This is a genomic window from Faecalicatena contorta (assembly GCF_021531995.1).
GTDB lineage: Bacteria > Bacillota > Clostridia > Lachnospirales > Lachnospiraceae > Dorea_A > Dorea_A contorta_A.
Map to the genome: position 1 here is coordinate 1 of NZ_JAFBIZ010000002.1, position 57,671 is coordinate 57,671.

Annotated in this window: 47 protein-coding genes (1 of these 47 running past the window's edge); 2 read left to right on the forward strand and 45 right to left on the reverse strand. The window is 43.1% G+C overall.

Features of this window, described 5'->3' with window-relative positions; translation table 11 throughout:
* Positions 1-72: 72 nt before the first annotated feature.
* The 6 genes from JQM82_RS00425 to JQM82_RS00450 all read right to left on the reverse strand — a co-directional run bounded on the left by JQM82_RS00425 (position 73) and on the right by JQM82_RS00450 (position 7,902).
* Positions 73-1,602 carry a cohesin domain-containing protein gene (locus JQM82_RS00425; protein ID WP_235247856.1) on the reverse strand — a complete coding sequence of 510 codons (1,530 nt, stop codon included), beginning with the start codon at positions 1,600-1,602 and terminating at the stop codon, positions 73-75.
* Between the two features lie 66 nt (positions 1,603-1,668).
* Positions 1,669-3,033, reverse strand: a complete 1,365-nt coding sequence (locus JQM82_RS00430) for an LCP family protein (RefSeq protein ID WP_235247857.1) — start codon at positions 3,031-3,033, stop codon at positions 1,669-1,671.
* A 90-nt stretch (positions 3,034-3,123) separates the two neighbouring features.
* Positions 3,124-4,050, reverse strand: coding sequence for a glycosyltransferase family 2 protein (locus JQM82_RS00435; protein WP_235247859.1), 927 nt, complete (start codon positions 4,048-4,050; stop codon positions 3,124-3,126).
* A complete protein-coding gene (locus JQM82_RS00440) occupies positions 4,043-5,368 on the reverse strand; it encodes an O-antigen polymerase (RefSeq protein ID WP_235247861.1) in 1,326 nt (441 codons plus the stop codon). Before JQM82_RS00440 ends, JQM82_RS00435 begins: the two co-directional genes overlap by 8 nt.
* Entirely contained in the window at positions 5,352-6,482 is a 1,131-nt protein-coding gene (locus tag JQM82_RS00445) for an LCP family protein (RefSeq protein ID WP_235247863.1), read from the reverse strand. Before JQM82_RS00445 ends, JQM82_RS00440 begins: the two co-directional genes overlap by 17 nt.
* Before the next feature lie 16 nt (positions 6,483-6,498).
* Positions 6,499-7,902, reverse strand: a complete 1,404-nt coding sequence (locus JQM82_RS00450; protein ID WP_235247864.1) for an undecaprenyl-phosphate glucose phosphotransferase — start codon at positions 7,900-7,902, stop codon at positions 6,499-6,501.
* A 234-nt stretch (positions 7,903-8,136) separates the two neighbouring features.
* Between JQM82_RS00450 and JQM82_RS00455 the strand changes: the two genes are divergently transcribed.
* The gene (locus JQM82_RS00455) at positions 8,137-9,117 is read left to right on the forward strand and encodes a glycosyltransferase family 2 protein (protein WP_235247865.1); all 981 of its coding nucleotides are present in this window, start codon (positions 8,137-8,139) and stop codon (positions 9,115-9,117) included.
* 44 nt (positions 9,118-9,161) lie between these two features.
* Here the strand turns inward: JQM82_RS00455 and JQM82_RS00460 are convergent, their stop codons facing one another.
* From JQM82_RS00460 to JQM82_RS00600, 29 genes are all read right to left on the reverse strand, one after another.
* Entirely contained in the window at positions 9,162-10,901 is a 1,740-nt protein-coding gene (locus JQM82_RS00460; RefSeq protein ID WP_235247866.1) for a L,D-transpeptidase family protein, read from the reverse strand.
* Positions 10,902-10,916: 15 nt separating this feature from the next.
* Positions 10,917-12,452: an NlpC/P60 family protein gene (locus JQM82_RS00465; protein ID WP_235247867.1), complete on the reverse strand. Its 1,536-nt coding sequence runs from the start codon at positions 12,450-12,452 to the stop codon at positions 10,917-10,919.
* A gap of 12 nt (positions 12,453-12,464) precedes the next feature.
* Positions 12,465-13,037 carry a GerMN domain-containing protein gene (locus JQM82_RS00470; protein ID WP_235247868.1) on the reverse strand — a complete coding sequence of 191 codons (573 nt, stop codon included), beginning with the start codon at positions 13,035-13,037 and terminating at the stop codon, positions 12,465-12,467.
* Between the two features lie 13 nt (positions 13,038-13,050).
* Complete coding sequence (locus JQM82_RS00475) at positions 13,051-13,257, reverse strand: hypothetical protein (RefSeq protein ID WP_235247869.1); 207 nt, start codon at positions 13,255-13,257, stop codon at positions 13,051-13,053.
* A 42-nt stretch (positions 13,258-13,299) separates the two neighbouring features.
* Positions 13,300-16,296, reverse strand: coding sequence for an N-acetylmuramoyl-L-alanine amidase (locus tag JQM82_RS00480; protein WP_235247871.1), 2,997 nt, complete (start codon positions 16,294-16,296; stop codon positions 13,300-13,302).
* A 15-nt stretch (positions 16,297-16,311) separates the two neighbouring features.
* A complete protein-coding gene (gene rfbD / locus JQM82_RS00485) occupies positions 16,312-17,259 on the reverse strand; it encodes a dTDP-4-dehydrorhamnose reductase (RefSeq protein ID WP_235247873.1) in 948 nt (315 codons plus the stop codon).
* A gap of 1 nt (position 17,260) precedes the next feature.
* Positions 17,261-18,175, reverse strand: coding sequence for an NAD-dependent epimerase/dehydratase family protein (locus JQM82_RS00490; protein ID WP_235247874.1), 915 nt, complete (start codon positions 18,173-18,175; stop codon positions 17,261-17,263).
* Entirely contained in the window at positions 18,165-19,397 is a 1,233-nt protein-coding gene (locus JQM82_RS00495) for a glycosyltransferase (RefSeq protein WP_235247875.1), read from the reverse strand. Before JQM82_RS00495 ends, JQM82_RS00490 begins: the two co-directional genes overlap by 11 nt.
* Positions 19,398-19,408: 11 nt before the next feature.
* Positions 19,409-20,386 carry a glycosyltransferase family 2 protein gene (locus JQM82_RS00500; protein ID WP_235247876.1) on the reverse strand — a complete coding sequence of 326 codons (978 nt, stop codon included), beginning with the start codon at positions 20,384-20,386 and terminating at the stop codon, positions 19,409-19,411.
* A 14-nt stretch (positions 20,387-20,400) separates the two neighbouring features.
* The gene (locus tag JQM82_RS00505; RefSeq protein ID WP_235247877.1) at positions 20,401-21,033 is read right to left on the reverse strand and encodes a hypothetical protein; all 633 of its coding nucleotides are present in this window, start codon (positions 21,031-21,033) and stop codon (positions 20,401-20,403) included.
* Positions 21,034-21,048: 15 nt separating this feature from the next.
* A complete protein-coding gene (locus JQM82_RS00510) occupies positions 21,049-21,804 on the reverse strand; it encodes an ABC transporter ATP-binding protein (RefSeq protein WP_235247878.1) in 756 nt (251 codons plus the stop codon).
* A 19-nt stretch (positions 21,805-21,823) separates the two neighbouring features.
* Entirely contained in the window at positions 21,824-22,597 is a 774-nt protein-coding gene (locus JQM82_RS00515) for an ABC transporter permease (RefSeq protein WP_235247880.1), read from the reverse strand.
* A gap of 13 nt (positions 22,598-22,610) precedes the next feature.
* The gene (rfbC, locus tag JQM82_RS00520) at positions 22,611-23,162 is read right to left on the reverse strand and encodes a dTDP-4-dehydrorhamnose 3,5-epimerase (protein WP_235247881.1); all 552 of its coding nucleotides are present in this window, start codon (positions 23,160-23,162) and stop codon (positions 22,611-22,613) included.
* A gap of 14 nt (positions 23,163-23,176) precedes the next feature.
* Positions 23,177-24,070 carry a glucose-1-phosphate thymidylyltransferase RfbA gene (gene rfbA / locus JQM82_RS00525; RefSeq protein ID WP_235247882.1) on the reverse strand — a complete coding sequence of 298 codons (894 nt, stop codon included), beginning with the start codon at positions 24,068-24,070 and terminating at the stop codon, positions 23,177-23,179.
* 69 nt (positions 24,071-24,139) lie between these two features.
* Positions 24,140-25,219, reverse strand: coding sequence for a dTDP-glucose 4,6-dehydratase (gene rfbB / locus JQM82_RS00530; RefSeq protein ID WP_235247883.1), 1,080 nt, complete (start codon positions 25,217-25,219; stop codon positions 24,140-24,142).
* 81 nt (positions 25,220-25,300) lie between these two features.
* The gene (locus JQM82_RS00535; RefSeq protein WP_235247884.1) at positions 25,301-27,253 is read right to left on the reverse strand and encodes an LTA synthase family protein; all 1,953 of its coding nucleotides are present in this window, start codon (positions 27,251-27,253) and stop codon (positions 25,301-25,303) included.
* An 11-nt stretch (positions 27,254-27,264) separates the two neighbouring features.
* A complete protein-coding gene (locus JQM82_RS00540) occupies positions 27,265-29,196 on the reverse strand; it encodes a DUF6077 domain-containing protein (protein WP_235247885.1) in 1,932 nt (643 codons plus the stop codon).
* 2 nt (positions 29,197-29,198) lie between these two features.
* Positions 29,199-29,549: a DUF2304 domain-containing protein gene (locus JQM82_RS00545; RefSeq protein WP_235247886.1), complete on the reverse strand. Its 351-nt coding sequence runs from the start codon at positions 29,547-29,549 to the stop codon at positions 29,199-29,201.
* Positions 29,550-29,560: 11 nt separating this feature from the next.
* Positions 29,561-30,253 (reverse strand): glycosyltransferase family 2 protein, encoded by a 693-nt coding sequence (locus tag JQM82_RS00550; RefSeq protein WP_235247888.1) that lies wholly within the window; start codon positions 30,251-30,253, stop codon positions 29,561-29,563.
* On the reverse strand, positions 30,253-31,125 hold the full coding sequence (locus tag JQM82_RS00555) for a LicD family protein (protein ID WP_235247890.1): 873 nt from the start codon (positions 31,123-31,125) through the stop codon (positions 30,253-30,255). Before JQM82_RS00555 ends, JQM82_RS00550 begins: the two co-directional genes overlap by 1 nt.
* Before the next feature lie 4 nt (positions 31,126-31,129).
* Positions 31,130-32,308, reverse strand: a complete 1,179-nt coding sequence (locus JQM82_RS00560; RefSeq protein WP_235247892.1) for a glycosyltransferase family 4 protein — start codon at positions 32,306-32,308, stop codon at positions 31,130-31,132.
* Positions 32,301-33,548 (reverse strand): lipopolysaccharide biosynthesis protein, encoded by a 1,248-nt coding sequence (locus tag JQM82_RS00565; protein ID WP_235247894.1) that lies wholly within the window; start codon positions 33,546-33,548, stop codon positions 32,301-32,303. Before JQM82_RS00565 ends, JQM82_RS00560 begins: the two co-directional genes overlap by 8 nt.
* A gap of 21 nt (positions 33,549-33,569) precedes the next feature.
* Positions 33,570-33,965 (reverse strand): glycerol-3-phosphate cytidylyltransferase, encoded by a 396-nt coding sequence (gene tagD, locus JQM82_RS00570; protein WP_235247896.1) that lies wholly within the window; start codon positions 33,963-33,965, stop codon positions 33,570-33,572.
* Positions 33,962-34,813 (reverse strand): LicD family protein, encoded by an 852-nt coding sequence (locus JQM82_RS00575; protein ID WP_235247897.1) that lies wholly within the window; start codon positions 34,811-34,813, stop codon positions 33,962-33,964. The genes tagD and JQM82_RS00575 overlap by 4 nt, the downstream gene beginning before the upstream one ends.
* 157 nt (positions 34,814-34,970) lie before the next feature.
* On the reverse strand, positions 34,971-36,209 hold the full coding sequence (locus tag JQM82_RS00580) for a hypothetical protein (protein ID WP_235247899.1): 1,239 nt from the start codon (positions 36,207-36,209) through the stop codon (positions 34,971-34,973).
* A 31-nt stretch (positions 36,210-36,240) separates the two neighbouring features.
* A complete protein-coding gene (locus tag JQM82_RS00585) occupies positions 36,241-37,872 on the reverse strand; it encodes a GH25 family lysozyme (protein WP_235247901.1) in 1,632 nt (543 codons plus the stop codon).
* Between the two features lie 36 nt (positions 37,873-37,908).
* Positions 37,909-40,143 carry an MBL fold metallo-hydrolase gene (locus JQM82_RS00590; RefSeq protein WP_235247902.1) on the reverse strand — a complete coding sequence of 745 codons (2,235 nt, stop codon included), beginning with the start codon at positions 40,141-40,143 and terminating at the stop codon, positions 37,909-37,911.
* 432 nt (positions 40,144-40,575) lie between these two features.
* The gene (locus JQM82_RS00595) at positions 40,576-43,512 is read right to left on the reverse strand and encodes a transglutaminase domain-containing protein (protein WP_235247903.1); all 2,937 of its coding nucleotides are present in this window, start codon (positions 43,510-43,512) and stop codon (positions 40,576-40,578) included.
* 281 nt (positions 43,513-43,793) lie between these two features.
* Entirely contained in the window at positions 43,794-46,385 is a 2,592-nt protein-coding gene (locus tag JQM82_RS00600; protein WP_235247904.1) for a hypothetical protein, read from the reverse strand.
* Between the two features lie 207 nt (positions 46,386-46,592).
* On the opposite strand from JQM82_RS00600, the gene JQM82_RS00605 reads away from it, so the two are divergent.
* Positions 46,593-47,876 (forward strand): hypothetical protein, encoded by a 1,284-nt coding sequence (locus tag JQM82_RS00605; RefSeq protein ID WP_235247905.1) that lies wholly within the window; start codon positions 46,593-46,595, stop codon positions 47,874-47,876.
* Positions 47,877-47,987: 111 nt separating this feature from the next.
* Here the strand turns inward: JQM82_RS00605 and JQM82_RS00610 are convergent, their stop codons facing one another.
* From JQM82_RS00610 to JQM82_RS00655, 10 genes are all read right to left on the reverse strand, one after another.
* On the reverse strand, positions 47,988-49,514 hold the full coding sequence (locus JQM82_RS00610; protein ID WP_235247906.1) for a BCCT family transporter: 1,527 nt from the start codon (positions 49,512-49,514) through the stop codon (positions 47,988-47,990).
* 1 nt (position 49,515) lies between these two features.
* A complete protein-coding gene (locus JQM82_RS00615; protein WP_235247907.1) occupies positions 49,516-50,391 on the reverse strand; it encodes an NTP transferase domain-containing protein in 876 nt (291 codons plus the stop codon).
* Positions 50,375-52,141 (reverse strand): phosphotransferase, encoded by a 1,767-nt coding sequence (locus JQM82_RS00620; protein ID WP_235247908.1) that lies wholly within the window; start codon positions 52,139-52,141, stop codon positions 50,375-50,377. The genes JQM82_RS00615 and JQM82_RS00620 overlap by 17 nt, the downstream gene beginning before the upstream one ends.
* A 124-nt stretch (positions 52,142-52,265) precedes the next feature.
* The gene (locus tag JQM82_RS00625; protein ID WP_235247909.1) at positions 52,266-52,529 is read right to left on the reverse strand and encodes an HPr family phosphocarrier protein; all 264 of its coding nucleotides are present in this window, start codon (positions 52,527-52,529) and stop codon (positions 52,266-52,268) included.
* A 13-nt stretch (positions 52,530-52,542) separates the two neighbouring features.
* A complete protein-coding gene (locus JQM82_RS00630; RefSeq protein WP_235247910.1) occupies positions 52,543-53,790 on the reverse strand; it encodes a YbbR-like domain-containing protein in 1,248 nt (415 codons plus the stop codon).
* Entirely contained in the window at positions 53,768-54,637 is an 870-nt protein-coding gene (cdaA, locus tag JQM82_RS00635; protein WP_235247911.1) for a diadenylate cyclase CdaA, read from the reverse strand. Before cdaA ends, JQM82_RS00630 begins: the two co-directional genes overlap by 23 nt.
* 56 nt (positions 54,638-54,693) lie before the next feature.
* A complete protein-coding gene (locus tag JQM82_RS00640) occupies positions 54,694-55,845 on the reverse strand; it encodes a hypothetical protein (RefSeq protein ID WP_235247912.1) in 1,152 nt (383 codons plus the stop codon).
* Positions 55,846-56,241 carry a hypothetical protein gene (locus JQM82_RS00645; RefSeq protein WP_235247913.1) on the reverse strand — a complete coding sequence of 132 codons (396 nt, stop codon included), beginning with the start codon at positions 56,239-56,241 and terminating at the stop codon, positions 55,846-55,848. It abuts the gene before it with no gap.
* 58 nt (positions 56,242-56,299) lie between these two features.
* Positions 56,300-57,013 (reverse strand): double zinc ribbon domain-containing protein, encoded by a 714-nt coding sequence (locus tag JQM82_RS00650; RefSeq protein ID WP_235247914.1) that lies wholly within the window; start codon positions 57,011-57,013, stop codon positions 56,300-56,302.
* Positions 57,010-57,671: the final stretch of an ATP-dependent RecD-like DNA helicase gene (locus JQM82_RS00655; RefSeq protein WP_235247915.1), read on the reverse strand. It continues 1,549 nt past the right edge of the window; only the last 662 of its 2,211 coding nucleotides appear in the window; the start codon falls outside the window, past its right edge — the gene reads right to left on this strand; its stop codon occupies positions 57,010-57,012. The genes JQM82_RS00650 and JQM82_RS00655 overlap by 4 nt, the downstream gene beginning before the upstream one ends.

Consider the following 57,671-nt stretch of genomic DNA (forward strand, 5'->3'; position numbering starts at 1 on the left):
GTATCAAACTATATCTTAAATGTAAAGAAAAAGAGGAATGTACCTTCTCTACATTCCTCTTCAAACCCTTCTTTAATCAAGATCAATAATATCCATCTGGAAAGTATCATCCACCTCAGAATGTCCTCTCTTTTTCTCAGGATGGGCACTCAACAGATCAGACGTGTCATCAATAAAATCATCACTTCCATCAAATCCGATCTCATCAAAGTCTGATTCTTCGTAATAACCCTCAAAATTATCGAACACTTCTTCATCCAGTGGTTCAAATGCTTCAAAATCATCTTCGTCTTCGATTCGAACCTGCTTTACCGGCTTTCTGACAGCAGGTCCATCCTGCTTTGCAGATTGGGGTTGTTTCTTCCCTTTTCTCTCTCCCTTTTTGGAAGATTTCTTCTTTGCCGGTACCGGATCTTCAAAGTCATCTTCATCTTCTTCCTCTTCATCATCCAGATCGATTCCATATTCATCATACAGATCATCCAGTTCCAGATTCCTGTGACGAAGCTTCACTGCAACAACCGTCAGAATGATCAGAAGGAACAAAATCAGCGCAGCAATCAGAATCACTGCAATATCCAGGAAATCTTCAATCAGACTTAATATCTTTCCCCAGATTCCCTTTGCTGCCTTCTTATTTGTAGCTGTATCATCGACAGACTCTGTCTGTACATATCTCTGATATGTCTTATCCAGCGTATCATACTGATACAGCATTTTCTGTCCATCTGTATTCAATGCGTAGATCACGTAATACTCTGCGTTTTCTGTGTCCTGCCATGTATCAAATTCTTTTCCGTTTAACGTAAGTGTTGTTTTCTGAAAACGTTCCGGAAGACTTACACTTCCATCATCTCTGAGCGGAATGATGTATCGTCCATTTGCAATCTCCACCTCTTCCATCGGTGTAAAGTTTCCTTTGTCTTCACTGTAAAGGAAAAAGTCTGCATCCCCACCATCTGCCGGCGTCAGATACATTGCGGAAATTCCGCTTGCCTGCTGTGTGATCACTGCACAGGTCTCACCTTCAAACTTCATCTCGCTTTTTATAAATCCTTCTGGAATCAAAGCATCTGAAAAATCGTTGGTGATCACATACTGAGTGCCATCCACTTCTACCTGGATTCCATCTGTAACAGATGCTGTATCCTCTTCCTCTGTAATCAGAGACGGATCCCCCGGCCCGATCGTAACTGCAGAACTTCCGGATGTGATCTCAAGCGCAGTTCCTGCCGAATCAATTCCTTCTGCGCCGGATACTTCAATCTTTGTATCTCCTTCCTGAAGTGCCTGAAACTTTATCGAAAAATCGAGAGTGGTGCTTTCCCCGGATCCCGTCAGTGTGATCGTTCCTTTTCCTCCGGAAGCATTCTCTCCGCTGATGAATCTCAGCATGCTGCTGTCATAAGTCAGCGTGACTTCTACGTTATTCAGTGTAGACGCCGAAGTCATCTGCACTTTTACCTCAACCTCCGCACCAACCGTTGTAGACGGATCTGAAAAATGTATCTCTGCTGATGCTGCATTCGCAACCATTGATAATCCCGGACACAGCATACCTACCATAACCAGTACGGCTATTATCCTTTTTATTTTTCTCATGTATCTTACCTCGTTTTTCTTCATACTCCGATTCACATACTACTCGACACAGATTTATCCCTTTTCCTATTCTGTGCCAACATCACCGCCGGTATCTCCGCCGGTTCCTGTTCCGCCGCCGGTATCTCCGCCGGTTCCTGTTCCGCCGCCGATATCTCCACCGGTTCCTGTTCCGCCGCCGGTATCTCCGCCGGTTCCTGTTCCGCCGCCGGTATCTCCGCCGGTTCCTGTTCCGCCGCCGGTTCCCGTTCCGGATGAATTACCTCTATATCCATTTGAACCACTGGTTCCATAATTTGGATAATCCTCCTCCGGCTGTTCCATGACACCCTGACTGGACTCATCCACATCTGCTTCACGATCGCCGGCTTTTGCCACAATCTTGCTGCTGATGTTAGACACATTCGAAGAAACACTGTAATTTTCTTCCGTTCCATATAAGAACTCATGGAGCTGTTCTACATTACTTTCCAGCGTTACAGGAATAACTACACTTCCCACGTTACTCAACGTATCTGTTGTCTTGTCAAACGGGAACCCCGTCATCTCCCCAAGCTTATAATCGAATGCATCCGTTGCATATTCCAGGATCTCTGTCAAAGTGAAGTTCGTAGATACTTCCGGGAATACTTTATCGATGATCTTATTCAGCTGTGCCGGTGTAATATTCTGCAGCTTCTGCACCACTTTAGAAAGTACATCCCGCTGTCTTTCTGCACGTCGGAAATCATCCCCTGCTGTATAGCGGATTCTTGCATATGCAGTTGCCTGTATTCCATTCAATACCTGAGGTCCCGCTTCTGTTACACCCGGTGAACGCTTTCCTGTCACCTTCATGATCTCTGTAGCATAACCACAGATATATGAGATCTCTTCCTCCTGTACATCTATCTCAACTCCACCGACTGCATCGATAATATCAATCAGTGAGTTGAAATTCACCGTTACATAATGCTCAATATCCAGATCCAGATTCTTATTCAACATTGCAACTGCCGCTTCCGGTCCTCCGAATGCATATGCCGAATTGGCTTTATTTAATGTACTGTCTTTCTGTTCCAGCAGTGTGTCACGATAAACGGACACCACCTTAACTTCCATCGTCTCTTTATTCAGGCTCGCAATCATGATCGTATCGCTTCGCGTGTCCTCTTCCAGCTGATTATCACGGGAATCCACACCAAAAAGCGCCACGTTCAGATATCCTGTTCCACGTTCTTTTGCTTCCTCCGATACGTTTAATTCTTCCGTATCAAGTTTTACTGTATCTATTTTCGACAGCTTGCTGGCAACGATCACTGCACCGATCGCTGCAACTGTTACGAAAGTGCCTCCCAGAATCGCACCGATCTTCTTTCCCAGCGACCAAGCTGCAAAACCTTTTTTCTTCGTTCTGCGACCACGTCTGTAATGTCTCTTCCTCCCTGCCATTACTCTATGTCCTTTCTTGTCTCTTGTTGATAATATCTTAAACTATATTACCCTATTTTCCCTGAAACTTCAATCAAAAATCCCCTTCTTTCACCGGTTTTCCCAGTATGTTTTGCTCATAGAACAATATTTCACAAGCCACAGGGGCAATTTCTGGTAATTCTGTCCCAGTTTATATCCCAGATATTTACATCCACTTTTATAGACAAGAACAGGAATCAGATGTATTTTTCGAGTTTTCGCCAAATGTTTCACCGTCTGCTTCACTAGCCGGATGCCTTCACTCTCCGAGCGGATCTGTGCAAAGATCTCCGGATGATCGGCCTGCGAGACTGCCAGGTCAAAATTCCTGTGGAACTGCTGCAATCCCGAATAATTATGAGAATGAACCACCCGGGCTTCTGCCGTATATGCAATATAGTATCCGCGCATGACCATCTGAGCTGCCATGATCATATCTTCATTAAAAATGGTTTTTTGGGTAAATCCTCCCATTTCCAGATATTTTTTTCTGCTGTATGCCGCGCACACATCAGAGCAGAAGAAAGCTTTGATCCCCATCTCAGGAATATCTTCCTGCCCTTTGATTCTGCTTTCCTCCGGGTAATTAAACTTTCTTGTATATCGCTCAATATAATCACAGTCCTTTGCCGGCAACTGTCTTGCGTATGATACTCCAATCATCTCCATTTCCCGAAGCGGCCTGGTCAGTTCTTCGATCAGATTTCCATCTGCCGGAACTGCATCCTGCGTCATAAATACCACAATATCTGCATCTGACATGCGGGCACCTTTATCGCGTGTTGCCCCATGATCAAATTCTTCCGGCAGAATATGGTTGACAATCACCCCGGGAATCTTCTCAATCTCATCTGGGAACCGGTCAGACTTCGTATTGATTACATATATCCGATGAATCGGATAGCTCTGTCTGCCAAGCCTCTTCAGTATCTCTGTCAGTCTCCCGTCCGGCCGATAGGTCGGGATGATCACATCTACTTTCTTTTGATTATTCATCCTCTTTATTCATTCCTTTTCTTCTGTTAACACGTCCTACATACCAGTGCATCATTCCTGTCAATACAAGCCAGAACCACGTTGTCGGATTGCTGAACCACGTTGTAAAAAAAGCAAGTCCCAGATAGATGGCAATCTGACCATAAAACAGATATGCTGTCGGATTTTTGCTTTTTTTCACCACATTCATCAGTATTTTTGCAACAATTCCTATCAACATCGCAAAAAATAATACTCCGAAAATGCCAAAATCATAATATGCATCATAAAACATGGTAAGTGTTGTCAGTTCCGGTTTCGTAAGGTAAATCTGTGTAATATTCACCTGAGGAATCACAAACTTGAGTCCTGTCAGCGCAAAAAACGGAAACAGCATTTTAATGCCCCACGTATGCTCTGTCATCTGTTCTACCATACAATTGAAATTTTCAAAATTATTTGCCACATACATATAAGGCTGTGTGATAAAAATCGGCATTTTTTCCCACTTCATTTCGAATATGCTGTTCAGATACGAAACGTCATGGTGCCGGAATACCGTCAGAATAATATAGATCGGTATCAAGGCAGCGATCAATATCATCATGGTACGAATCCGGATCTTTTTATTCACCATGATATAAGTTACTACGGCAAACCCAACAGCAAACAAAAGCTGAAATCTTGATACACAGAGAAATGGAATCAGAACAGCCGTCACATTGGCAGCCAGAAGCAAAATCTTATTTCCGGCTGATATCTTTGTACTGACCTTTATGTAAAGAACTGTAATTGCAGGGATCAGAATACAGCTCACCGTAAAATAGTGAACTCCTGAAACATGAAAATAAGAATAGGCATGTGGTTCATCTGAAAACAGCGGAATAAAACCAACTTTCACTGCTTCGAATATAAAACACAGAATCGAGGCAGCCATCAGAACAATGATGCAGTGCAGCAGGCGACGTGCCTGCTCCTCATCTTTTTCCAGCTCTTTTTCTTCCACTTTTTCATACTTCTGTCCCCACTCGTATCCTATGCCAAAACCACCAAAGATCAGAAAGAAACACAGCCAGGTCGCATAATTCCAGTCTGCCTGAAGTTTGCTCAGCTGCAGGCATGCAATTCCCTGTCCACCTACCCATGCCAGAGTAAATAATGCCCGAAGCTCTACCAGACTCCCGCTTTCCTTTACCCAGTGGACATAGAGGAACAGAGCTTCTGCCATCAGGACCGCGCCCGACAGATAATGCAGACCTGCAAGGGATGCAATATAGCTTGCAAAAAAAGTCAGCATATACGTTCCGTATTCCATAATAATATTATTGCGTTCCCTCATTATGCACATCTCCTCCAAACGTTGTCTCTATAGCTTCCGAACCTTCTTCTATTCCTGTCAGATAGATAATATCATTATGAATCTGCCGGACTTTCTCAGATGGCTCATAATCAGTCTCACCAAACAGGTTCTGATGCAACTGCGTCACATTATTATTCAGACTGATCGGCACTACATAAGCTCCTTCATGATTGCGCACATTATCATCCGTCGTTACCGCATACGGGAAGCCTGTCGTATCTACAATATTATAATCCAGAATATTGGCAGCAAAGCCCAGCATATCCTTGATCGTCAGATTCGTCGATATCTGTGGAAAGACTTCATCTACAATCTGATTCAGAGTCAGAACATCTGCCTTCTTGGCTTTCTCTGCAACTTTCTGAAGCACCACCCGCTGACGCTCCGTACGTTTAAAATCCATGCCTTCTGTGTAACGTATTCTCGCATATCCCACTGCATGAACGCCATCCAGAAGCTGTGTTCCCGCCTCTTCCGGAATCTTGATCATCTCTTTTCCCACAACCTGTGCCGTTTCAAATGCATATCCGTTACTGTAATAAGCCTCTTCTGCCGTCATATCCATCTCAATTCCGCCCAGCGCATCGATCACATCTACCAGCGCGCTGAAATTCACGCTGATATAATTTTTGATATCCAGATCAAAATTCCGGTTCAGAAGACTGATCGCCGCTTCCGGACCACCTTCATTGTATGCAGAATTGGCTTTTTCATAAGTCCCGTCTGCCTGCTGCAAAAGAGTATCCCGATATACAGAAACAATCTTCACATCATTCGTCTCATTATTGATACTTGCAATCATGATACAGTCACTCTGGACTCCTCCGTCAAGCTCTCCGTTTCTGGAATCAAGTCCAAACAGTGCAATATTCGTATAAGGTCCGGTATCCCGATATGCTTCCAGCTTATCTTCATTCAAGATATTGATATCCATTTTATCAAGTTTAAAAAGTCCGTATGCAATGACACAGAGAACTGCCAGAATCAGGATCTCCGCAATTAATAGCGCTGCTCTTTTCCGGCGTCTTCTGCGGATTTTTTTCCGGCGTTCTTCCCGTGCCTGTTTTTTGCTCATACGTTTTTTTCTGCTCATATATATCTCCTACCTGTTAATAAGCATTTTTATTTACAAAGCCTTTAAAAAATGTCAAGAATATAATCTTAAAATCAAATCCCAGTGTCCAGTTTTCAATATAATACAGATCATGCTCGATTCGTTTTCTGATAGATGTATCTCCACGATATCCATTTACCTGTGCCCAGCCGGTAAGTCCCGGACGCACCTGATGCTTCACACGATATCTCGGGATCTCCTCACTGAATTTTTCCACAAACTGCGGACGTTCCGGACGAGGTCCGACCAGACTCATATCTCCTTTTAAGATATTGAACAGCTGTGGAAGTTCATCAATGCTCGTTTTACGAATAAACTTTCCGATCGGTGTAACCCGCGGATCGTTCTTTGTTGTCCATCCTGCCTTCTCTTCCTTCGCTTCCTGAACGACCATCGAGCGAAACTTGTACATATAGAAAGGCTTGTTCTGAAGTCCGATCCGCTCCTGCTTAAAGATCAACGGACCGGGAGCTGTCACCTTAATAATCACAGCAGTCACTGCCATGATCGGTGAAAACAGCAGAATCGCAACAATGGCTCCAAATACATCCACACATCTTTTCATAAAAGAGTTCAGCATGTTATTCAGCGGAACGTGACGGATATTAATGACCGGCAGTCCAAGCAGATCCTCTGTATACGGTTTCGTTGGAATAATATTATTATAATCCGGAATAAACTTCGTATGCACACCGGACTTTTCACACATACTCACAATATGTTCCAGCTTATGATATTCAGCCAATCCGAGCGTGATCGCAATCTCATCAAGACGGTTCTGCGGAAGGATGATCGTCAGATTCTCTGTCCGTCCCAGAACCTTGATTCCTCGATACTCCGTTCCTCTCGGCACATTGTCTGCCAGAATTCCCCGGACGATATAGCCCCACTCAGGATGTGATTTGATACGGTCAATATACTGCTCCGCGGCACGGCTGTATCCGATCAGCAGGATATGTTTCTGATTATAGCCCTGCATTCTCATATTTCTCAGAGCTTCACGGATAATGTTTCTTACCACTACTTCACAGAACACATTCACACAGAAAAAGATAAAGATCATGGTTCTGGAAAAATCTGACTGCTTGGTCAGATACAGGATAAGTATAAATGCCATCAGGCCGATCGAATTGGCCTGCATGATATGCCATGCTTCCAGACGTCTGCCCTGGACACGCTTTGGTGTATACAGTTGAAATGCATAATACAGCACCAGATATCCCGGAACAATAAAGAAAAGAGCCTTGCAATATTCCTGTAAAGATAAAAACCACGGATCCAGTTCAAAGATCCCACTCTTGAATCTGAGATACCATGCAGCGATATATGAAAATATAATTACCATTGCGTCAATCACGACGTGAAGTCTGTTCAATAATTTCTGATTATCTTTAATCACCTTTTCCACCCGTTTTCAACAAAATATTCTGTTCTGTCTCTCAAACAATCAAAACATTACACTTTATAATACAATACTTTATCAGAATCGACAACCCAAAGTCTCCCTCTTTTTCTTAACATTTCATTAACACTTTTGAAACAATTGTGTTCTTTCCATACAAGTTCCGGTAGCATATACCCTCTTTCTTTGCTATAATAATACATATCAAATACGAAAACGGAGTAAATTATCATGAAAGTAACGATCGTAATTCCCAATTATAATGGAAAGCATTTCATGGAGCCCTGCCTTGCATCTCTGGAAAATCAGACGTGCCGGGATTTCAGGATACTGATTGTAGACAACGCTTCCACTGACGGAAGTATTGAATATATGAAAGAACATTATCCAGATATTGAAGTGATAGCTCTGGATAAAAATTATGGATTCAGCAAAGCGGTAAATGTAGGCATTCGTCACTCAGATACCCCCTATGTGATCCTTCTGAACAATGACACGACCGTTGACCCACATTATGTGGAAGAGATGGTCCGGGCGATCGAGAAGTCTCCTAAGATCTTCTCCGTCAGCAGCAAGATGATCCAGATGTATCATCCGGATCTGATCGACAGTGCAGGAGATCTCTACACACTGGTCGGCTGGGGCGTCTGCCGTGGAAACGGACGTCCGATCAGCAATTATACAGAAGCAGATGAGATATTTACTGCCTGTGCAGGTGCTGCCATCTATCGCCGTAAAGTCTTTTCCAGAATCGGATATTTCGACGAAAACCATTTTGCATATCTGGAAGATATCGATATCGGTTATCGTGCAAAAATCTATGGCTACAGAAACATGTATTGTCCGACCGCTCTTGTCTACCATGTCGGAAGCGGAACCAGCGGATCCAAGTACAATTCCTTTAAGGTAAAGCTGTCTGCACGCAACAATATTTATCTGAATTATAAAAATATGCCCCTTGCACAGCTGATTCTGAACTTTGTTCCCCTGCTGCTGGGCTATCTGGTAAAATATCTGTTCTTCATAAAGAACGGATGGGGAGATGACTACAAAGAAGGAATCAAAGAAGGGCTTGCGACTATGAAAAAACAGAAAAAAGTAAAGTTTCGCATCCGCCATCTTTCAAACTATATTCAGATCGAGATAGAACTGATTATCCATACCTTCGCTTATGCAAAGGACTGGTTTACAAGAAAATTATTAAAACGTTAATCATCAAAACAGGGTGCTGTTAAATACAGCACCCTGTTCATTCTCTACTGATATACCACTACAGTCGTTCCGACCGGTATATTGTCATAGATCCATTTTGCATTTTCTATTTTCAGTCTTACACATCCGTGAGACAGCGGCATTCCTACTCTACCGTCCATCAGTGTTCCATTCTTATTATAAAGAACGGAATGGAACAGATAATTGCCATAAAACTGTGTGTACCAGTAACATCTTGCAGCTCCGGAATCAAAATAATATCCCTTGCTTCCGACACGGAATGTACCCATCACAGTCGGAGTAGACGGTGCTCCGTCCGCACAATCCCAATACTGAACGTTCTCCCATTTTCCAACACTTCCTCTGAATACACCCACTTTATGAGTGCTTCTGTTTACCAGAATCAGATAGGGGGTAGAACTGGAATACAGCTGCGCTTTCTGTGACATCGCTGCCAGATCCTGAAGGATCCACTTTCCACTGAGATCCAGCCAGTAGCCGTCTATGCTTCTGTTGCAGGCCATTGCTCCATAAGTGCCACCGTGCGGATCATTTTCCTTATACATGTAATACCAGTTCCCACCGATCTGTTTCCAGCCGGTCTGCATCGCTCCACTTGCGTCAAAGTAATACCAGTAACTTCCGATTTTCTCCCAACCGGTTGCCATTGCTCCGCTGCTTCTGAAGTAATACCAGATGTCATTTAACTGTTTCCAGCCGCCATCAAACATCTGATCTTCATTTTCCGGATCCATATAATACCATTTTCCACCGGTTTTGATCCATCCGGATGCTTTCTGCCCATCGGTTCCCAGGAAGTACCATACATCACCCTCCTTAATCCATCCGGTTTTCATGAATCCATCACTTTCGAAATAGTATATAAGACCATCGATTTCTTTCTGATCCCCTTCATACATGACTCCCGGATATGGGTTTTCTTCCGAAGCTGCCAGGAAGTAATATCTTCTGCCGCCGACTTCACACCAGCCTTCCTGTACCCTTGCACCGGACGATTTATAATAATACCAGCCTTCTTCCTTCTTAAGCCATCCGGTATACATTGCACCGCTGTCCGTAAAAAGATAAGATTCGTCATCGATCACTCTTTCCTCACTCACTGCCATCAGGCCCGGGAACTCCGGACACTCTCCGGCACTCTGAAAGTAATACCAGACATTTTTTATCTTGCTCCATTCTCCTTCTGCTTTCCGACCGGAAGCATCATAATAGTACCAGCCTTCTTCTTCCTTCAGCCAACCGGTATAAGTCTTCCCACTGTCCAGAAAACGATAGGTACTTCCACCAATCAGGATCTCACCATCAGCTGCCATTGCCCCATCAACTTCGGTAAAATAATAGCGGGTTCCCTTAATTTCCAGCCATTCAGACTCTGCCTTTGCTCCGGAGCTCTTATAATAATACCAGATTCCGTCTTTCTGAAACCAACCGGTCTGCATCATTCCCTTTTCATTGAAACGATAAGTCTCGCCATCAATCTCAGCTTCCCGATCGGCAATCATTCTTCCCGGATATGCAGCATCTGCCGCATCCAGATAATACCAATATCCATTGAGCTTCTTCCAGCCGGTTATCTGATTGCCATCTGCATCATAATAATACCAGCCTTCTTCTTTTTGCACCCATCCGGTTAACTTTTCCTCCGGTGCTGTTAGCGTCGTTTCCTCGTACACTACATTTTCTGCATGTGCCTCATAGGATGGGAACACCAGGCCCACACCCATAACGGCAGCAAGCAATATACCGATTTGATACTTTTTCACTTTTCCATCCTCCCTTTATACTACTCTTCTCACAGACAGCCCACTCGGAGCAAACCACCGCAGATAATAATCCAGATCATCTATAACTGTACCTCTTCTGGAATTTGCAGCATGAATCACCTTTCCATTTCCCAGATAGATTGCTACATGCCCGGAAGTACATAACAGATCGCCGGACTTCCATAATGTCTGATCATTCCGATTGATCTCTTCTCCATAGTAGATCAGCTGATATGTCGTCATATACGGTACATCGAGTCCATAAACATTGACCATAACCCACCATACGAATCCGCTGCAGTCCCAGCCATTTAAATCCTTTCCTCCATACACGTACGGTACATACGTATACTGGGTCAACACATCCGCATAATCCAGTGTATCATACCATACACCGTTTTCATCAACAAGATAGATTCCGTCTACCACTGCATCTCTGGCCATTTTTCCTGTCTCATACAGATAATACCATTTTTCTTCCCCGTCTGAAGTATCCTTGATCCAGCCGGTTGCCCTTGCCCCGGACGCTCTGAAGTAATAACGGTCTTCTTTGATATCCACCCAGCCGATCTGCATCTCTCCAAGCGGATGTTCTTCAAATCTCTGATTATCCGGATGATTCAGATAATACCAGACATTCTTTACTTTCAGCCAGCCGGTACACATCGTGCCGTTGTCATCCCAGTAGTACCAGGTGTTATTGACCTGTCCCCATCCATGTGTCAGGGTACCGTCCGGCTGTATATAATATGTACGGTCTCCGACATAAACCGTCTCATCTGTCAGCATATGCCCGTCATCCCCAAAATAGTACCAATCGTTCTTATATTTCACCCAGCCGTTCTTCTGCATGGCTCCGGACGCACCCAGATAATACCATATCTCTCCTTCCTGAAGCCAGCCGGTCTTCATACTGCCATTTGCCTTCATATAGTAACGCACTCCGGAGACATCAATCCAGCCGACTGCCATCTTACCGTCTTCATGCAGATAATACCAGATATTATTTAATTTGATCCAGCCGGTCCGCATGGCTCCGGACGCATCCAGATAATACCAGATCTCATCCGGCTTGATCCAGCCGGTCTGCATGATTCCATCGCTATCCATATAATAGTGTTTGCCATTGGCAATGCGCCATCCGATTGCCATCTTGCCGTCGGCGTCCAGATAATACCACTTATTCTTATACTTCAGCCAGCCGGTCTTTGGCTGATTGTTCAGGTAATAGAACCAGCTTCCATCGATCAGATGCCATCCGTCAGAATACATTGCCGGTGTTTCCGGTTCTGTCTGAACCGTTTCTTCTGTCTCGCTAACTGTATCTTCTGTTCCACTAACCGTTTCTTCTGTCCCGCTAACTGTTTCTTCTGTCCCGTTAACCGTATCTTCCGCACTATATGTCTGCTCATCCTCCTGTGCTTCTACAGACTGGTCTACGGATTCGATCGCTCTGCCCTCCTGTGCCTGAACCGGAAGGGAACTGCACATCAGCAACACACTTCCTAAAATTACTGTTTTTTTCCATTTTGTATGATATTGCTTTTTCATAATCTGTGTATCCTATTCAAATGCAGACATATATCCCGGATATTCTGCATGCCCTGTTTCTAAAGTTTCTCCTTCGACTGTGATCTGAATCTTTTCACAGTCATATGCACTTAAAAATGTATTGCACAGGCTTCCGATCGAAGCATATTCACCTGCGGTTCCCATCGACTGAATATACGTACGAAACGCGTCATTCAGATCCAGTTCCAGCGCATCTTCATCATCCACCTTCACTTCTTTACAGGAAATTGCTTCCACATCTGCCGGAATGACTCCCTTTTCCACCAGTGCGGCAATCAGATTCTCTGCCGTCACTTCCGGAAGCTCCATCTCTTCTGTATCAAATCCATCCACGTCTTCATTCGGAAAATAGATCAGAACCTTTTTTGCTTCCTCTTCCGTCTCATCTGTCTCACTTTCCGCTTCATCGTCTCCGGTATCTTCCTCTTTCTGATCCTGAATCTCCAGCTTTTGTGCCTCCTTTTTTTCTGCTTCCTCTGCATCTTTGTCACTGCCCTTTGCACATCCCGTTGCCAGAATTCCCAGAACCAGTACACCAATCAATATTCTTTTACTTATCTTCATCTTGTTTCCCTTTCTACAGCATGTACATCGGTTTTACATACAGGTTCATCAGAGCGATTCCATAATTGATGTCTGTTGCCCATCCTTTTCCGTTCGGATTCTCCTGGATTCCAAGCCACTCCACATAAGGAGCCGTATTTCTGGTCACATATTTGAACCTTGGATCAACACATTCCTTCTTCAGATTCTCATCAGATGCGTACGCTTTCAGATGCTGCACCTGTGCACGCAGTCCCGTCCGGACATCGGGAAATGTTGCCCCTTATGCACCTCCGCCGGAAGCGCCAAGGCCTGCAAAGTTATACTGTTCCACCTTCACATCTCCGCCGTACTGAAGATATCCGGTCTCTTTCATCGCCTGTCCGAATACGATCTCCGGCTTCACACCTTCCAGAACAGCCTCCTCATACAGGATCTCACAGAACGCTGTAATATCGGCAGCTCCTCCGGCTTTCATTACCTCCGCCGGATATGTCGCGCCGCGATTCTTATACATCGTTACCATCTTTCCAACCACAGTTCCTTTATCACTTCCCAGTTCACTGCTGCCCATAATCTTTGTGACACCCGTATATGTAAGAGCTCCCTCGGGGGATTTTCCTTTATTAAAGTAATACCAGGTACCGTCAATCTCACAGTATCCTCGAAGCATAGCACCTTCTGCGCCATAAGAATTCGATGCTGTATTCAGATAATACGTGTAGCTTCCATCCGTCAGCCAGCCCTTCTTCATAGCCCCTGCGTCGTCCAGATAGTACCAGACCTCTTTTACCTTGATCCAGCCGGTCTGCATCACTGCAGTGTCCGGATCGAAATAATACCAGATGCCATCAATCAATTTCCATCCGGTTATCTTCGTATCATTGACGACATAATATTTGTTGCCATTCTCTGTAACCCAGCCACTTACTTTTTTATTCAGACATGCACCACTTGCATCAAACTGATAGGTATCCCCATCAATTATATGAGTACCGGTATACATGGCTCCGTCTTCTCCCAGATAATAGTTCTTTCCATCGATCGTCTTCCATCCGGTTGCCATCTTCCCATCTGCTTCCAGATAATACCAGATACCATTCAGCCTGATCCAGCCCGTACACATTGCACCGCTGCTTCTGAAATAATACCAGTTATTTCCACTCTTTACCCAACCGGTTTTCATGACGCCGTTGCTCTTAAAATAATAGGTATAGCCTTCAATCTTCTGGAACCCGACTGCCATCTTTCCGTCTGCCTGCAGATAATACCAGCAGCCCTTCAGCTTGATCCAGCCCGTCACCATGGCTCCGTCTTCATCAAAGTAATACCAGATGTCGTTTACCAGCACCCAGTCTGTCTGCATTCTTCCATACGTGTCAAAGTAGTAGATCTTTTCTCCAACCTCACAGAATCCAACTGCTTTCATCAGATCCTCTTTGGTATAGTACCAGTAGCCATCTGCCAGAGACCAGCCGATCTTGATACCTCCCTGGCTGCGGAAATGATAAGTGACGCCATCGATCGTACAGGTCCCGGAATACATCTCTCCGTTTTTGTCAAAATAATACCGGTAGCCCTTGATCGTCTTCCATCCAGTTACCATCTTTCCGTCAGATTCCAGATAATACCAGACGTCTTCCAGCAAAAGCCACTGTCCCATGATCATAACCCCGTCTGTTCCGAAATAGTACCAGGAACCATTGATCTTCTTCCACTCGGTCACCATCTTTCCATTGGTTCCCAGATAGTAGGTCTTCCCGTTTTCCTCATAAAAACCTGTATTCATGTATCCGGATGCATTGAAATGATACCAGGAGCCATCGATCTTCTTCCACTGATTTTTAACGTAGGTTCCGTCTTCATTCTGATATCTCCATCCGGTACTGTCTTGCTTCCATCCGCCAATCTTTAGGCCAAAGTATTTTATGATTCCTGCAGCATCTGCTTCTCCCAGTTTTTTCAGCTTTTCATCCGAGCTGAGATACTTCTGATAATCATCTGCATTACTTATAAATGCATGCTCCGCGATGATTCCCGGAAATCCGGCCCGCTTACACCGCCAGATCAGTGCGTAATAATCCTGCAGAGACCCATCCGGATAGGTGCTGCCACTTTCACTGTTTCGGATCTTGATTCCACGATCCTTCAGTCCCAGAGTCACAAGCTCATCCAGAATACTCTGTGCTGCCGCTTTTCCCTCGCTTCCCACAGTCGCATTATAATTGGAATTCGGGTAATACACCTCTGCACCGTAAGCCGTTCCATATCCGGAAGAATTCAGGTGAATGCTGACAAAGAGGTCTGCGTTCTTTGATGCCGCAAAGTCTACTCTCGCCTTCAGATCCGCTGCCACATCTGAACCGCCCACCGACGTATCCGTCTCACGGGTCATATATACCTCAATTCCTTCACACATCTCCAGCGCTTCTTTGCAGTACTTCGCAATCTTAAGGGTCAGATCTTTTTCACTGGCTCCGTTTCCTACCGCTCCCGAATCCGTTCCGCCGTGTCCCGGATCCAGCACGACCACAGCATTTCCTGTGGTCAACGTACGGGCGTTGGACATTTCCTCTGCCTGTAACGTTACGGCCGCCTCTTCAATTGCATCCTGCGCTGTATCACTTTCTGTGAGATTACCTTCATTGTCCATAGCCACAAAAGAAACCGGCTGTTCTGAACCTTCCGCTTCTTCCACCACGGCATCCGGATTCGTGATACATTCTTCATTCACTCCATATCGACTTTCAATCCCACAGTCCTGAAAAACATATGTATATTCCTGACCTTCACTGACCAGCTGTACTTCCCTCAGCCGGTAGATTCCGGTCTGTGCCTCCTCTGTATAATTCATCCGAAACAATACGGCTGAGTCCTGATACTTTACGGCTTCTGTCGTATATATTTCTCCGGTCGCTTCATTTTCACAGGTCAACACTGCCTGTTCCGGGACAGTTCCATCAGTAACTGATACCAGAATCTCCTGAATTCCGGGCAATGCGACGTAAGGCTTGTCTACATATACATACTGCAGTACAGGTGCAGCCTGCACGTCTGTCTCTTTCTGTGATACCTGTCCGTCCTGTTCCTGTGTCCGTTCTTCTTCCTGTGCTGTTCCAGCCATCTCCCCTGACTGTTCAGCCTTTGACTCCTGCAGGTCCGTCAGCTGCGTTTCCTGACCTTCTTCTGCCTGTACACTATACGCCGGTACAGCCGGCACCGCCAGCATGATACCTAACGCAAATGCAAGTATTCTCTTTCTTACTCCCTTACCAATCATTGTCCACTCCTCCTTTTAAGAGACGATGTCCAGTTCCTTCAAGTATCTTCCAAGTGCATCCTTCCAGGACGGCAATGGTTCAAACCCATTTTTGATTAATTTACTCTTATCCAGTCTGCTGTTGAACGGACGGGCAGCTTTGGATACTCCATATTCTTCTGTCGTAACCGGTACCACCTGTACACGTTCTTCCGAATATTCCGCAAGCCCCAGTTCTACAGCCTGACGGAAGATCTCTTTTGTAAAATCATACCAGCTGATATATCCGCCTTCATTGGTTGCATGATAATATCCATACTTTTCCGTCTCGATCATATCAACCAGCAGCCTTGCCAGATCATACGTATAAGTTGGTGTACCGATCTGATCATTGACGACTGTAATTCTTTCATATGTTTTTCCGAGACTCAGCATCGTCTTAATGAAATTCTTTCCATTTTTACCGAATACCCATGCAATACGAACAATAAAATACTTATCCAGATTTTCGGAAACGGCCAGTTCCCCTTCCAGCTTCGTCTGCCCATATACATTTAACGGTTTATAATCTCTGCAGTCCGGATCCCACGGTTTGGTTCCCTGTCCGTCAAACACATAATCCGTGCTGATATATACCATCTTACAATCCAGTTTCTTACACACGTTTGCAATATGCGCTGTTCCGCCGGCATTGATCGCACGAACCTTCTCTACTTTATCATCATCCTCCGCAAGATCGACTGCCGTCCACGCTGCACAATGGACGACCACATCCGGATTTACTTCTGTGATCTTCTCTTCCACAGCCTTTGCATCCGTAATATCCAGCTGCATATAAGGCATCGTTGTCACAGCGGAGCCATCCGCCGCCCCTGCATAAGCAGGAGCAATATCACTTCCGATTCCTTCGCAGCCTCTTTTTGCAAGTTCATTCATCACATCATGGCCCAACTGTCCTGCCACTCCTGTCACCAATACTTTCATTCTACTCACCTTCTACTAAAAACTTGTAATACTGTTCGAGGCCTTCAGCAAAGCTGCGAATTTCCCCCTGATAGATGGATCTGATCTTTGAGTTATCCAGTACGATCTTCTTCACATCGACGCTTCTTGCCTCTTTATATATAACATCAAGCCCTCCGTTTAATTTCCGGAGTATCTCAACCACCATGTTCTGACTGATCCCCTCATTCGAGCTTATGTTAAATACTTCTTCATCTCCTTCATAATCGATCAGGGCTTCCAGCATACTGCAGACATCTTCGATATAGATATAATCCCGGATCGTCTCTCCGTCTCCCCAGATCTCCAGCGTTTCTTTATGGATCATTTTCTTCACCGCTGCATCTACAAACCCGACACCTTTGTGATAATCCTGTCCCGGACCGTATGGATTGGAGATTCTTGCAATCCTCATCTTCGTATGAAGCTGAGAATTGAAGGTACGGATAATGTTCTCGATACAGAGTTTCACACTTCCGTAATGATTGATCGGCACCGGAAGTGCCAGTTCATTGATCGGCTGTTTTTCCTGTATCCCGTAGACCGTTCCTCCGGAAGACAAAAAGATCATATTCGTTCCCTGATCGATCAGCATCCCGCACAGTTTCACTGTCTGCAGCAGATCTCTTCCGTATCCCTGCATATATTTTTCATTGGAGTTTCCCGGATTCACCGTACTCAGTGAATGTATGACCATATCCATCCCACGGATCGCATTCTTAAGCACATGATCATCAAAAAAGTCGCCTGACAGATACTCTACTCCTTCTACTGTTTCCTGCGGAATACTCAGATCAAAGCTATACACTTCCAGATCTTTACGCATGATCAGCTTCTTAGCCAGGTTTCTCCCTATAAAACCATTTCCTCCAATAATAAGTACTTTTTTACTTTCCATCTTCAGCAATTCCCTTCATTAATGCATCCGCAACCTTCGCTGCTTCTGCCTCCCAGGACGTTGATCTTGCAAATTCAAGTCCTTTCTTTCTGATTTCTTTGAGTTTTTCCGGATTCGTCAGATAATATTCCAGTGTATCTGCAATGTTTCTCGGATCGTATTCCACAAGAACAGAATTTTCTTCATTCACCAGCCATGTACTGTTTGCGCCCTTTGAGCACACTGCAACTGAATTGGATGCCATCACTTCCAGCGGGAGCAGAGACAGATTCGTATTTGAGATGATCAGACACAGATCACACTGTGAATATACCTTTGAAAGCTGATCTACACTGACGATTCCAAGGTTCTTATGTGTAAACGGAATATCAAAATTGCTGACATCCCATCCTGCAAATACAACCTCCACCTCAGGCATTTTCTGACACAACAGATCCAGTGCGAGAAGTCCCAGTTCAAAATCTCTTCTCGGCGTAACCGGACGTGCATAGAAGAATACTCTCTTCGTAGAATTCTTTTTCTTCAGAGGCGTATACAGCTCCTTATCATAGGAGAATCCAAAGCTGTCTGTACGCATTCCAAAGTCAGAAGCCAGCTTGTCTTTCAGCCAGTCGCCCGCCGTGATTCCACGAAAATCAAACGTATACGTATTCTTTGCAAATTCATACTCTGATCCATGTGCATAGAAAAACGGCTCGTAATCCTGTACAAAATAGAATTTTGAGATCGTATTGTTAAAATTCTTTACAAAATATGCAGTTTGCCAGGAAGTTGCAATCGTTGCATGCGCAAACTTTGCACATTTTACATCCCAGTAAGCCTCTACGCGTTCATCCAGAATCGGAAAATGTTTTCTCAAAAACTCTTTTACCGACTGGTTATCTCTGTAATTCGGGCTCTTAAACAGATAGATCCTGCTGTGAAATCCCATATTTTCCAGATGTGAGATGAAGCGGAAAATATTCAGATGGCCGCCGGAACCCTCTCCCATCTCCGGTATGATCCAGTTCAGGATCTTGACCTTATCCTCTTTATGTGCATCATGTTCCTTCTGATTCAGCGGAACGACTGTCTCATCTACAATATAATTATAATCTTCCAATACTCTGGAGACCTCTGTTACAAGATGCAGTTTTCCCAACAGTTTTTTTACTGCACCCTTTATCCCTCTTTTCTTTAAAAACGGAATCAGTTTCTGAAAAAAAAGTTTGATCTTCTTCATAAATACTTACCTTATGCCTTTCTTTGTTTATATTGCTGTGATACTCTGCGATCCAGCCACTTCTGTACACCAGCCGGATAGCTGTCATATTTGCCCCCCAGATACCCGCCATAATAACGACTCAGATTCCTGCATACGGAATATTTACACCAATAGATTTTTTCTTTTTTTGTCATATCAAGATGCCGGATATATTTTGCATCTGCCAGAATATGCTTCGCCACCTGAAGCGGCAGCTTGAACCAGCTGGTAGATATTCTGAAATTCTGCAGATAGTATAATCCCTTATATTCATCAAAATACCGGGTAAAATATGTAGATAACTTGTAATTGTGTGAATGATATACCGGCGCATACGGACAGTAAAGCTTTTTGAATCCAAGTTCAATCATCTTCTTTGCCCAGATCTGATCTTCTGCAAAATTCACATCTTCATAAGGATATTTTTCAAAAATATCTCTTCGAATACAGGAATTATTGTCAGAGAAAAATGACAGCAGATGACGGTATCCTTCTTCTGTCTCATATCTCTCCCGGTTCTCATCGGTCAACTGGAAGATCGTGTTATCCTCTCCAAAGTTCTTGAAGTGATAATACAGATCCCGTTTATCAATCACATTACAGTCCGGATATGGATAATGAATTCCAAACCCTCCGACAATTTCCGGGTCTGATTTCATCGCATCGATAAAATTCTGCAGCCATTTCTTTGAAGCAGGCATGGCATCCTGCGTAATAAACACAATGTATTCTCCCGTTCCCTTTGATGCTCCATAGACACGGGTTTTCCCATGTCCGAATTCAGAAGCCGGTATCTGATATAACCGACACGGATACTTTTGAATGATGGACAGCGTCTGATCACTTGATCCAGAATCAACACAGATGACTTCATATTCGTATTCTGTCTCCTGCTTAAATACCCTCTCCAGCACTTTATCAAACAGCTCTCCTGCATTTTTTGTTGGAATCACTATAGAAATATCCATATCCTGCTCCTTTTCTATCTGAATAATTTGTACATAAACTTAATAAATACTCCGAGATACAACATAATACCAAGGAACACAATGAATGTCTCCACATTAAATCTCTTATACTGAAGCTTGATGATGCTGGCTTTCTCCAGATTATCTCCATTTACCTTCAGCACACTGTCTGTATCTCCTTTTTCCGTCATATATACTGCTACACTTTCCTCTTCGTCTACATCTTCTGCCTGAAGTGTAAGCAGATAATGCTTACCTTTACTGTTCTCCTGTCTCGGAAAATCCAGTTTGATATTTCCCCTTTTCTGGGCATTCGAACTCTCAAATGCATCATTTTCAGTCATTGACTCATTAATGATCCCATTTGCGATCTCTTTTCCCGATTCCGTCTCCATAATCGTCCAGTTGTAATTGCCGATCTTCTGATTATTCAATTTGGTTAATTTGATACTGAATCCACACAGGCCCTGATCTTCACAGGTAAACTGCTGCTGCATCATCTGGTTTCCGTCCAGCGCCCCTGTATTTTCATAGGAACCACTTCCGATATCCGTGTCATAGATTGCTCTGGGCCATACACCATAAGAATATACTCCTGCCAGTATTATCACTAATACAATAAGACAGATCTTTTTTGCTATCTTCATGCTCATTCCAACCTTCTACTCTTCTAATTTGCCTGCATAATAGGCTCTTTCAAATCTGCTGCCAACTTCTTCACTCGTTCCATCCTCACGAATATGTCCCTTTTCAATCCATATCGCTCTTTTGCAGATTTTCTTAACCTGATCAATACTGTGTGACACAAAAAGAATGGTCGTATCTTCTTTCATCATTCCCTGAATTCTCTTTTCACACTTCTCCTGAAATCTGAAATCTCCTACAGACAACACCTCATCCACGATCAGCACGTCAGGAGTCCCGATCGTCGCAATCGCAAATGCCAGTCTCGCAAGCATACCGGAAGAGAAATTTTTGATCGGTACATCCATAAACTCTTCCAATTCCGAAAAGTCAACGATTCCGTCATAGAATTCATTCATTTCTTTTCTGCCATATCCAAGAATTGCTCCATTCAGGAAAACATTTTCTCTTGCCGTAAGATCCATGTCAAATCCGGCACCCAGTTCGATCATCGGTGCGATCGTCCCGCCAACCGTAACAGATCCTTTCGTCGGCTTCAGCACCCCGGCAATGGTTTTTAACAGAGTACTCTTTCCACATCCATTCAGTCCGATCAATGCAACGGAATCTCCTCTTTTTACTTCAAAATTAATATCCTGCAACGCCCAGAATTCATCATAACCCATCTTCTTTTTCAGACGTCTGATAAAGTATTCCTTCATATTATCTACTTTTTCAGACGCAAGATTGAATCTCATCGAAACATGATCCACCTTTATAATCGTATCTTCCATTGATTCTCTCCCTTTATTCCTACAGATTTAATATAAATTCATCCTGCTGCCTATAGAATACCCACAATCCAAATACCAGGGTCACGGTAACTACCACAAAGGAGATCAGGAATTCTCCGATCGTTGGAACCGCATTATAGATCATCACATCTCTGAAAATATTCAGGATGCCGGTAAGCGGATTCAGATTCACGATCATTCTGACCCAGTCCGGAAGCATACTGATCGGATAAATAATCGGAGTCAGATACATCAGTGCCGTTAAAAACACCGTATACAGATGTATCACATCCCGGAATTTTACTGCCAGCGCAGCCAGGATCAGACCGATTCCCAATGAAAAGACAATCAAATATCCCAGCGGAATAACGACAAGAAACATTGTAAAATGCAGCTCTGTTCTTGTAAATAACATAACAAGAATCAATGCGCAGAACGATGACAGAATATTGATCGAACTTGAAGCAATCCTGGAAAGCACAAACAGATACTTTGGAATATACACTTTTTTGATCAGCGCTGCATTTCCAAGGATTGATGTCATTGCTCCGGACGTTGATTCATTATAAAAGTTAAATAAAATCTGTCCTGACAGAAGATATAAAGAATAATTCTCTATATCGAATTTGAACAAATTGGAAAACACAATGGACAGGATGACCATCATCAAAAGAGGATTCAAAAGTGTCCACAGAACCCCCAGTACAGACTTCCGGTATTTGATCTTTACATCTCTTGCGACCAGTTCATATAACAATGGCTGAAATTTTTTAAAATTCTCTATATATGTCACTGTTTGTTCTCCTCTATATGTCTAAGGCCCTGATACCGCCCCATTTTTTATCTTTCTCAGATATTGTAAGTTCTACGCCTTCCGGAATCGGCCAGTCAATCCCAATATCCGGATCGTTCCACATGATTCCGCCTTCATCGTTCGGATGATAAAAATCCGTACACTTATATGCAAATTCTGCAGAATCAGACAGTACAATGAACCCATGTGCAAAATTCTTCGGAATAAAAAACTGCTTTTTATTTTCTGCAGACAGAATCACACCGTACCACTGTCCATACGTAGGCGAACCTTTTCTTAAGTCTACCGCCACATCAAAGACTTCTCCGCTTACGACTCTTACCAGCTTATCCTGCGGATAATTGATCTGAAAATGCAGTCCTCTGAGCACTCCTTTTTTGGAACTGGACTGATTATCCTGCACAAACTCCATGTCAATCCCGGCAGCCCTATAATCATTATAATTATAAGTCTCCATGAAATAACCTCTCTCATCTCCAAACACAGTCGGCGTAATCACTTTCAATCCTTCGATGTCACATGTTTCTACTGTTATCTTTCCCATTTTTCCCTCTCCAATTATCCTACAAATTCCTGTTCAATGAACTTTCCTTCCAGCACATCTCTTAAATAACTTCCGTACTGATTCTTCTGATATAATTCGCACGCTTCTTCCAGTTTCCCCTTGTCAATCCAGCCGTTATTGAAAGCAATCTCTTCCAGACACGCGATCTTACGGTTCTGATGTGTCTCAACCGTCTTTACAAAGTTTGTCGCATCCACCAGTGACTCATGCGTTCCGGTATCCAGCCATGTAAAGCCCTGACCCAATAAAGTTACATCCAGATTACCGTTTTCCAGATAGATACGGTTCAGATCTGTGATCTCCAGTTCTCCACGGGCACTTGGCCTGATCTGCTTTGCGTACTCTACGACACGATTATCATAAAAATACAGACCCGTCACTGCATAATTAGACTTTGGAACCTTTGGTTTTTCCTCCAGAGACACAGCCTTTCCTTCTTCATTGAATTCCACGACGCCGAATCTCTCCGGATCATCCACATAATACCCGAATACAGTTGCTCCATCCTGTTTCTTTGCAGCTGACAAAAGTCTCTTTCTAAGGCCATGACCATGGAAGATATTATCTCCAAGAACCATTGCACAGCTGTCACCGTCAATAAAATCTTCTCCGATCAGAAATGCCTGAGCAAGTCCGTCCGGTGATGGCTGCACTTTATAACTCAGATGAATTCCAAACTGGCTTCCATCCCCAAGAAGTTCTTCAAAACGAGGTGTATCATCCGGTGTGGAAATAATCAGAATCTCCCTGATCCCAGCTTCCATCAGAATGCTGAGCGGATAATAGATCATCGGTTTATCATAGATTGGAAGCAGCTGCTTACTGGTTACCTGTGTTAATGGATACAATCTTGTTCCTGATCCGCCTGCCAAAATAATACCTTTCATAAAAAACCTCCTAATTAATAATCACTTATTAACGCAAACTAGCAGTATCTTGCGATACTGCTGTCTGCTCTATTTGTTATACATGTCCTCGTAATACTTCTGATAATCTCCGCTCGTAACATTCTTCATCCATTCTTCATGTTCAAAGAACCACTTGATCGTCTTTTTAATTCCTTCTGCAAACATGGTATCCGGCACCCAGCCGACCTCTGCCTTGATCTTATCCGGAGCAATTGCATAGCGTCTGTCATGACCCTTGCGGTCTGTCACATAAGTGATCAGATCTTCACTTACCAGTTCTTTTCTCGGATCACCTTCCGGCAGCATCTCCTGTAATGTATCCAGAATAATATGAATAATCTCAATATTCTGCTTTTCATTATGTCCGCCGATATTATAAGTCTCAAACAGCCGTCCCTTCTCCTGTACCATATCAATACCCTTGGCATGGTCTTCCACATAGAGCCAGTCTCTGACATTCTTTCCATCACCATATACCGGAAGTTTTTTGCCCTGAAGCGCATTGTTGATGATCAGAGGAATCAGCTTTTCCGGGAACTGATAAGGTCCGTAGTTATTACTGCAGTTTGTAATATTCGCAGGGAACTTATAAGTATCCATATAAGATTTTACCAGCATGTCCGAAGATGCTTTACTTGCGGAATACGGGCTGTGCGGATCGTACGGTGTCGTCTCATAGAAGTATTCTCCCTCTTCCTCGAGAGATCCGTATACCTCATCCGTGGATACATGAAGAAATTTCTTATCTTCCCTGAATGTACCATCCTCCAGCTCCCATGCAGCCTTGGCCGCATTCAGCATTACCAGTGTTCCAAGTACATTTGTCTTCACAAACACATCCGGATTCTTAATACTTCTGTCTACATGGCTCTCTGCCGCGAAATGAACAACACGGTCAATGTCATTCTCTTCAAAAATCTGATTGATCGCATCTGCATCACAGATATCAGCCCTTACAAATGTATAGTTGTCCCTATCTTCAACATCCTTCAGATTCTCAAGGTTTCCTGCATAAGTGAGCTTGTCTACATTAATAATACGAATCTCGTTATCATACTTCTTAAACATATAGTGAATATAGTTAGAACCAATAAATCCGGCCCCACCAGTTACTAGATACGTTCTCATATCTGACCTCCAATTTTATAAGTTTCTTTTGCACATTATATCATCATGTATACAAAATATCAAGCACAACGCCTGCACCTGCTATTTTCCACCTCCAAAAAGCTGCCAGTACTGTACGATGTAATATCCTTTCACCGCTTCCAGTTCTTCTGCCTGTGTCCAGTCATACCAGTTGCCTTCTTTATCCATGGTACCATTGACATTTACGACCGGATATTCTTCATACAATCCCTTCAGATAACTCTGATAGTCTGTAAGCGGAAGCCCTGCTGCCTCCATCAGCAGTACCTGCAGATAATTGAGACTGATATTTTCATAATTCTGTTCCTCTATATCATAATTGGCATACAGGATAAACGGGGTCTGGTGCTGACTTGCCAGCTTTACCACCTCAGAATTTCCGGATCTGCTCTGCAGTTCATCATAAAATTCCTGTTCTACAGACGGCTGATGATCTCCAAACATGCAGATCAGCACCGGATCTTCTGCTTCTGAAAAGTAGGCTATCAATTCCCTCAGCGCCTGATCCGATTCTTTCATAAGGCTGAGATATTGCTCCGTCTGAGGGTAGTAACCTTCCATATCCGTGATATGCACTGAACTTCCATATTCTGCATCCATGTAACCTCCGTGATTCTGCATGGTTACATTAAACAAAAACACCTGCTCGTTCTCTTCCTTTGCATCCTCATATCGCTGAATCAGATCCTTATAATCGCTTCTGTCCGATATTGCACTTCGAATGTATTCTTTATTCAGCCAGTCAGACAGATAATAAGCCTCATCAAATCCGAAAGATTCATAGACGTTTTTCCGGTTCCAGCCACTGGAACTCATCGGATGCATAAAGATACTGTAGTATCCCTGTTCCTTCATCCAGTCATTCAGATTCGGAGTACTGTCCTTTACATAATTCTGATAAGCCATGACTCCAGTCGGGAAAAACGCATTGGAAAAGCCGGTCATAAACTCAAATTCTGAGTTTGCAGTCAGCCCTCCAAATACAGGAACGCTTGTATATCCACGTATCACATTTTCCTGCAGGCTCTCAAAATATTCCAGATATGGCTGATCCGTCGTAAAGCCACCGTTTCGTGTCAGATCAGAAAAAGACTCATTCATGATCACGATCACGTCCGGCTTTTTACCATTCAGGTCTGTCTCGACGGAAAGAACATCGCTTTCTTTTTCCATATATGTCTGTTCAATCTCTTTTGCCTTCGCCTCAGAATACCCCTGTGGACTTTCCACCGAAAGATACGGGATTCCGGCGCAGAAGTCCAGAAAGGCGCCATGATATTCTGCACTGGCTGTAATCTCCCATTGATAAGGTTTTATATAATTGTCCGTCATAAAATCATCATTCCAGAACACCAGATATAAAGCCAGCATATAGCACAGTGTCACGAATCCTGCCAGTATTCTGCTCCCTTTTCCCTTTGTCCTGTATTCACAATGAATTGCAATCAGGACTACCATTAACGCGATCAGAATGATATCTGCTCTTTTATAGGTAAACGTCAGTTCATACCCTTTCGATACATTCATAGCCGTCTGTATTGCATAGACATCACTTGTTCGGATTCCATACCCGCGAAATTCCAGCACAAAACTATTGGCGAGAGAATAGATGGTAAATACCGTCATCCCTACAGGAACTGCAATACGGATTCGGTTGGTAAGAACATATAAGACCAGAAATCCCAGGAAATAGATCGCATAATTCAGTGTCACCATCAAAAATGTCATATCCCGCAGTGGATTCTCCACCACCACTTCTGTATCAAACAGGCAGACTGCAGGAGAAACCAGAAGAAGGATAACACAAAAGATTCCCTGATATTTTTCCAGACCCTTAATCTTCACTCCGGATAACACGCACAACACAAGCACAAGTACATATTCCACATGCGTATATGTAGAAGAGAAACTCTTCGGAAGTAATTCCCACGCTGTAAGAAACAAGATAAGTACAACCGCAGATATGACCCCTCTTATTTTGTTCATTTCGATATATTTTTCAAGTATTTTCATTCCCTCAAGTCCTACTGTCGATACCAGATATAATAAATATTGTCTCCTGCCTGTTTATAACACTCAAATCCCATCTCTTCCAGATAGTTTTCACAGTCAGCATTAATCGTAAGCACACAGTTTATGCCATACTTTTTCACCGCCTCCGCAAATTTTTCTGCACTTGCATCCCCGGGACTGCATACAAATTCGTCATACACGCTTTGTTCATATCCATATAATACGCAGTCTTCATCCACAGAATATCGATTTACCGCCGACACGGATATGATATCCGGCGCAAAGATCCTGATCTGGGAAGCCAGAGAATGTGCAGCGCCGTCAATCGCAACGAGTTCCGGACACACCACATACAGCTGTTCTCCGTTTTCTTCCTGCAGCGTTTCCAGATCCTTTCCCAGAAGGATAGAAGAATTCGGAACAAAGTAATGGTTATTGTAGATTACATTCAGGTTCGCTTTCAGGTCTGCCTTTACCGGAGGTTCCTCTGTCAGGAACAGCTCTCCGCCATACATCTGAAAAGAAATGACTGCTACCGCTGTTGACGCAGCTGCCATTACTCCGTAGGCACCCTGTACTGCCCATTTCATCTTTACTGCTTTTCTCAACATGATATACAAATAGATCGAATTCAATGCAATATAAGTATATCCCAGCACCGTCCATGTTCTTCCTGCCACAAACGCATACATGGAAAGCTGCTCAAAGATATCGTTGAACTGCGGAACCATCATCATTGCTATCATCAGAATAACCGTTGCGTTCAGTTGATTCACTGCACGATTCTTCAGCCAGAAACTAGCAATGAATATTATGGTACACACGATAAATACCGGCGAACGAAGGGCAATTCTTCCATACAGAAACACCTCTGTCTGCTGGTTAATACTGTTCGGAACAATCACACTTGTAATTCCCCACAGCACGATCAGCAAAGCGCCTGCTGCCTTTATCATTTTTTTCTGTCCCATCACAATCAGCCAGGTAGACAGATACGCATATGCCACAATCACAATCAACGGAAGCGCCGTTGATGATTTTGTGATCAGGACGAATGAAATCAACATTACACCCAATACCGTTTCTTTCGTGATCTTTTCCGCACCGATGTACTCAAACAGAAGAAGAAAGATTCCCAGCATTCGGACTACCGATGATCCGAGAAACATTCCGGAATTAAACTGCCATGCATCTCTCAAAAAGAACAGATTCGTATCCTGCAGGAACAGATAATATGTTCCAAATAAGATCAAAATCACACATGGAATCTGAATTTCCTTTTTCTCAAGTCTGCAGTCGATTACTTCAAATATCCTGTATGCAAAGACGAGTACACAATTCACCATCAGGAAAATGTGAAACGCGGACTGAAACAGTCTCAAAAACAGAGTTACACTTACGCCAAGCAGCTTCACATACACCGAAGCTTCCAGCTCCCAGGTATTCAATACATAAGAATCAATCCCGCTCTTTCCGACGCCTACCGAGTAATTGGTTCGAAAACCGGTCGCATTATACGGCATTGTCGCTATCTTGGTAATATAGTATCCGTCGTCCAGATGATTCCCGTACCAGTATGCATTATAATACAAAAGAAGCAGTGCCGTAAGAATCACACACACCAGAATCGCTACCCAGTTCTCCTTCAGAAGATCTGCAAGTGTTCCCTGAAACAAACGTACTTTCTTCTTTTTGACCCGATATACGATATAGCCAAAGATCACACACCAGACGAGTACCATATAGATCTCAAAATACATCCATTTCAGATTCAGAAACTGAATCACAATTCCGCCCGCGCCTACAGCAGCACTGTATCCCAGATATCCCAGGAGCAGACTCTCAGAGTGATGATTCTTCTGAGGAAAAAGCGCTCTCCCCAAACAGTACAAAAGTACTATAAAGCATCCCCAAAACAGGAAACATATCATATATTCTTTCATAATTATTCTTCATCCCTATCCTGATCTGTTTTTCGATCGATCGCGATCTGCTGAACCAGATTATCGATCTTATTCTCCAGCTGTGATATCTGAATCGTCATAAAAAACATCCGAACAATCAGTACAAATATGACAACCAGAAAAACCATACTAATCGGTGACTGGAATCCGATAAAATCAGATATTTTATAAAATACTTTTGGGAAAATTCCCATAATAGTTAAAATACTTGCAAATAAAATCCAAAATACCGTATATTCAATTTTTAATTTTGACTGCCTGATCTTGCGCAGCATAAACAGCAGCATCAATACTGCGCTGACAATTAATAAAATTCTTAATAAGCCTGACATATCATTTCCTCTTATGCTCGTTTTCTAAAGTTCTGAACCAACAATATCGAAATCATCATCTTCAGCATATAAGATGCCGATCTCGTCAGATTCAGATAACTTTCTCCAAATTGCCGCTCTTCCATCCTGACCTGAACCTCTGATACTTTTGCTCCATTTTTCAAAAGATATGACACGGTATCCGGTTCTGGTCCATAATTCAAATTCTTAGCAAACTCCTCTATCATCGGTTTTGAGAACATTCTCATTCCAGAGGTCGGATCAGAGATTCTGACCCCCGTCGTCATCTTAATTGCTACAGTTAACATTCTGCTTCCGATCATTCTAAGCGATCCACTCTTACGTTCATTCACAAATCTGGAACCGATTACAATGTCATACCCTTCCTTAATCCGTTCCAGCATAGGTTTAATAAATTCCGGTCTGTGCTGTCCGTCTGCATCAAACTGTATTGCATAAGAATAATTCTGTTTATGTGCATACTTCAGACCTGCCTGAAACGCACCCGCCAGTCCAAGATTGACCGGAAGATCTAATAGCTCATATCCTTTTTCCCGACATATTTCTGCTGTACGATCTTTGGATCCATCGTTTACAACAATATAATCATATTGTGAATATTTTTCCCTGATAAAATTTACTACATTTTCAATATTCTCTTCTTCATTATAAGCAGGAATAATAATTAGTAATTCTTTTTCCATTACCTTGCTTCTCCTTCATCTCCAAACTCTAAGATATATGGACAGTGGTTCACTCTCTTTTCCGGCGGCGGAACCTGCATATAATCTCCAAACAACCGTCTCAGATAAGTATCATAGTCATTCGGCATATTTACCATCAAATGCTCAAACGGCATCTTCTTAAGTGGATACAACTCTTTTTCTGAAATATATGCTTTATGAGACATCGTAACTTCGAATGCATTGATATATTTCGAAGGTTCATGATTATATCTTGTTGCCTCCCGAATCAGACATTTATATAAAAACCTTGGTGAAACATGAAGTATCTTCAATCCATAATGCGCAATCGCACAAATCACAGACGCGATCTGCTTCTTATATCCTTCTAATGGAATAATCGGCGTCGGTGTGCCACACAAAAAAATCAGTTTATTCAAAATCCATGTTTTTTTCAACTGTTTTTTTCTTTTTTTCGGATCATCCGGCATATGATCTAACGGAAAAATATCTATGTCAATGCATAGATCGCACTTCATCTTTCGAGATGTGTATGGTACAAATTTCGTTCCTTTTTTCTGAAGATGTGTAACATTACATGCGTAATTTTTATCAACAAGAGGTGTAAGAATCTTATATTTATCACCCATCTCCGATTCCATTATTTCCATAAATCTGTCATAATCTTCTCTAGGCATTGCGACATCAATGTCATCATCCCACGGAATAAAGCCCTGATGACGAACAACTCCAATTCCAGTACCTCCAAGCATAAAATATGTCAGATCATATTTCTCACACACTTTAATATAGTCCTCCAGAATCTCCGTCTGGACTTTCTGTAGTTTTTTCAATACTTCCGGCTCATATTCCTTATATTCCGCATTTTTCATCTGGTTACCTCTTACACACTTTCTGTATATTACTTTTTTCACATATTGTTTCTACCTGTTTTGCCGCAATCTCCCATGTAAAACAGTTCTTCAGCCTCTGATAGGTCAGTTCCACTGCTTTTTTTCGATGTTCCGGATTATGAATTGCCTTTTCCAATGCAGGAAGAAGATTTTCCTCTTTATTATCCGGAATTACACTTCCATACGCATCATTGATCAACAACTCTTTGGCACCGCCCCTGGCCGTTGTTACAACATAACACTGACATGCTGCCGCTTCCAGAATAGATGTGGAAAATCCTTCTGAAAAAGACGGAAGGCAGAAAATATCTGTCTCATTCAGCAAAGATACGACCTTCTCAAAATCAATCCTTCCAAGTGGAATAATATGCTCTGTTTTTCTTCTTCTCACTTCTTCTTCCAGATCTCCATCACCTGCGATAAAAAGATAGACATCTTTTCTTTTTTTGCATATCTCTTCCACCACATTCAAAAGACTTGGCAAGCCTTTTTCCTCCAGAAGTCTTCCGGTAAATGAAATTACAGTTGCATCCTCCGGGATATGATATTTTTCACGAAAAACAGGAACTGCATTGTTCCTGATTGTTCGAATATCTTCCAGATCAATCGAATTATATACTACTCCTCTTGCCTGGATATGAAAATGTCGGAGCCACTGATTACAGGCCTCTGATACTCCATAATAATTCTTACAAAACAAGCGGTCAACCCTTGTCAACATATGCTCAAACACACCACCCACGGTATCCCAGAAGCGACTGTGCACTGAAAGATGACTGGTTCCATGTTCCACTGTTATGCATGGACATTTTTTTCTCTTTGCTAAAATCATTCCATATAACGAATGAGGATAAAATCTGGTATTTACCAAAAACATATCAAACTTTTCTCTTTTCAGTCTCCTGTGAATCTTCCAGAATTCTTTATTAGGTTTCAGCACCGGATACCTTCCCTCCAGCAAGTTAAAACAAGGAACACGATAAACCAGAATTCCATCCATCCGCTCACTTGCAGGAAGATGATAGATATTAGATGTAACCACTACTACCTCATTTCCATCCTTTATCAATTGCTTTGACAGATTATAGGTATAACGCTCTACACCTCCCATATGCGGAAGATACTGGGCCGAAAATATACAATATTTTTTTCCGTTACTCATGTTCACTGACCTTCTTTCTCCGTATACACCAAAGCATTACAACAAACATCACGACATCCACAAGCAGCATCGGAACAATGTACCCTATGACCGCTCCTGTGATATCCATACGTTTCACAAGAATCGGAGTAAATACTAATGCTCCGGCAAAACCGACTCCATAACTGACCACAATCATCTTCTGTTGTCTTAAGACCGCAAGCACATAATAGAAGATGGTGATCAGTGCATTCAGACCACCGCCGAACATTACAAAGCACAGCTCTGTTCTATACGCTCCAAGATCCACTCCGGACACCAGATTCAGAATCGGAACTCCCAGAAGATATGCCCCCAGCACTCCCCCGACCGTCAGGAATGAAGCCCATGCACAGGACGTAATGATAATCCGGTTGAAGCTCTTCATATCTCTGTCATTCCATGCAACTGCCATCGGCGTCATCATCGGACGGAACGCAAAGAGACTGAACAGATTGATCACAAAAGCCGGCATCAGAAGAAATCCATAATACGCCTGCATCTCTTTTGTCGAATAGGCTTCAATCGAATATTTGGAAGCATTTACCACATAATTGATCATAAAGCTTCCGATAAAAAGCGGAAAACATTCCCGAAACAGTCCCTTCATGCTGTGTCCATCCCATAGAAGTCCGGCACGGTCAAAATGTACAGATCTGGAACGGTCAAAACAACAGATAAAAACAATCGAAATTCCCACCATGGAAAAACTGGCAAGTACCAGATTATTCGTAACGAAAAGTACCAGAATAAATCCTATGGTGCTTAAGATTACACGTATTCCCAGAGCTTGTCCGGAAAGATCGATCCTTCCTTTTTGCTGAAACATTCCCTGATAGGAATCAGAGATACCATCAATCGCTTTATACAGACAGATGAAAAAGATAATCACAGCATCCGCCCCGGTATAATGATGAAACCAGATAAAACCAACTGCCGCCAGCATCATACAGATACAGGTACATACACGAAATGTAAAGTAAACCTTAAACTTATACTCTTCTTTTACATCTGTTGCCTGAATTGCCCTGGTTTCAAAACAACTGATCGTTGTCAAAAGCTGAGCCGTCGAAAAAGCCAGAGAAAACAGACCGGCATCCGAAGCTCCATTAATTCTTGTGACTGCAGTCAGCAATACAAAAGAAGAAAGTGCATTGCACATACTTCCGATCATATTCCATACAAATTTTGAACGGCTGCTTGTCTCACTTTTAAATCCCATGAACTCCTCCACTGCCCCTTCTTACTTTGATACCTTCAGATCTTTCTTGATCTGAGTTGTAGAAATCTCCGGAGTTCGCGGAAGATAGACAACCTCACACTGTTCTTTTAAGAAATCAAACTTGCCTTCCCAGTCATCTCCCATCACAAAAGTATCCACATGATACTCTTTTACATCCGTTACTTTCTGTTCCCATCCTTCTTCCGGAATAACCAGATCTACATAACGGATTGCTTCCAGCAGTTTCTTTCTCTCTTCATATGTAAAATAGCATTTTTTCTGTTTTTCATTCCAGTTAAATTCATCCGTAGACAGAGCAACAATCAGATAATCCCCATACTGTTTGGCTCTGCGAAGCAGATTAATATGTCCATAATGAAGCAGATCAAATGTTCCATAAGTAATTACTCGTTTCATGATTCATCCTCCTCAAACTTTAAAATATACGGATAATGGTTCTGGCGCTTCTCCGGCGGTGGAAGCTGCATATAATCCCCATACATCGCCCGCAGAATCTGGTCGTAATTCGCCGGTACTTTTACCATAATATCTTCAAACGGAAGCTCAACCAGATGTTCCAGTTCACTTAGATTGATTGCGCTCTCCTCGATCATAGTATCATTAAACTGTGTCACCACAGATGACTTTCCGTTATAACGTGTTGCATTTTCTTTCCATTTTTTACAGAGATATTCATTCGAAACTGGAAGCAGATTTAACAGATAGTGCAATGCTCCACATGTGAGACGCTTGAAAAGTTTCCCTTTTTTATGTACCGTACTCACATAAAAGTTAACATTCTTCATCATATAGATACTTCGAAGCATCATGGAACGTCGGATCTGTTTCTTCCTCTCTTTCGCATCTTCTGCAAGACCGTCAAAGACAAAAATATCTATATTGATCCCCATATTAAAATTACCATGATCGTAGATCGTTGCAAATCTTGTTCCTTTTTTATAAAACTTACTGACAAAATTATAAAACTTTTCCGGACGGTCCGGACCTGCAATCTCATAGTGTCCCTCTATTTCTTTCGGAGCAACTCTTAAGAATTTCTCATATTCTTCTCTGAGCATTCCAAAATCCATATCATCATCCCACGGAATAAACCCATGATGACGGACAACTCCGATATTCGTTCCAAATACTGCAAAATACTGAATATCATATTTATTACAGATTCTTACAAATTCCTTTAAAATTCCCAGTTCTTCTTCCTGAATCCTTTTCAGAACTGCCGGATCATACTGTTTGTATCCCATAATAACTTCCTTTCTGCATACATTTATGCATACTAAGTTATTGTATCATAATTGTGCAATAAAATCTACTCCTCATATCAGATAACAGTCCCCAGATTATGCCAAAAAATCTGCTGCATGATCACAAATGATTATGCAGCAGTCCTGTAATGTTCCTTTATTTTGTTTTTCCCGGAATCCATCTGCCGGATTCATCCACATAATAATTGCCAATCCAGGTATCTTTCTTCAAGACTCCGCTGGCATTAAAGTAATAATCATAGCCTTCTATTTTCTGCCAGCCCGTCAGCATTGCTCCACTGGATGGATTCAGATAATAGGTATTCCCTTTTTCATCCGTTGACCAGCCTGTCACCATGACTCCAGTTTCGGCATCCAGGAAGTACCATACGTTATTTACTTTCTGCCAGCCCGTCTGAAGATATCCGCTTCCATTAAAATAATACCACTCATCATCAATCTTCTGCCAGCCCGTCAGCATTGCTCCACTGGACGGATTCAGATAATAAGTATGTCCTCCTTCCGGCAGCCAGCCTGTCACCATAATTCCGGTAGATGGATCCAGATAATACCATTTACCGCCAATCTTATTCCACTCTGTTACCATCGCTCCGTTTCCCGAGAAATAATACCAGGAACCACCAAGCGACAGCCAGCCGGTCACCATTGCTCCTGTAGATAGATCCAGGAAATAAACCTTATCACCAATTGGTGTGAACCCGGTTCTCTGCACATTCCCGTCTTTAAAGTAATAATACGTTCCATCAATAGACACCCATCCGGAATCTACTGCTCCATTCACAGAAAAATACATGCTGAGTCCATTGTATGTATACCATCCCACATAAAGAGATCCATTTGAATTAAACCGGTAAAGCACGCCTGCAATCTCTGCTATGCCTTCTGTCTCGCCAAATATCTTTCCGCTGTACATGAACCCCTTTCCAGATTCCACATTAGCAGCTTCGTGAAAGTAGTACCATTTACCGTCAATCTTCTTCCATCCGGTAACCATTGCCCCGGAACTGTCAAAATAATACCAGATATTACCTCCGGCATTATACCATCCGGTCTTCATTCTTCCATTTGCATCAAAATAATAAGTAGATCCACCGATCGTCAATGTGCTGTTCTTCACATGTTGTCCGTTGGTCTGAAGAAAATACCAGTAACCGCCGGATTGTACCCATCGTCCATTCACTGTCACACTTTGCAGCGTCTCCGGAATCTGTATCTCTTCCACGATCTCTCCTGCAGTTTCTATCGCTGTCTCCATCTCCTGTTTTGCAGAAGTATCCTGTACATTTTCCGCAGAAACGGTCATTGGAATCAGCACAGTCGCTAACACAGCTGCCATCATACTTCTCACTTTTTTACCAATCTTCTTCCCTGCCATATACGTTTCCCTTCTTGATTATTTCGTCATCTTATCTGTTTTGGCATCTTCCATCCGCTCCAAACTCATAAGATACTCCCTCTATTGTCTGAATCCCCGTTGTCATCGCCCCGTTTGCATACAGATAATAGGTTCCATCATCCAGTATCAGCCAGCCGGTCATCATCTTTCCATCTGTGTCCAGGTAATACCATTTGCCGGATGACTTGATCCAGCCGGTTGCCATTGCCCCGGAGGTTCTGAAATAATACCAGATTCCGTCTATCTTCCTCCAGTCGGTAACCATCGCTCCGTTTTCATCGCAATAATATGTAATCCCGTCTACCGGATTCCAGCCCGTAACCATTGCCCCGTCAGCTCCCAGATAGTACCATTTACCGGACGACTTGATCCAGCCCGTGATCATTGCCCCGTCAGCTCCCAGATAATACCATTTACCGGACGACTTGATCCAGCCCGTGACCATCGCGCCGGAACTATTAAAGTAATACCAGATTGCATCAATCTGTTTCCATCCAGTAGCCATCATACCATTTTCTGACAGATAATACCAGATTCCATTTTGCCGGATCCAGCCCGTGGCCATGTATCCCCGGCTGTCAAACCAATACCAGCTTCCTCCGATTTTTTCCCATTTATTTGCAGGATATCCGCCTTTCAGATACTGGTACCACAAGCCGGTTCCATCTTCTCTCCAGATACCGGTTCGATAATAATATCCGGATACAGCCTCGCTTCTCGGTGTGATCACATCGGTATAATCTACATACCCAAAATCAATATCCACATTGCCGTAGATACCATTCACGCGTCCTGTACTGCAGCACTGCCAGATATCTCTGGAAATCGAATCATCATATGTATAGCTGTATCTTGCAATCCACCGTGTCACATCCGGCATCTGATTCATGTCGATATTGTTCGTATACCAGTATTCGTTACAATAAAGCATCGGCGTATATCCTGCCAGACGGATCTCATCACAGAATGCTTTCGCGATCTTTCCGATCTGCGTCTTTCCGAGTCCGATCAGTGAAGAATCTTCAAGATCAATAACAACCGGATATGATACCGTATATCCGGACAGATTTTTAATTACGAATTGTGCATCCAGAATCGCCTGACTCTCACTCTTGGCCATACTGTAATAATAGACTCCGACCGGAAGCCCGACCTGATTCGCACTTTTTATATTCTTCTGATAATAAGTATCCAGTTTCTGACTTCCATATCCAAGCCGGATAAAGGCATATTCTATCCCATCATTCTTTACAGCCTGCCAATTGATGTCTCCCTGCCACTGTGATACATCAATCCCCTTGATGGTTCCCTCTTCATGGCTGTTATCCTCTACCAGATATCCATTTGCATCAAAATAATACCACAGACCATCTATTTTTCTCCATGAACTGACCGGATAACTGCCGTCACTATACTCATACCACTTTCCCGTTTCATTTTCTTTCCAGCCTGCCAGGGATCTTGCCTTCCCTGCATCTGCTGCCACTTTTCCGTCTGTATCCTCAACCTCTTTTCCCAGAGACGATCCCGCCGTCTGCGTTTCCATCTGTGCATTTACCCTCAATGTAACAGCTCCCATCAAAAAGAAACAGAAAAAAAGACCGCCAAGAGTTTTCCATATTATCCGCTTTACGTTCTTCATGATTACCCCTTTCTTTTCTGGAAATAAAATGTGTCACTATGCTTTATCCGGAATCCATGCGCCTGATACATCCAGATAAAATCCATTAATCCACACATCATATGCCATCACTCCGTCCGAATAAAAGTAATAATAGTTTCCGTCGATATAGTTCCAGTCTTTTGCCATCGCCCCGTTCTTCTGAAAGTAATACGTCTTCCCATTCCACGGAAACCATCCGGTCATCATCCTTCCGGACTCATCAAAATAATACCAGCATTGATTAATCATCTTCCAACCGTTGCAATACATCTCCCCGGATTCCAGCAGATAATACCAGAAGCCATTGCTTTTCTGCCAGCCAGTCACCATCCAGCCTTCTGAATCAAAATAATAATACTTTCCGTCAATGGATTCCCAGCCGGATCTGGTATAGCTCCCATCTCCATGCCGATACCACCATCTGCCACCGGATAACAGCCATTCGTTCTTCGCCGCATTCGGTATCCATACTCCAGAGGCATCTACATAGCTGTTTCCGATCCATGTGCCGGAAGCCATGATACCACTGTCATACATATAATACCACTTACCACCGATCTTCTGCCAGCCGGTCACCATCCAGCCATTCTCATCAAAATAATACCAGTGCCGGCTCAGATATTTCCAGCAGCTTACACTCAGTGTTCCATCCGCTGTATAGTAGCTCCAGTGTCCTTCATTTCTCACCCAGCCGGATGGAATATATCCCGGTATCACAGCACCGTCTTCTCCCAGATATACCCCTTCCATCATCGTATTTTTCTGCATGACTCCAGACTCATCAAAATAATATCTTTTGCCGTTCAATGTCTTCCAGCCGATGCAAAGTCTTCTGGTATAAGGTTCCGCATAATACCAGTTATCGTTCTCCTGGATCCATCCGGTCTGGCTCAGTCCTCCATACCGGTCAAAATAAAACCATCTGCCGGCTGCCTCATGCGCTCCCTGTGGAAGCGTCCGGCCATTCTTATCAAAATAATACCAGGTGCCATCGATTCGCTGCCATCCCGGTGTCAGTTCTGTATATTCTGTCTGTATTCCCTCTGCTGTAAACGTGGCAATGACCGAAGCAGAATCAGAATTGGTCGCATACATCTGTGCATCCGGAAGGCAGGATCTTTCACGTATACTGATACTGTCTATGCTGTTGGTAACCACCACGGTTTCCGGATTCAGAGAAGTCAGGAAATACGTAGTATTATTATAGTCTATCGCATGGTGGCACATTTTCATCAGATCCAGCGTAATTGTGGTTCCTGTGTTCGGCCATGCCTCATTGATCATATCATTGATTCCCTGCAGTGCAAAAATATCCTCCAACAGTTCTTCTTTATAGCCTTCCATCATCTCCTCTGCCTGGTCGGAACGATCATCCGGATTATCCCTTATATCATCATCCGGCTGCTCCTCGGTTCCATTCTCTTCTATATCCGGAACCGGATCCTGATTCGAATTGGTGTCTTCCAGCTCATCGATCAACTGAAGTGCAATCTTAATACTGTCACCGTCCGTCGGTTCCAGATCTGAAGTCAGCAGCGCAACCCTTCCATAAGCTTCCACTTTTACAACCAGGCTGTTAAGATTCTCACTTGATACCGGAACAATATTACCCTCTTCATCGCGAAACCTCTCATAATTCATGATATCAATTGACATATCACCCATAGTGAAGGACCGTTCATTCGCATGCTCCTCCAGATCCAGATCTGTAATAATCTCGGCACCGGTCTCTTTTGCGGCATGAATCAGGCAATCATATACATATTGATTATCCCACAGGCGATACTCCTTTGCATCCGATACATAATAAGGATCATTTTTATCTCGCCCATGTGCATCCAGCATATAAGAGTCATCATATCTTCCAATATATAATCTGTCTGTCGGAAAATGCCTGAGTATCTCATCCCCTGACCCGATATGGTCACTGTGAGCATGTGTCGCAATATAAAAATCCAGCTTTTTTACTCCCAGCTGTTCCAGATAATGAATTACCTGCTGCTCATATCCCAAATTTGTCGTCACGCCATACCGAAGCGGATAATCTGTGCCGTCCGGATAATCCCAGTCCTCACCAGAATCCACCATGCCATAATGTCCGTTACTTTCCAACAGTATGGCATCCGTAGCACTGTTCAGTGATATAAAGTGAATCCGAGTCTCCTCTCCGGCTGCTTCCACTTGCCTGGAATTGCACAGAAAAAGAATTGCCATCATCATCAAAAGCACATATCGCTTTCTACAATTCATAAAAATACCTCTTTTATCCATTATATTCTAGCCTGTATTATTGCAAAAAAACAAAAATTATTCAAGCAAGACAGTGCGAAAAAGTAATATTTCATTTCAAAAATCTAACCTTTTAAGATCCATGTTACGGACTGCCGAATCTTTTCCGAACGGAAAAAGCTTAGCCGATCAAAAAAATCAGGTCCGGTTTTGACCTGTTCAAAACCAGTCTTTGTAAGAAGAACCATCAAAAAATCAAATATCAATTCTATACATGAAGTTTTTCTTGAAATTTACCATCAAAATATCCGATATCAATTCTATGTATGAAAAAGAATTGAAAAAATACCATCAAGATATCAAAAGTGAAGGATCGCCGAAACCGGCAATGCCGGTTCTGCGATCCTGATCATAGACTTATCCTACAGCCTCTCAAAAACATATACTATCCTTTTACGGTGTCATACCAGGAACCCATTTTCCGGATTCATCCACATAATATCTTCCCTGGTCAACCCATTGTCCTGTTGCCATGACACCATCTTCAAGCAGATAGTAATTGCCTACCCATTTGCCGGTCACTTTTTTTCCACCGGAAGTAAAGTAATAATAATCTTCACCGATTTTCTGCCAGCCCATTGCCATTGCTCCGCCACTCTTCAGATAATACGTATCTTCCAGCCATTCTTGTTCGAGCATAATGCCCGTGGACGGTTCAAAGTAATACCAGACACTTCCGATCTTCTGCCAGCCGATCAATCTCGCACCGCTGCTGTTCAGATAATACCACTTATCATCCAGTTTGAGCCAGCCCGTTGCCATCGCTCCGTCGCTCTCCAGATAGTAGTTACTTCCATTCAGTACCAGCCATTCATGTTCAAGCATGACCCCGGTTAACGGATTCAGGTAATACCACTTCCCTCCCGAACTGAGCCAGCCGGTCACTCTGACTCCGCTTCCATTCAGATAATACCAGCCTTCTTCCAGTTCCAGCCAACCTGTTGCCATCGCTCCGCTACTATTCAGATAATACTTCTTTCCTCCCAGTTCCAGCCACTGCTCTTCATACATAATTCCAGTCTCCGGGTCAAAATAGTACCAGATATTTTTGATTTTCTGCCATCCTTCCATACGATATCCGGAAGCGCTGAAGTAATACCAGCTGCCATCAATCTGCATCCAGCAGCTTGTCGGATAAGTTCCGTCCGGATTCTCATACCACCAGCCTTTGGAATTCTGTTTCCACTCACTGCCCGGGAGTTTCGGAATACTCTGAATCTCTTCATCGCCACATTTGCTGCACACACGTTTCTTATATCCTTCTTCCGCAGTCGTTGCTTCTTTTACCGTCTGCCATTCCCCATATGCATGTCCTGTTGCAGAAATCGTTTCCGTTCTGGTGATTCCGCAGTCCCTGCACGTGAAAGTCTTTTCACCGTCCGCCGTACACGTCGCTTCTTCGGTCACCTTTCCACTGTCCCAGCTGTGTTCCTTCATCGGAATCTCTCTTGCCGAGTTCTCCTTCACTTCATCACACACGCTGCAGTGGATGCTCTCGCTTCCCACTGCCGTACATGTCGCTTCCTGATCTATGGTATATTCCTCATTCCAGATATGACCGGTCGCTTCGATCTTTTCTATCCGGGTCTTTTTGCAGACTGTACAGGTATAGGTCTTTTCGCCGTCCGCCGTACACGTTGCTTCCGTAGTCACCCTTCCACTGTCCCAGCTGTGTTCTTTCATCGGAATCTCTCTTGCCGAGTTTTCCTTCACTTCATCACATACGCTGCAGTGGATGCTTTCGCTTCCGGCTTCGGTACACGTCGCTTCCTGATCTATGGTATATTCCTCACTCCATGCATGAGACACTGTCAGATCATACAGCCTGGATCTTGCAATGATCTCTCCATCAGAAACTGCCGCAACAGAATATCGCAATACCCATTCATGACCTTCCAGCACTTCCGGCTCACAGTCACTTCTGATATCATCCCAGGAATACAAGAAACTGCATTTGGCAGAAGTTCCGATCAGATCTCCCCATACCGGCGTCCCGTCTTCCATTGCTTCTGCAACGCTGATGTGGTAACTGTCTGCCCCGTCTACAGCACCCCAGGTGATTTCTGCCCCGTTTTCTGTAAGTACTGCTTTTATGCTGGTAACTTCAGGTAATTCTGTAACATTTACTGTACACTGTGCCAGTCTTCCGGCGGCCTTGGCCGTAATCACTGCCTGGCCGACCCCGACAGCTGTCACGGTTCCCTGTCCGTCTACGACAGCCACCGTCTCATTACTGCTGCTCCATGTAACGCTCTCTCCTTCTCCGGAACCATCCGGTTCTATCGCTACCGCCAACGTATCGATATCTCCTGTCCGTAATTCAAGAGCCGTTCTTTCCAGTGTCATTCCGGTTACTGCATAGGCCGTATCCGCAAGCGCATAGGAACTTAAAAATGCACTCTCCGGTGTGTGTCCACTAAAATCAGAGGTTCCTTTCAAAAAATAACGGTAAGTTTTATTGCCCGCATCCCAGGTAGAATCCAGATAATAATATCTGGAGCCCAGTTTCACAATATTCCATCCATGCGCTCCCCCGCCTCCGGTGCCGGAGACCAGTCGTGTATCCACCCCTGCATCTTCCATCATCCGGTAGACCAGAGCCGCATATCCCTGGCAGACTGCCGTCTTATGAATCAGTGCCGCATATGCGGTATATTTCAGCTTATATGTATCATCATCCAGATTGTCATAATCATAGGTAACATTGCTGCAGATATAGTCGTAGATCTTTTTTACTTTGTCATAATCCGCCATACCGGCATCCCTGACTCCAAGTTCTGCCAGAAGCGATGTCAGTGCTGCATCCAATTCCGCTTCCTGCTCTGCAGTCGTATAATACGTCATGTTAATCGTATATGTATAGTACCACATCCCCTGAGAGGAAGAATAAGAAATACTGGCTTTGTATCCCGCATAGGTCCAGCGGAGATAATCCCCTGCATGCGAATCCTCCGTTTCTGCCATTGCCAGTTCTACCCAGCTTTTCAGCTTCGTATTATCATATTCCTGTTCGGACTTATAATATACAGTAATGATACTTTCCCGCTGAATCATATTTTCACGAATGATAGATGCAATATTCTGAACACTTTCATCCGTCTCGTATTCCGGTTCTGCATATGTCGCGATTCCATTTTCTGCAGTGGCCGTCAGATCCTCTTCGCTGACCACATCCTGATAAATGGGGTTGACATACGTCTCCTCTACAGTCCCTGCCCGTGATTCATCCGGCTCTGCCGCATGCACCACGAACTGTCTTGTCATCCCCCACCAGCTGCCTAATATGAACATCACAGTTACAAGCAGCAGCGCCAACACTCTCTTTCTCATGATCATTCCTCCATCCTGGTTTTTATTCCACTGCCTCTATTATATCATCTTTTTCCATCCATTCAAGAACGCCTCTGGAGTTCTTGCCGCGGCGTAGTTGAATGCAAAGTATTCTTCCACTGGCCACGCCTGTGATCCGCCGGAGGCTTCACATTACAGAAGGGGATTGTCACCCGCTACTGAAATAAAAATGTTGAAAAGGTGTTGCTTCACAACCTTTCCGGTTATAAAGCAACACCCTGTTCCATTCTTTATTCTCGCAGCATATTCTGTTTTATGTATTATTTAACCCATATTCCACTTCCTGTGAACCAGTATTTCTTTCCATTAATGGTTCTTTCACCGGTATACAGGCGTCCGCTGGAAGATGCATAATACCAGTATCCATCTACTTTTGCCCATCCGCCTTTTACCATTGCGCCGCTGCCATCAAACAGATAGAATTCAATTCCTGTATAGAGCATACCTGTCCACATACATCCATTGTTAAAGTAATATGCTTTGCCTCCTATCGTTTTCAGTCCTTCTGCCGGATTTCCGTTTTCAAAATAGTACCAGACTGTTCCATAATCATCCTTCACAGAATACCATCCTGTCTTTACCTCTGTCATGACACCGTCACTTCTGAAGAATCTATGGCCACTCAGTTCTGATACCCAGACATAACCTGTCTTCATCTCCGGATCCAGATAATACTGCTTTCCGTCAATCGTCTGAAGTCCGGTCTGCTGCTCTCCGTTTTTATAATAGTACCAGGAACCATCAATTTTCTGCCAGCCGTTCTTCAGATCTGTTCTTACTCCGGAAGCATTGATATAGTATTCTTCTCCTGTATCTTCGTCATACCAGAACATATCGGAAACCATCACCCCATTCCCATCGAAATAATAGGTGACATTGTTAATCTCCAGCTTTGCTTCCTGATTCAAAGTTCCGTCTTCATTAAAGTAATACCAGTCTCCCGTACGGGTTTTCTTCCATGCCTTTTTCCCCTTGATCTCACCGAGATAATATCCGGAAGAATCAATATCATATAATTTTCCTTCATCAACGATCGGATAGGTTGCAAGTGTATAATAATCCGTGAAATAATACCATTTTCCATTAATCGTCTTCCATCCCTCATCCGCGATGAGTTTTCCGGTGGCAGGATCTGCATAAAACCATTCACCATATGGATTCTTGATCCAACCCTTCATGATCTCACCGTCATATCCGACATAATAACATCCGTCATCAGAATCGACAATCATATTCGTCGCCATAGCACCATTCATAATATAATATCTGTCCTGCAGCCATCCACTGTACGGTTCTCCATCCTCCGTCCGGTAATACCATGTTCCGTCTGCGAGCTCCCAGCCTGCTTTTGCTCCAAGCTTCTTAACCAGTGCTCCGTTATCAGAAAAGAGATAGGACTCTCCTTCAATCTCATATACACCGGTCACCATCTCGCCATCCCAGTCAACATAGTATTTATGATTGTCTACCCACTGTTCGGTCAGTCTTCTTCCCTGTTCATCTGTACGATACCAGCTAAGTCCAAAGCGCACCCAATCATTCATTACAAGCGCACCTTTGGCATCTGTCATATACACTTCTCCGTCATACCAGCACATGCCCTGGTCCATGACACCAGCATAGTTAAAGAGGTATTTCTTGCCGCCAATCTCATATAGACCATCTGTATACAGATTACCGTCTTCCCCGATATAATACCATTCACCACCGGTCTGCACCCATCCGGTCTTCTGAATAATCACTCCGTCCGAGTCTGCAAGAAGCCATACATCATCATAATCTTCCTCTTCTTCGTTCCAGATCGATACTACAAAAGAACCGGTCTGCATGATGCCCTGCCAGTCAAAATAATACTGTTTTCCTTTATCAGCCACGGTCTCGCTGCTGGCAATCCGATTGTCCTCAAAGAAATAATACCAGTCCTTCGTTTCCGGTGACTGATACCAGCCTTTTGCATGCTTGATGATTGCGCCGTTACTGTCAGTAAGGTATGGTCTTTCCCCACTGATCCTGATCACACCGATCTGCAGCTCACCATTCCAGCCAAAATAATAGTCCTTACCGTCAATCGTTTTTGTCTCATCACAGACATATGAACCATCTTCATAATAATACCATGCGCCGTTGATCATCTGCCAGCCGTTCAGATCTGCATCGTCAACAACCGCCAGTACCCCATCCTCATCTGCATAATAGAGTACGTCACCAATCATCACATTGCCGTTTCTGACCAGATATCCATTGGTATTAAAATAATAGGAATTGCCGTCTTCTTCAAGCACTTCACTTTCATACCGGAAGAAATCTTCTCCGTAATATTGATATTCCTCCTCATATTCATCATAATACCAGCCGGTAATCAAGATTCCATCTTCAGCTGATCTGATATATCCGCCTTTTTCTGTATCTTCATTCCAGTAATAAACATCCCCGTTCACCATCAACGTTCCGTCAGACCAGAAGTAATACCAGTCTCCTTCAATCTGGTACATGGTGTCTTCCAGCATTACGCCGTCCACGTAATAATACCGGTATCCGTCTTCTTCATACCAGCCCGTCTCCGGAATCCCCACGTCAGTTCCTCCGTCTGATACAACCGCCGGATCCTCAGATTCTGTCTCTTCTATCGTCTGTTCCGCTTTGGTCTCCTCTTCCTCCGCTGTCGCTTCTTCAGACAGTTCCACTTCTTCTGTTACAGTCTCCTGAACATCTTCTGTTACAGTCTCCTCCTGAACCACTTCTTCCTGTACTGCATCATCAGACACGCTGTCCTGTGCCAATGCAGGCGTTACGGAACTTACCGATAATGCCATAATGCTGAAAAGTGCAACCAGCTTTTTTCTTTTTATCATTCCCATTCCTCCTAACTATTACAAATAATCTGCACTATCAATTATACAAATCATACCATTTATTAAATATTTATACAATACTTTTCCCTTCTGCTGTATTAAAAGGGATTTCGGATTATTCCTTCCTTTTTTCTGATATTTTAATTGTCATTACAATATTTCTTTTGTATAATAATACTATCTTTTACATTATGAGGAGGTAATGATATGAAAAACTATCAAAAACAATTACTGTCATTATTTCTGGCTCTGACATTAACCTGTGCGGCTCCTCTCACAGCACTTGCCGCAGATGCAGATGCAGATACAGCTGAAGATGCGAATGTACAGGCAGAAGTGTCTGTTTCAGAAGATGACAGTCAGGAACAACCGGATACGGATATTACAGATGAGGCGGACGTTTCTGATACAGAGGTAATTCAGGAATTCCCGGAAGATAAAGCCTCTTCACCAACAGAAGAAGCGAATGCTGCAGATAATAAAGATATCTCCGTTCCGGAATCTGAGAGCGGTTCTGTTACGGAAGAATCCGAAGCTCCGGTACTCTTTGATTCCGGAAGCGGATACTGGCGTCACAACAGCAATGGATACTGGTTCGAAATCATTGGCGGCGGATATCTGTGCAATAACATCTATACCATTGATGGTGTTACTTATGCCTTTGACTCCAGAGGATATATGGTGACCGGCTGGTTCAAATTCGAAGGTCTGTGGTACTACTTTGACAGCAACGGAGCACAACACCGGGGATGGCTCAATGACGGTGGAAAATGGTACTATCTGGATCCGAATACAGGATATGGCTATGCAATGATTGCAAATGGACGTTACGAGATCAGCGGCAAGATCTATTGCTTCCGTTCAGACGGGTCCATGGTCATCGGCTGGTATCAATTCTCAGAAGGGTGGCGCTACTACAACAGCAATGGTTATGAATGCACCGGCTGGATAAAATCCGGCGGAAAGTGGTACTATATGATTCCGAACAGTAACGCGGTATATGCCAACCTGATGCAGAAAGAAGGATGGCGTAATCTCGGCGGAAAGACATATCACTTTAATAAAGATGGTTCCATGACCGTTGGGTGGTACTACTCATCTTATTATAAAGCTTACTTCTATTATGACAGTGACGGTGCCGAGCACTCCGGATGGCTCAAATCCGGTGGAAAATGGTATTATCTGAATCCGGACGCTCTCAATGCCATGGCATGCAATGGATGGTTGACGATTAACGAAAAGTACTATTACTTTACAGAAACCGGCGCCATGGTAACCGGCTGGGGAAAGATAGAAACGAGTACAGGTACAAAATATGTTTATCTGGATGTCCCGAATGGTAATCTGGTATTCGGCTGGAAGAAGATCAATTACAAATGGTATTATTTCGATCCAAACAACAACGGTTTCATGGTAACCGGCTCTCTTCTGATCGACGGACGCATCTGCGTCTTTGATTCTAACGGTGTATGGCTTGGATATGCCAACTAATTACAGAAACAATCATAAGGATGAACAACGTCATATAATGACATCATAAAAATGCGGTTTCCAAAGGAACACTCCTCTGGAAACCGCATTTTCATTGACAGAGCTTCCTACTTATTGATGCTCGTTCAGATATTTTCCTGCATCTTTAAAAAAGCTTGCTACAATAATCATAACAATGATCCCAATCGGGAATGCCGCAATGATCGCCACCGACTGCAGACTGTTCATCGAATTTTCAGAGAAGATCAGTGCGATCGGAAACAGGATAAACAGCACAGCCCAGAATGTACGGATCTTTTTATCCGGTTCTTCATCTGCTTTTAAAAACTTGTAGGAATAGGAGGAAACAACCATTGTCAATGCATCAAACGTCGTCGAATAAAATGCAATCATCGTAACTACCAGGATTACCAGCACCAGCTTTGCACACGGCAGGGTATTCAGAATCTCTATGATCACAGCCGGAATATCCGTTCCGTTTTCCAGTTCACCGACAACATCTATTACACCTTTCATCTGCTGCGACAATCCATAATTCCCCAGCACGATAAATGACATAAATGTTCCGGCAAGACCACATCCATATGCTCCCATCACCGTATTTCTGATGGTTCTTCCCTTACTGATAATTCCGATAAAAAAAGGCGTTGCCACACACCATGCCATCCAGTAGGCCCAATAGAAAATACTCCAGTTCTGCACAAAGAAAGTTTCTCTGGCGGGATCCATCCAGGTTGCCATCCCAACAAAATTCTGTACCAGATTTCCAATCGAGGATACCCCTGTTTCCAGAATGTATCTGCATTCTCCGCCTCCAATCAATACATAGGCAAGCAGAACAAAGAACAGATACGCACAGATGCTTGCAAGTCTGGATACCCCCTTCATGCCAAACCATACCGTCAGTGTATATACGAATGCGATCATCAGCAGAATAATAATTGTAAGCGTAATTCCAGGCGTCAGTCCGAACACATGGCTGAGTGCCGCAGAAAGCAGTGGAGTTGCCAGCGAAAACGTTGTAGCTGTTCCTGCAAGCAAAGCTATGACCGCAAGCAGATCAATGATTCGTCCTATGATTCCGTCTACTTTATCTCCAAGCAGAGGTCTGCATGCTTCTGAGAACTTCTGTTTCTCTCTGCCTCTGACATGAATCATAAATCCAAAGGCAACCGCAAGAATAATATAAAAACTCCACGCAATCGGTCCCCAGTGAAACAACGTGTAGGTAGGTGCCCATTTCTGCATACCCCCCATCGCAACGATGTGGGGATCATTGCCATACAAGGCCCATTCACACAGAGAATAAAACAGGATATCTGCCGCCATTGTTGAAGTAAATATCATGGTTCCCCATTTAAACGTACTGTACTCCGGCTTGTCCTGATCTCCAAGGCGAATCTTTCCATATCGTGAAAATGCCATATAAAGCGAACAGATCACTGCCCCACAGCCAAGCAATACATAATAGATTCCAATATCATCCCCCAGAAAATTTCTTATATTGCCCAGAACATTTTTTGACTGTTCCGGACAGATCATAAATACCACACACAGTGCTATGATCACGATCAGCGGAACGATCATGGTCGACAGATCCAGACGCTCTATTAATTTTTTGTTATTTTTTTGTGACATATTATTTTTCCTCCATTACACGCAGTTTTCCAGTTCCATAATCATATGTGTAGGAATCATTCCGGTATCTGAAGCAAACCCCCGCTGCCTGATTTCCTTTTTTTACCGGTGCAAATCCATAAAGATCCTTTTCTTCACATTTCAACCGTTCTGCGATCGTCTCCATGATATGACATCCTGATGACGTCAGGTACTCGGGCACCTGCTCTCTTAATTCTTCAAAACTGTCAAATTCCAGCACATTTCCATCATCTTCCCGCCTCTCATACAGTACCATTTCCTGTATATGTTCCAGATAAAGATCTTCCCAGTAGGTATCTGCTGCCTTTGGATCTTCAAACGCTTTCTCCAGAAGCGGAATCAGCTGTCCTGAAAATCTTTCATCAAATAATACAATACCCTGCATGACCCAGGCATCCTTGCCTCCGATCACAACCTCTGTAATCTTCCCTTCTGAATCCGAAAAGACACACCATTCATCCGTTTTTCCCTGCTTGTACATGGTCGTATAATATGGCCGTTCTTCTTCCCTGCAAAATGGGTTCTCACGAAAATAATAATCACTGCAGGATATATAAGTATTCTTCAGCTTTTCTTTTGCCACATACAGACTGGAATGATTATTTTTTTCCAGATAGTATGGGTTTTCAATTAATGTAACTTTGCATTTTTCTTTCAGATATTCAAACTGCTCTCTGTGATATCCGACGATTATTGTAATGTCTTCGATTCCTGCTTCCTGAAGCTGTCTGATCTGTCGTTCAATCAGAACCTCTCCATGGATCGTAAGCAGTGCTTTTGGTTTTTCATACGACAATGGAGCCAGCCTTGTCGACATTCCGGCAGCCATGATGACTGCATTATCTATCTGTATCATCAATTGCTCCTTTCTCCAGTTCTTCTTTTACAATGTGATAATATTCTTTCGCATATCGATATTGTCTTAGTGAATACTCTCCGAATTCCACACCACACACTCTTTTATACTCACACCAGTTGCTCCAGAGGAAACCGCACACTGCAATGTAGCAATAGATTTTAATCCGGATCTTCTGATCCACCTGTCCCTGAAAATACAGATCGATCAGCTCATCGACCTTGTCTCTGTCATACATGGAATAGATTGCAAACATGGCTATATCAACATGAACATCCTGCATTCCTGCGTATTCCCAGTCGATCAGGTATATTTTCTCCTTCGTCAGAAGAAAATTATCACAGTTAGCATCTATATGAGTCAAAGATATCTGTTTTGGCTGTGTATCAATATATTGCTTTAATTCATACATTTTTGTTTTTGTATTCTGATAATCCCTATATGCTGAAGGTTCCGCTCCCCTTAATTTTTCATAATATTCCATCTGTTCAAATATATCAAAGGTATGTCCGACCTTCAGATTCATGTTATGGAATTCCCGCAAAAGATCCATACATATCTTTACATCTTCCGGATTGTCACTGTCACAGTTTCTTGCATTTTCAACAAACTCTGTAATCTTATACCCGTTTTCCGATGAAATATAGATCACAGGATCCGTAAGTTCCGTACCTTTTAACTGCTCATATACTTCGTACTCCTGTCTGCGATTGATCATCTGATCTGTGCCTTCCCCGGGTATCCGCATAATATACTTTTTGTCTCTGCACCGGAACTGAAACGAGCGATTCGTCATTCCTTTCTTCAGAGACCGAATCTCAACAATCTCAGCTGCATTACAGTTCAGTACTTCCGCGATCAATGCAATCACATCTGACTGCAGCTGATTGGAGTTGTCATCCAGCTCTCTTAGCTGTTCATATGTATTAATTTCAAACACATCCTCTGCACTCACCTCTTTTGGTCCGACAAGATACCGATCCCCTTCCTGAAGTGCCTGTTCCCAGAATGCCTGATTATATTCCCGTTTTGCGGAGTATTCCCGAATGTTTTTCTTTAATTTTTCAGCGTCACTCTCAAGCATATATGCAATTCCGACCATGGCATTGCCATCTTCATTTCGTTTCACACTTACTAATTCTTTTTTTCGATTGATCCTGACAGAGCTTTCTTCAGAAAACGCATCCGTCACCATATACCAGGAATACCACTCTTTTTTGGAAAACGGATTATTTCTGCACCAGATATCGCATGGTATGATATAGGTATTACCAATCTTCTCTACCACTCTGTTCAGAGAATGCAGATTATTTTTCCTTGAGTAATCTGCATTGAACACCAGATTCACTCCAAACTTATCGATCAGATATTCATACTGTTCCTTCATGAATCCGACGATGATATCAATATCATATATTTCTGCCTCATGTAATTGCAGAATCAGACGTTCGATCAACGACTCTCCGTGAACTTCCAACAGACCCTTCGGCATCTCCACATTGATCGGAACCATTCGCATACCGTATCCTGCAGCAAGAATCACAGCATTTTTGGGTTTTTTCTTCTGTATTTCACATAGCGCTTTCTGAGAAAGGTTCATATCTTCATCTATATACGCACTATTGATCAGTTTTTTTAATGCACTGTTTACTTTTCCAACAGAATATCCCGTATAAGCTGAGAGTTCTCTTTGTGAGTGAAACCTCTTTTCAGTCAAAGCGTTCATGATATCATATTCTTGAATGTTCATGTTTTTCTCCTTTTTTATTTTCGTGAACAACGGTATTGTAACTCTTTTCTCAGGATAATGCAAGTACTTTACTAAAAAAAGAGCCGGGAATGTCTGCTCCATTCCCGGCTCTTTCTTTTGTTACCTATTCCCCAAGCCCATCTTCTACGGCTTTTACCATAGCAGCTAATGCTTCTTCTTCACCCTTTCCTTCACATTCAAGTTCGATTTCATCGCCTTTTTTAATGCACGCTCCGAGAACACTCAGAACACTTTTTGCATTTGCTGTCATGTTACCGTACTTAAATGTCACTCTGCAGTCATATCTGCTGGCTGTATTGCAGAATATTCCTGCAGGTCTCAAATGCAGACCAGTAGGATTGGTAATTGTAACTTTCTGACTAACCATATTTCCCTCCGTGTTATTCTTCTTTCTTTTTTTCCAATACGATTTCGACACTTACATCATTAACCAGAGAGCATCCACTTGGGAGCTCCACAGCCACCGGAACAGTGTAAGTTCCAGGAGTCGTATATTTTTTCAGATCAATGCTGACTTTTTTTGCAATAGAAAATACTTCCAGCTTTTCACTCGGTCCCTTAATCTGTATCTCCAGATCCACCGTGTTTCCAAAGCTTAACTCCAGGCCGGACGCCAGATTATTCACCACAATTGATTCGGTCGACACTTCATACATCTTGGCTCCGGGTTGTTCTACCGTAATCGACACCACAACATTGTTCGCATTCGACTCTGCCAGCATGACGCCTTCCGGCAGATACGGCAATATATCTATCGTCTTTGCCGACTTTTGCGTCAGATCAGATATCTCCAACTCTTCAGCAGGTATATCAATCTCCAGCAGTTTCTTCAGTGTATCCTTGTCTCCGGTCACACTCACTTCCTGAGGCTCCACTTCTACACTGCTTATCTTATATCCGTCCGCCGCTCTTATCTTCGAAGTATCCAGCCGGATCGGCACATTCTTGATCTGGAACAGTTCAACGGCTACACTCACGCCCTCTTTCCCAAGATTGTTCGCCAGCAGCGTCTGATCAATCACATTGTTATTCGCATCATACAGCACAAGCTTTGCTTCCAGTGTCGTGTCTTCCGACAGTCCGGATACATCTACTTCCGCAATGACCTTACTGATACTGTCGATCACCGTCTTCGGACCACGCAGAGTCACCTTCTGAGGAACTGCATTCATTTCCGCAATCACATATCCTTCTCTTACAGTTCCGATTGTTGTAGGCGTGATCGGGAAATTATTCTTTGCTTCCTCGTCTATCTGTACCTGAAGATTTCTCGGCTTTGCAACTGCCTTGTCATACCGGTAGCCTTCAACCGTTACTTCTATCGGCACCTGTGTGCGAAGCGTCAGCTCTCTCATGTCTGCAACCGCCTTGATATCTTCTGACCTGATCTTGTCCAGTACGGATCGTTTGGCAGTAACTGTCACACTTATCTCATTCGTATCATCTACAATCTGGTATGTGCTGTTCTGCTCCTTCACAACTTCTTCATGAATCACTTCGACCGGTATTCCGGAATACGTTTCCTCTGTTACCGGATCGTCAATATTAACCACCAAAAGCCACATACAGGACGCGATCAGAAAGGCCAGTATTTTAAGGCTGAGATTATTTGTCAGTTTTCTTCTCATTCTTACGCCTTCCTTTCCATAATGCTGCTATTCGGCCTGTTTCTTTCTTTTTATGCTGAATGTCAGACAATCTTTCTCTGAGTTCTTCTTCTGTAACATTACGAGCCAGCCTTCCTCCCTGTGCCACAGAAACCGCACCCGTCTCTTCTGACACTACGATAATCAGCGCATCACTTACTTCACTCATGCCTACTGCAGCACGATGTCTGGTTCCCAGATCCTTACTGATTCCCATATTATCAGACAGTGGAAGGTAACAGGTTGCAGATACAATGCGGTCTCCCCGTACAATAATAGCCCCATCATGCAAAGGAGTATTATGTTCAAATATATTAATCAGTACCTGACTGGACACCAGACAGTCCATCTTGATTCCGGTACTTTCATATTCCGTAAGGCGAATTGCCTGCTCTACCACAATCAATGCACCCGTTTTCACCTTGCCCATCGCGAAAGCAGCCCGGATCATCTCTTCTCTTGTCTCTTCACTGAAACGTGCTTCTCTGCTCGTTTCAAACGGAACAACCGAAGGCAGAAACTGCTTTTCTCCAAGCTTTTCCAGTGCTCTTCGCAGTTCCGGCTGAAACACTACAATTGCCGCCGTGGCCATAACCGTAACTGAATTCTTTGCCAGATACAATATTGTATGCATGTTTAAGACAGCTGCGATCAGAATAAACACCGCCAAAACAATGATTCCTTTTAAGAGCATCCATGCTTTCGTATTCTTAATCCATACCATCACCTGATAGATAAGAAATGTAAGAATCAGAACTTCAATAATATCCGTCAATTTTATATCAGGGAAATATAAGTTATATTTTTCTGTAAATTCAGATATCATCATTCTGTCTCTCACCTCCTTTATGTGTTCAGACATACACACATTATGATCAAAAAATATTATTCTTTTCCGTCCAGGTCTCTTCTGAGACTCTGTGTAAGAAGCATCTTATCTACTTCTTTCATATCATGCTTTTTCGCAACCGGTCCTTTTTTGGGAGGACGCTTATTCCCCGGATTCGCTTTACTTACACGAACACTCTTCTTTTTCTCAGGCTGAACTTTTTTTTCAGAAGTTCCTTTTGCCATTCTTCTGACTTCTTCTGTATCAATAATCTCTGTTTCCTGCCGTTCATTGATTCTCTTCACGGTCTTTTCCGGCGTTGTTACAGATACCTTAGGAATTGCCTTAACATAATAAAAGTATTCATCATCCTCGAACTGAAGATTTTCACTTCTCGCATAATCCACAGAGAAAAAGAAAAATTCAAGAACCATTCCTGCCAGAACAGCCAGCACGCTTCCGATAATCAGGGAAGGATAAGATACTTGGAACCCAAGAGTAACACTTCCCACAGCAATCACAATCACATTGGCAACTGCACCCGCAGTGATCGCAATTTTCCATGCATGATCTACTGCCATTCTGTGCAGTGCATATACCAAAAAGAAGCACACCGTAAATGCAAATATCATAACCCACATATCCTTATTCATGAATACCTGCTTTACATATGCCGATGTCTGAGAAAGCAGTGCCTTACTTCCACTTCCTTCGGTAGATCCGGCTATTGCTTTTACATATTCCATCATATAAAACACAATCGTACCACAAAATGCTGCGATCAGGCTGACCGGAGTCGCAACCAGTCCTGCCGCGATTGGAATCACACAGGGGATCTTAAGCGCACACGCCAGCGGAGTCAGTAATACAAGCAGTGCCATCTTAGGAGTCAGGCGCAGATAAAAAATATACATTACCAGGAAAAGCACAGCTGTGACTGCCAGAATCCCCAGAGAAACAGAATACATATGAACCAGTATCAAAACCGTAGCCATGACAACCGTCATAAACAGAGGCAGGCAGGTACATACAATTGCCAGTGCCAGTGACACAACCGGAGTTGCCGCAGCCTTCATATATCCGACATTATGACTGATTACCGTAAAGGTTACCAGCGCCAGAACAAATTGCAACAATTTATTGACTATCATTGATTTTTCCGCATAGAATTCCTGCAGCTTTCCACGAATCACATACATCGTATTCATCTATTCATTCTCCTTTTCATACATCTTAAGTAATTTAATCAGATTATGATTATATTTCTTCACTCTCTGTCTTGCTTTTTTGTGCTTCCTGTTAAAAATAAAACTGGATAATCCTGCATAAATACACATAATAACCACATATCCAATAAATACAACCAACAGTAAAAAGAGAATCAATCCATTTGACATCTTTGCCATCAACGTATCAAATACTGCAAGCAGCACAAGTGCAGCAACGCATGCATATCCAATCGTCACACTGATCAGTGAGCATATCACATGGAGGCTTGCATAATCTTTGCGGTAATACGCGCTGATTTTAAAATCTTCCTGCCCTTTCGTCTGTTCATAAAGTGCAAGCCGGGTCATAAGCTTTACTCTTTCTTCATCTAACATATATTCACCTCGAGGTCTCAAAACTCACATACAAACACTATTTTCAGTATAACAAATATCAGTATCCTTGTCCAATACTTATAGTTAAAAAATAGACTTTTTCAACCCCACCTTCTTTCAGGACTTTCGCTGCCGCATCGATCGTGTTTCCTGTCGTATAGATATCATCTATCAGGACAACATTTTTCACCCCGATCAGTTCTTTCTTCAGAAAAAAAGCCTTCTTCAGATTGTTTTTCCTTTCAGCATGCCCCAGCTTTTTTTGTGGATCTGTATTCAATTTTCTGATCAGGCTTATCGAATCAACATTCAGGCTGAGTCTTTTGCCTAATTCTCTTGCCAGAATTTCTGCCTGATTATAGCCCCGCTTTCTTTTTCTTTTGGGATGCAACGGAATCGGAATGAGCAGATCCGGATCCCATCTCAGAATCGTTTTTCCATAAATTTTAACAATTTCTTCTGCATAATGAGTTCCATATCTTCTCTGATTGTGATACTTGAATTGATAGATAGACGTATTGATCGGTGGTCTGTGTATCCACAGACTGATCCCTCTTTCGTAATAGTGATGTGTATGCATACAGTCATGGCAGTATTCCTGCTCCATATGCCGCAGCGGTTTACCACATTGCATACACCTGGGTTCACGAACTCTTAATTTTTCGATCATTCTGCGGCAGGAAGCACAGATCCCTGTTCTGCATACTTTCTGACAGAACGGGCATACTTCCGGCCACAGTAATGCTGCTGTTTTTATAAAAAATGTTTTCACCCAATTTCCCGGATTCGCTCGGCAAGACTTGTATTGCGATTCTGCTCGTTGGTATTGTGAATCATATCCTGAAACACCGTATCACTTCCCACCAGTGTCACACATTTTCTTGCCCTTGTCACAGCCGTATACAGCAGATTTCTGTGATACAGCTGTCTGGGTCCCTGCAGAAGCGGAATCACAACCGCAGGATACTCACTCCCCTGAGATTTATGTATGGTAACAGCGTAGGCAAGTTCCAGTTCATCCAAAAGATGATACGGATACTTTACCTTTTTTTTCTCATCATATTCAACTGTTACCGTTTCCTCATATGTATTGATCTCACGAACAATTCCCATGTCGCCGTTAAAAACTCCCAGTCCCTTGTCTATGGTCATTCCATATCGGGTTGAGATTTCCCATTCCAGCTGATAATTGTTCTTGATCTGCATGACTTTATCTCCCTCTCGGAAGATCCGTTCCGAATATTCTTTTTCTTTTTTGCCTGTTTCCGGCGGATTCAGATACTCCTGAAGGATACGATTCAGCCGTTCTACTCCAAGAACGCCCTTTCTCATTGGTGTCAGTACCTGGATATCATAAGGCCTCGCATCTACATATTTGGGAAGTTTCTTCTGGATCAGTGTGATCACATTACTGATGATCATGTTTGGAT

Coding starts and splice junctions, on each gene's coding strand:
- JQM82_RS00575 (WP_235247897.1), bottom strand. CDS start 34,813: ATGGGATACAAACAGTATGATCCGGCAGTTCTGAAAAGGATTCAGGAA.
- JQM82_RS00595 (WP_235247903.1), bottom strand. CDS start 43,512: ATGAGAAAGAGAGTGTTGGCGCTGCTGCTTGTAACTGTGATGTTCATA.
- JQM82_RS00430 (WP_235247857.1), bottom strand. CDS start 3,033: ATGGCAGGGAGGAAGAGACATTACAGACGTGGTCGCAGAACGAAGAAA.
- JQM82_RS00565 (WP_235247894.1), bottom strand. CDS start 33,548: ATGGGATTTAAAAGTGAGACAAGCAGCCGTTCAAAATTTGTATGGAAT.
- JQM82_RS00490 (WP_235247874.1), bottom strand. CDS start 18,175: ATGGAAAGTAAAAAAGTACTTATTATTGGAGGAAATGGTTTTATAGGG.
- rfbB (WP_235247883.1), bottom strand. CDS start 25,219: ATGAGAACGTATCTAGTAACTGGTGGGGCCGGATTTATTGGTTCTAAC.
- JQM82_RS00645 (WP_235247913.1), bottom strand. CDS start 56,241: ATGTTAGATGAAGAAAGAGTAAAGCTTATGACCCGGCTTGCACTTTAT.
- JQM82_RS00610 (WP_235247906.1), bottom strand. CDS start 49,514: ATGTCACAAAAAAATAACAAAAAATTAATAGAGCGTCTGGATCTGTCG.
- JQM82_RS00480 (WP_235247871.1), bottom strand. CDS start 16,296: ATGATTGGTAAGGGAGTAAGAAAGAGAATACTTGCATTTGCGTTAGGT.
- JQM82_RS00495 (WP_235247875.1), bottom strand. CDS start 19,397: ATGAAGAAGATCAAACTTTTTTTTCAGAAACTGATTCCGTTTTTAAAG.
- JQM82_RS00545 (WP_235247886.1), bottom strand. CDS start 29,549: ATGTCAGGCTTATTAAGAATTTTATTAATTGTCAGCGCAGTATTGATG.
- JQM82_RS00560 (WP_235247892.1), bottom strand. CDS start 32,308: ATGAGTAACGGAAAAAAATATTGTATATTTTCGGCCCAGTATCTTCCG.
- JQM82_RS00505 (WP_235247877.1), bottom strand. CDS start 21,033: ATGAAGATAGCAAAAAAGATCTGTCTTATTGTATTAGTGATAATACTG.
- JQM82_RS00425 (WP_235247856.1), bottom strand. CDS start 1,602: ATGAGAAAAATAAAAAGGATAATAGCCGTACTGGTTATGGTAGGTATG.
- JQM82_RS00540 (WP_235247885.1), bottom strand. CDS start 29,196: ATGAAAGAATATATGATATGTTTCCTGTTTTGGGGATGCTTTATAGTA.
- JQM82_RS00590 (WP_235247902.1), bottom strand. CDS start 40,143: ATGAATTGTAGAAAGCGATATGTGCTTTTGATGATGATGGCAATTCTT.
- JQM82_RS00600 (WP_235247904.1), bottom strand. CDS start 46,385: ATGATAAAAAGAAAAAAGCTGGTTGCACTTTTCAGCATTATGGCATTA.
- JQM82_RS00625 (WP_235247909.1), bottom strand. CDS start 52,529: ATGGTTAGTCAGAAAGTTACAATTACCAATCCTACTGGTCTGCATTTG.
- JQM82_RS00465 (WP_235247867.1), bottom strand. CDS start 12,452: ATGAAAAAGCAATATCATACAAAATGGAAAAAAACAGTAATTTTAGGA.
- JQM82_RS00510 (WP_235247878.1), bottom strand. CDS start 21,804: ATGGAAGATACGATTATAAAGGTGGATCATGTTTCGATGAGATTCAAT.
- JQM82_RS00555 (WP_235247890.1), bottom strand. CDS start 31,125: ATGAAAAATGCGGAATATAAGGAATATGAGCCGGAAGTATTGAAAAAA.
- tagD (WP_235247896.1), bottom strand. CDS start 33,965: ATGAAACGAGTAATTACTTATGGAACATTTGATCTGCTTCATTATGGA.
- JQM82_RS00470 (WP_235247868.1), bottom strand. CDS start 13,037: ATGAAGATAAGTAAAAGAATATTGATTGGTGTACTGGTTCTGGGAATT.
- JQM82_RS00500 (WP_235247876.1), bottom strand. CDS start 20,386: ATGGATATTTCTATAGTGATTCCAACAAAAAATGCAGGAGAGCTGTTT.
- JQM82_RS00455 (WP_235247865.1), top strand. CDS start 8,137: ATGAAAGTAACGATCGTAATTCCCAATTATAATGGAAAGCATTTCATG.
- JQM82_RS00550 (WP_235247888.1), bottom strand. CDS start 30,253: ATGGAAAAAGAATTACTAATTATTATTCCTGCTTATAATGAAGAAGAG.
- rfbD (WP_235247873.1), bottom strand. CDS start 17,259: ATGAAAGTATTGGTGACAGGAGTGGCAGGACAGTTGGGCCATGATGTG.
- rfbC (WP_235247881.1), bottom strand. CDS start 23,162: ATGGGAAAGATAACAGTAGAAACATGTGACATCGAAGGATTGAAAGTG.
- JQM82_RS00605 (WP_235247905.1), top strand. CDS start 46,593: ATGAAAAACTATCAAAAACAATTACTGTCATTATTTCTGGCTCTGACA.
- JQM82_RS00615 (WP_235247907.1), bottom strand. CDS start 50,391: ATGATACAGATAGATAATGCAGTCATCATGGCTGCCGGAATGTCGACA.
- rfbA (WP_235247882.1), bottom strand. CDS start 24,070: ATGAAAGGTATTATTTTGGCAGGCGGATCAGGAACAAGATTGTATCCA.
- JQM82_RS00440 (WP_235247861.1), bottom strand. CDS start 5,368: ATGAGGGAACGCAATAATATTATTATGGAATACGGAACGTATATGCTG.
- cdaA (WP_235247911.1), bottom strand. CDS start 54,637: ATGATGATATCTGAATTTACAGAAAAATATAACTTATATTTCCCTGAT.
- JQM82_RS00620 (WP_235247908.1), bottom strand. CDS start 52,141: ATGAACATTCAAGAATATGATATCATGAACGCTTTGACTGAAAAGAGG.
- JQM82_RS00630 (WP_235247910.1), bottom strand. CDS start 53,790: ATGAGAAGAAAACTGACAAATAATCTCAGCCTTAAAATACTGGCCTTT.
- JQM82_RS00435 (WP_235247859.1), bottom strand. CDS start 4,050: ATGAATAATCAAAAGAAAGTAGATGTGATCATCCCGACCTATCGGCCG.
- JQM82_RS00640 (WP_235247912.1), bottom strand. CDS start 55,845: ATGAATACGATGTATGTGATTCGTGGAAAGCTGCAGGAATTCTATGCG.
- JQM82_RS00445 (WP_235247863.1), bottom strand. CDS start 6,482: ATGAGCAGAAAAAAACGTATGAGCAAAAAACAGGCACGGGAAGAACGC.
- JQM82_RS00535 (WP_235247884.1), bottom strand. CDS start 27,253: ATGAAAATACTTGAAAAATATATCGAAATGAACAAAATAAGAGGGGTC.
- JQM82_RS00585 (WP_235247901.1), bottom strand. CDS start 37,872: ATGAAGAACGTAAAGCGGATAATATGGAAAACTCTTGGCGGTCTTTTT.
- JQM82_RS00580 (WP_235247899.1), bottom strand. CDS start 36,209: ATGGCAGGGAAGAAGATTGGTAAAAAAGTGAGAAGTATGATGGCAGCT.